Source organism: Ruegeria aquimaris (genome assembly GCF_025751555.1).
Classification (GTDB): Bacteria; Pseudomonadota; Alphaproteobacteria; order Rhodobacterales; family Rhodobacteraceae; genus Ruegeria_B; species Ruegeria_B aquimaris.
Map to the genome: position 1 here is coordinate 224,126 of NZ_JAOWLB010000004.1, position 57,671 is coordinate 281,796.

38 protein-coding genes (2 of these 38 running past the window's edge) are annotated in these 57,671 nt (G+C 66.7%); 19 read left to right on the top strand and 19 right to left on the bottom strand.

Annotated elements, in window-relative coordinates; translation table 11 throughout:
• The 3 genes in view from OE747_RS08325 to OE747_RS08335 are tightly spaced (at most 4 nt apart) and all read left to right on the top strand, a layout consistent with a single transcriptional unit that may run on beyond the window.
• A protein-coding gene (locus tag OE747_RS08325) for an autotransporter assembly complex protein TamA (RefSeq protein WP_263828138.1) crosses the window boundary here: on the top strand, positions 1-680 show its 3' end. The gene continues 1,126 nt to the left of window position 1, outside the view; 680 of the gene's 1,806 nt are visible here — the last part of the coding sequence; its start codon lies off the left edge, out of view; the stop codon is at positions 678-680.
• On the top strand, positions 680-4,771 hold the full coding sequence (locus tag OE747_RS08330) for a translocation/assembly module TamB domain-containing protein (RefSeq protein ID WP_263828139.1): 4,092 nt from the start codon (positions 680-682) through the stop codon (positions 4,769-4,771). Before OE747_RS08325 ends, OE747_RS08330 begins: the two co-directional genes overlap by 1 nt.
• Positions 4,772-4,775: 4 nt before the next feature.
• Positions 4,776-6,566 (top strand): gamma-glutamyltransferase family protein, encoded by a 1,791-nt coding sequence (locus tag OE747_RS08335; RefSeq protein ID WP_263828140.1) that lies wholly within the window; start codon positions 4,776-4,778, stop codon positions 6,564-6,566.
• Positions 6,567-6,632: 66 nt separating this feature from the next.
• Here OE747_RS08335 and OE747_RS08340 read toward each other — a convergent pair whose 3' ends face one another.
• The 5 genes from OE747_RS08340 to xylF form a co-directional block, all read right to left on the bottom strand.
• Positions 6,633-7,616, bottom strand: a complete 984-nt coding sequence (locus tag OE747_RS08340; protein WP_263828141.1) for a Gfo/Idh/MocA family protein — start codon at positions 7,614-7,616, stop codon at positions 6,633-6,635.
• Positions 7,613-8,536 carry a glucokinase gene (locus OE747_RS08345; protein ID WP_263828142.1) on the bottom strand — a complete coding sequence of 308 codons (924 nt, stop codon included), beginning with the start codon at positions 8,534-8,536 and terminating at the stop codon, positions 7,613-7,615. The genes OE747_RS08340 and OE747_RS08345 overlap by 4 nt, the downstream gene beginning before the upstream one ends.
• Before the next feature lie 2 nt (positions 8,537-8,538).
• On the bottom strand, positions 8,539-9,318 hold the full coding sequence (locus OE747_RS08350) for an ATP-binding cassette domain-containing protein (protein WP_263828143.1): 780 nt from the start codon (positions 9,316-9,318) through the stop codon (positions 8,539-8,541).
• Between the two features lie 34 nt (positions 9,319-9,352).
• Positions 9,353-10,651 (bottom strand): sugar ABC transporter permease, encoded by a 1,299-nt coding sequence (locus OE747_RS08355; RefSeq protein ID WP_263828144.1) that lies wholly within the window; start codon positions 10,649-10,651, stop codon positions 9,353-9,355.
• 66 nt (positions 10,652-10,717) lie between these two features.
• The gene (gene xylF / locus OE747_RS08360; RefSeq protein ID WP_263828145.1) at positions 10,718-11,746 is read right to left on the bottom strand and encodes a D-xylose ABC transporter substrate-binding protein; all 1,029 of its coding nucleotides are present in this window, start codon (positions 11,744-11,746) and stop codon (positions 10,718-10,720) included.
• A gap of 209 nt (positions 11,747-11,955) precedes the next feature.
• Between xylF and OE747_RS08365 the strand changes: the two genes are divergently transcribed.
• Positions 11,956-13,161, top strand: coding sequence for an ROK family transcriptional regulator (locus OE747_RS08365; RefSeq protein ID WP_263828146.1), 1,206 nt, complete (start codon positions 11,956-11,958; stop codon positions 13,159-13,161).
• Entirely contained in the window at positions 13,151-14,683 is a 1,533-nt protein-coding gene (locus tag OE747_RS08370; protein WP_263828147.1) for a CRTAC1 family protein, read from the top strand. The genes OE747_RS08365 and OE747_RS08370 overlap by 11 nt, the downstream gene beginning before the upstream one ends.
• A gap of 57 nt (positions 14,684-14,740) precedes the next feature.
• On the opposite strand, the gene OE747_RS08375 is transcribed toward OE747_RS08370, so the two are convergent.
• The 4 genes from OE747_RS08375 to xylB are packed head-to-tail and all read right to left on the bottom strand — an operon-like array spanning position 14,741 to position 19,743.
• Positions 14,741-16,039: a cytochrome c peroxidase gene (locus OE747_RS08375; RefSeq protein WP_263828148.1), complete on the bottom strand. Its 1,299-nt coding sequence runs from the start codon at positions 16,037-16,039 to the stop codon at positions 14,741-14,743.
• Positions 16,036-17,001, bottom strand: a complete 966-nt coding sequence (locus OE747_RS08380) for an aldose epimerase family protein (protein WP_263828149.1) — start codon at positions 16,999-17,001, stop codon at positions 16,036-16,038. Before OE747_RS08380 ends, OE747_RS08375 begins: the two co-directional genes overlap by 4 nt.
• Positions 16,994-18,298: a xylose isomerase gene (gene xylA, locus OE747_RS08385; protein ID WP_263828150.1), complete on the bottom strand. Its 1,305-nt coding sequence runs from the start codon at positions 18,296-18,298 to the stop codon at positions 16,994-16,996. Before xylA ends, OE747_RS08380 begins: the two co-directional genes overlap by 8 nt.
• On the bottom strand, positions 18,295-19,743 hold the full coding sequence (gene xylB / locus OE747_RS08390) for a xylulokinase (protein ID WP_263828151.1): 1,449 nt from the start codon (positions 19,741-19,743) through the stop codon (positions 18,295-18,297). Before xylB ends, xylA begins: the two co-directional genes overlap by 4 nt.
• Positions 19,744-19,958: 215 nt before the next feature.
• Here xylB and OE747_RS08395 point away from each other — a divergent pair, with 215 nt between their 5' ends.
• The 3 genes from OE747_RS08395 to OE747_RS08405 are packed head-to-tail and all read left to right on the top strand — an operon-like array spanning position 19,959 to position 24,110.
• A complete protein-coding gene (locus OE747_RS08395; protein ID WP_263828152.1) occupies positions 19,959-21,035 on the top strand; it encodes a glycosyltransferase family 4 protein in 1,077 nt (358 codons plus the stop codon).
• Complete coding sequence (locus tag OE747_RS08400; RefSeq protein ID WP_263828153.1) at positions 21,032-22,003, top strand: glycosyltransferase; 972 nt, start codon at positions 21,032-21,034, stop codon at positions 22,001-22,003. Before OE747_RS08395 ends, OE747_RS08400 begins: the two co-directional genes overlap by 4 nt.
• 7 nt (positions 22,004-22,010) lie before the next feature.
• Positions 22,011-24,110 carry an NAD-dependent epimerase/dehydratase family protein gene (locus tag OE747_RS08405; RefSeq protein ID WP_263828154.1) on the top strand — a complete coding sequence of 700 codons (2,100 nt, stop codon included), beginning with the start codon at positions 22,011-22,013 and terminating at the stop codon, positions 24,108-24,110.
• On the opposite strand, the gene OE747_RS08410 is transcribed toward OE747_RS08405, so the two are convergent.
• Positions 24,111-24,869, bottom strand: a complete 759-nt coding sequence (locus tag OE747_RS08410) for a WecB/TagA/CpsF family glycosyltransferase (protein WP_263828155.1) — start codon at positions 24,867-24,869, stop codon at positions 24,111-24,113. It abuts the gene before it with no gap.
• A 184-nt stretch (positions 24,870-25,053) separates the two neighbouring features.
• Here OE747_RS08410 and OE747_RS08415 point away from each other — a divergent pair, with 184 nt between their 5' ends.
• The 8 genes from OE747_RS08415 to OE747_RS08450 all read left to right on the top strand — a co-directional run bounded on the left by OE747_RS08415 (position 25,054) and on the right by OE747_RS08450 (position 43,823).
• On the top strand, positions 25,054-26,517 hold the full coding sequence (locus OE747_RS08415) for a hypothetical protein (protein WP_263828156.1): 1,464 nt from the start codon (positions 25,054-25,056) through the stop codon (positions 26,515-26,517).
• A 268-nt stretch (positions 26,518-26,785) separates the two neighbouring features.
• Complete coding sequence (locus OE747_RS08420; protein ID WP_404818304.1) at positions 26,786-33,208, top strand: type I polyketide synthase; 6,423 nt, start codon at positions 26,786-26,788, stop codon at positions 33,206-33,208.
• Positions 33,209-33,212: 4 nt separating this feature from the next.
• A complete protein-coding gene (locus tag OE747_RS08425; protein ID WP_263828158.1) occupies positions 33,213-34,220 on the top strand; it encodes a glycosyltransferase family 2 protein in 1,008 nt (335 codons plus the stop codon).
• Complete coding sequence (locus tag OE747_RS08430) at positions 34,217-38,815, top strand: MupA/Atu3671 family FMN-dependent luciferase-like monooxygenase (RefSeq protein ID WP_263828159.1); 4,599 nt, start codon at positions 34,217-34,219, stop codon at positions 38,813-38,815. Before OE747_RS08425 ends, OE747_RS08430 begins: the two co-directional genes overlap by 4 nt.
• Positions 38,812-39,483 (top strand): 4'-phosphopantetheinyl transferase family protein, encoded by a 672-nt coding sequence (locus OE747_RS08435; protein ID WP_263828160.1) that lies wholly within the window; start codon positions 38,812-38,814, stop codon positions 39,481-39,483. Before OE747_RS08430 ends, OE747_RS08435 begins: the two co-directional genes overlap by 4 nt.
• 31 nt (positions 39,484-39,514) lie before the next feature.
• Positions 39,515-40,462, top strand: a complete 948-nt coding sequence (locus OE747_RS08440; protein WP_263828161.1) for a hypothetical protein — start codon at positions 39,515-39,517, stop codon at positions 40,460-40,462.
• Positions 40,459-42,981 (top strand): hypothetical protein, encoded by a 2,523-nt coding sequence (locus OE747_RS08445; RefSeq protein WP_263828162.1) that lies wholly within the window; start codon positions 40,459-40,461, stop codon positions 42,979-42,981. Before OE747_RS08440 ends, OE747_RS08445 begins: the two co-directional genes overlap by 4 nt.
• A complete protein-coding gene (locus tag OE747_RS08450) occupies positions 42,978-43,823 on the top strand; it encodes a glycosyltransferase (RefSeq protein ID WP_263828163.1) in 846 nt (281 codons plus the stop codon). Before OE747_RS08445 ends, OE747_RS08450 begins: the two co-directional genes overlap by 4 nt.
• A gap of 18 nt (positions 43,824-43,841) precedes the next feature.
• Here the strand turns inward: OE747_RS08450 and OE747_RS08455 are convergent, their stop codons facing one another.
• A complete protein-coding gene (locus OE747_RS08455) occupies positions 43,842-45,041 on the bottom strand; it encodes a glycosyltransferase family 4 protein (protein ID WP_263828164.1) in 1,200 nt (399 codons plus the stop codon).
• Positions 45,042-45,242: 201 nt separating this feature from the next.
• Between OE747_RS08455 and OE747_RS08460 the strand changes: the two genes are divergently transcribed.
• Positions 45,243-46,601, top strand: coding sequence for an oligosaccharide flippase family protein (locus tag OE747_RS08460; RefSeq protein WP_263828165.1), 1,359 nt, complete (start codon positions 45,243-45,245; stop codon positions 46,599-46,601).
• A 19-nt stretch (positions 46,602-46,620) separates the two neighbouring features.
• Here OE747_RS08460 and OE747_RS08465 read toward each other — a convergent pair whose 3' ends face one another.
• From OE747_RS08465 to OE747_RS08480, 4 genes are all read right to left on the bottom strand, one after another.
• Positions 46,621-47,895: a GumC family protein gene (locus tag OE747_RS08465; protein WP_263828166.1), complete on the bottom strand. Its 1,275-nt coding sequence runs from the start codon at positions 47,893-47,895 to the stop codon at positions 46,621-46,623.
• A gap of 96 nt (positions 47,896-47,991) precedes the next feature.
• Complete coding sequence (locus OE747_RS08470; protein ID WP_263828167.1) at positions 47,992-48,936, bottom strand: CpsD/CapB family tyrosine-protein kinase; 945 nt, start codon at positions 48,934-48,936, stop codon at positions 47,992-47,994.
• 42 nt (positions 48,937-48,978) lie between these two features.
• A complete protein-coding gene (locus tag OE747_RS08475; protein WP_263828168.1) occupies positions 48,979-49,743 on the bottom strand; it encodes a sugar transferase in 765 nt (254 codons plus the stop codon).
• Between the two features lie 443 nt (positions 49,744-50,186).
• Positions 50,187-51,197: an AraC family transcriptional regulator gene (locus tag OE747_RS08480; RefSeq protein ID WP_263828169.1), complete on the bottom strand. Its 1,011-nt coding sequence runs from the start codon at positions 51,195-51,197 to the stop codon at positions 50,187-50,189.
• Between the two features lie 267 nt (positions 51,198-51,464).
• Here OE747_RS08480 and OE747_RS08485 point away from each other — a divergent pair, with 267 nt between their 5' ends.
• A complete protein-coding gene (locus tag OE747_RS08485; RefSeq protein WP_263828170.1) occupies positions 51,465-52,361 on the top strand; it encodes a LysR family transcriptional regulator in 897 nt (298 codons plus the stop codon).
• 22 nt (positions 52,362-52,383) lie between these two features.
• Here the strand turns inward: OE747_RS08485 and OE747_RS08490 are convergent, their stop codons facing one another.
• On the bottom strand, positions 52,384-53,607 hold the full coding sequence (locus OE747_RS08490; RefSeq protein WP_263828171.1) for a GNAT family N-acetyltransferase: 1,224 nt from the start codon (positions 53,605-53,607) through the stop codon (positions 52,384-52,386).
• Positions 53,608-53,609: 2 nt separating this feature from the next.
• A complete protein-coding gene (locus tag OE747_RS08495; protein WP_263828172.1) occupies positions 53,610-54,644 on the bottom strand; it encodes a hypothetical protein in 1,035 nt (344 codons plus the stop codon).
• Between the two features lie 349 nt (positions 54,645-54,993).
• Between OE747_RS08495 and OE747_RS08500 the strand changes: the two genes are divergently transcribed.
• On the top strand, positions 54,994-56,607 hold the full coding sequence (locus tag OE747_RS08500) for a hypothetical protein (protein ID WP_263828173.1): 1,614 nt from the start codon (positions 54,994-54,996) through the stop codon (positions 56,605-56,607).
• Positions 56,608-56,661: 54 nt separating this feature from the next.
• Here OE747_RS08500 and OE747_RS08505 read toward each other — a convergent pair whose 3' ends face one another.
• Positions 56,662-57,180, bottom strand: a complete 519-nt coding sequence (locus tag OE747_RS08505; protein WP_263828174.1) for a thioesterase family protein — start codon at positions 57,178-57,180, stop codon at positions 56,662-56,664.
• Between the two features lie 7 nt (positions 57,181-57,187).
• Positions 57,188-57,671 carry the 3' portion of a cyclase family protein gene (locus tag OE747_RS08510; RefSeq protein WP_263828175.1) on the bottom strand. 293 nt of this gene lie beyond the right edge of the window, so 484 of the gene's 777 nt are visible here — the last part of the coding sequence; its start codon lies off the right edge, out of view; the stop codon is at positions 57,188-57,190.

Here is a 57,671-nt window from a genome sequence, read left to right on the forward strand (position 1 = left end):
TCTCGGACGAGCTCTATGCCGAGGCCGCCGTCGGCTTCAACTACGGCGATGCGTCCGATGCCTTTGGTTCGGGCCGCAAGTTCCGCTATTTCGGGCTGCGCACCAATTTCGAATGGGACAAGCGCGACAACAAGGTCAACGCGACCCGAGGCTTCTACCTCAACGCGCAACTTGCGCCCTTTGTCGGGCTGTCCGACACCAAGTCCGGGGCGCAGTTCCTCGCCGATGGACGCATCTATTGGGACATCGGCACCGAAGGCCGACTGGTTCTGGCCGGGCGGATGCAGCTCGGCTCGGTTGTTGGCCCGTCGCTGTCCGAGGTCTCGCCGGAACTGCTGTTCTTTTCCGGTGGCGCGGGCACGGTGCGCGGTCAACCCTATGAAAGCCTGGGCATTCCCGTTGGCGCAAACACGGCAGGCGGGCGGTCTTTCCTGGGCCTGTCGACCGAGGTACGGGGCAAGATCACCCAGAACATCTCGCTGGTCGGGTTCTATGACTTCGGAACGGTCGGAGACTCGGCCTTTATCGGTTCCGGCTCTGACAGCCACGCCGGTGCCGGTCTGGGGGTGCGATATGATCTGGGCGGGTTCGGGCCGCTGCGGTTCGACCTTGCTTATCCGACCAGCGGCTCGACCGGAGACGGTCTGCAATTCTACATCGGTATCGGGCAGGCATTCTGATGAAACAGCTCACCTATCCCCTTGCCGTGACCCTGATGTTGACCACCTCGGGCACCGCCATCGCGCAGAGCCTGGAGGAAAGCGGGGGCCTTTTGGTCGATTTCCTCGAGGACACGCTGTCGGGTGACGGGCGCAACATCAAGGTGCGCGGCCTCAGCGGCGCGCTGAGCGCCAAGGCCACTATCGAAGAGATCACTGTTGCCGATGACGACGGCGTCTGGCTGACGATCCGCGATGCGGCATTGGATTGGAACCGGCTGGCGCTGATCCGGGGACGGTTCTCGGTCAACGAACTGACGGCGGCGGAAATCCTCATCGACCGCGCCCCCCTGCCCGGCCCCGAACAGGAAGAGCTGCCCGATGCCGCCGCGACACCGTTCCAGCTGCCGGAACTGCCGGTGGCGATCGAACTGGGCGAGATCCGGGTGGACAAGCTGGCGCTTGGCGCGCCGCTGGCGGGCAAGGCGGCCGAGCTTTCGGTTCTGGGGCGACTCACGCTGGCCGACGGCACGCTGGACAGCGCGCTGGATATCACGCGGCTGGACCGACCCGGGGACAAGGTGGGCCTGATCGCGGGTTTCGCCAACGAGACCAGCCAGATCACGCTCGACCTGCAGGTGACCGAGGATGCGGGCGGGCTGATCTCCACGACCCTTGGCATACCTGATGCCCCCGCACTGCAACTGACCGCAGCGGGCGAAGGGCCGGTGACCGATTTTACCGCCGATATCGCGCTGGCCAGCGAGGGCGCAGAGCGCGTCTCGGGTCAGGTTCGGTTGCAATCGGCCCTGGCCACGACCGGGACAGCACAACCCGGCATCGCCTTTACCGCCGATCTGGGCGGCGATCTGACGCCGTTCCTGGAGGCCGAATACGACCCGTTCTTTGGCACCGAGACAAGACTTCTGGTGACTGGCGTCAGCCATTCCGATGGCGGGCTGGATCTGGATGACTTCACCCTCTCTTCTCAGGCGCTGCGGCTGGAAGGCGAAATGTCCATGGCGGCGGGGGGCCAGTTGCTGCATGCCGCCCTGGAGGGACAGGTGACGCCGCCCGATGGCGACCGGGTGGTGCTGCCGGTGGCGGAGCCGCGCATCACGCTGCAAGCGGCCCAGATATCGGGCCTCTATGACAAGTCAAACGGCGACGGCTGGGTGCTGAACCTGACCGCAGAGGAGGTGGACACGCCCGACCTGCGGCTGGGCCGCGCGCGCATCGCCGCCGAGGGCACCTTGACCACCGGCCCCACAGGCGCCCATGTCACCGGCGCTCTGCAATCGGCGCTGACCGGTCTGGCCTTTGCCGACCCGGCGCTGAATCGCGCCATCGGTGCGAACATAACGCTGGACGGCCAGTTCGATCTGCCGCCGGACCAATCGCTGACGCTGAGTGCAGTCGAGCTGAACGGCGCGGATTTCACCGCCACCGCGGACGCGATGATCGACGGGCTAACATCGGGCTTTGCCATGGATGGCAAGGTCACCCTGTCGGCCAGCGACCTGAGCCGGTTCTCCGACCTCGCCGGGCAGTCGCTGGGCGGCTCGGTCGATGCCGAGCTCACAGGCAAGGGCGCGCCGCTGTCGGGCTCTTTCGATTTCGTGCTGGATGCGGTTGGCCGGGATCTGGTCAGCGGCATGGCCGAGATTGACCCGCTGCTGGCGGGACAGAGCACCATTCACCTGGACGCGGTGCGCAACATGACTGGCCTGACCCTGCGTGATCTCAGGCTGAACGCGCCTGCCGTCCGCGCCGAGGCGGCAGCGATGGTGACCCAGCCCGGCGGCGTGCTGACCTTGGATGGCCGGGCCCGGGTCGAGGCCCCGGACCTGGCGCCTTTCTCGGCCCTTGCGGGTTACGACCTGACGGGAACCGTGGTGGCCGAGGTGACCGGCAAGGCGACGCAGACGGGTGAAGATTTCGACCTCGTGCTGGATGTCGACGGGCGCGGCTTGTCGACCGGTCTGGCCGATATCGACCCGCTGATCACCGGCCCGGTCACCCTGCATCTGGATGCCAGCCGCGAGGGCGACGCCCTCGACCTGCGCAAGGTGACGCTGGACAGCCGTGCCGCCACCGCCGATGTCACGGCGCTGATAACCGGCCTGACCGGCGATATGGCCGTGGATGGCCAGGCCAGGCTCTCCGCCCCGCGCCTGTCGGTCTTCTCTGGCCTTGCGGGCCGCGAGCTGGGCGGATCGGTGACGGCCGAGCTGGATGGCCAGGCACAGGTGGCCGACCAGACCTTTGACATGCGGCTCGATCTGGACGCCACGGACCTGCGGGCGGGAATTGACCAGCTTGACGCACTGATCGCCGGGCGCACCCGGCTGCATTTCGACGGGCTGCGCGATGCTGCGGGCCTGGATATCCGCGACTTCACGCTGGATGGCAGCGCGCTCAGCGCCGAGGCCAAAGGCTCCTTCCGGTCGGCAGACAGCGAATTGCGGTTCAAGGCGGCGCTCGACGATCTGGCGCGCGTGACCGCCGCGGTCTCAGGGCCGCTGAAACTGGCGGGCACGGTGTCGCCCACGCCGACGGGTATACGTACCGATGTTTCGCTGAACGGGCCTGACAGTTCCTTTGCCAGGCTGGACGGCACGATTGACCGCGACGGGGCGGCGGACCTGAATTTCAATGCGGAACTGGCCCAGCTGGAGCGGTTCGTGGCGGATATGCCCGGGAGCCTGACGGCGCAGGGCACGGCCGACCGCTCGGCAGGGGTCTGGACGATCAACGGCAACGCGCGGGGTCCCGCCGGGCTGTCCGCCGATGTCGGCGGAACCTTCGACGAGGCAAGCGGTCAGGTCGACATGACCACCAAGGGCCAACTGAGCCTGGGTATCGCCAACAAGTCCCTGTCCCCCAACAAGATCGACGGTACCGCGCAGTTCGACATGGCGATGAAAGGCACCCCGGGCCTGGGCGCGCTGAGCGGGACGATCACCACCTCGGGGACGACCCTGGCGATACCCGGTGCAGGCCAGACCATCACCGGCATCGGCGGAACCGTGCGCATCGCCGATCAGGCCGCGCAGATCGCCATCAACGGCGGTGTTCGCGCGGGCGGCGGGTTCACCGTGTCGGGTCCGGTGTCGCTGCTGCCGCCCTTTGACGGGCGGATCACGGTGGCGCTCAATGATCTGGTGATGACCGACAACCTGTCTTACGACAGCCGGCTTGGCGGCCAGATCACCCTGGCCGGCCCCTTGACCGGAAACAGCTCGCTGTCGGGGCAGATCAACGTCGGAGAGACCAATATCAACCTCAACACCGCCGGGGGCGCCGCAGGGGCGGCGCCGATCCCCGATATCGCGCATAGTGCCGAACCCGGCGCGGTCCTTGCCACCCGCCAACGCGCCAAGCTGGTCGATACGGGCAATGGCAATGGTGGCAGTTCGACAATGTCGCTGGACATCGCCATCGACGCGCCCGGTCGTATCTATGCGCGCGGACGCGGGTTGAACGCTGAAATGGGCGGTCGCATTCACATCGGCGGCACCTCCGCCGCCGTGGTGCCATCTGGCCAGATCGGTCTGATCCGGGGCGATTTCAATATCCTGAGCAGGCGGCTGAAACTGACCAAGGGAATCATCACCCTGCAAGGCGATCTTACCCCGTTTGTCGAGTTCGCCTCGACCACCACCACCTCGGAGGGGCAGGCCTCGCTCCAGATCATCGGCCCGCTGGACGCGCCCGAGATCAAGGTAACCGCAGACCCCGACCGGCCGTCCGAGGAAGCGCTGGCCATGCTGCTGTTCGGCAACCAGTTCTCGGAGCTTTCCCCCATCGTCATCGCACAGATGGCGGCCTCTCTGGCTGCATTGTCAGGGGCCGGGGGGGATGCCACCAAGGGCGCGCGCAACGCGACAGGGGCGGATACGATAGAAATCGGCACCGACACCGACGGCAAGGCGCAGCTCGGCGCAGGCGCCTATCTGGGCGAAAACCTCTACACGGATTTCACCGTCAACACCGCCGGCGATACCGAGGTCAGCCTCAACCTTGACGTCACCGACAACCTGTCTCTCAAAGGCACGGTGGATAATGCAGGCGATACATCGGTCGGGATCTTCTTCGAACGGGATTACTGAACCGATGCACTTCACCACCCGACCCGAGATCGCCGGTACATTCGGCGTGGCCACCTCGACCCACTGGATTGCCTCTGCGGTTGGGATGAGCCTGCTGGAGAAGGGCGGCAACGCCTTCGACGCGGCGGCGGCGATGGGATTTGTGCTGCATGTGGTCGAACCGCACCTGAACGGCCCCCTGGGCGACATGCCGATGCTGATCAAGCCGTCCTGCGACACGGTGCCGACCCTGGTCTGCGGTCAGGGCACCGCACCGGCCCGCGCCACGATCAGTCATTACCGGGACGAGGGCCTGACCCGCATCCCGGGGTCGGGACTGCTGGCCACCGTGATCCCCGGCGCCTTTGACGCCTGGATGATCACGCTGCGCGATCATGGTAGCCTGCCCTTGCGCGATATCCTGGAACCGGCGATCCACTACGCCCGGTCGGGCCACCCCGCGCTGGCGCGGGTGTCGGCCACGATCTCGGGGCTGGCCGAGTTCTTTCGCGACGAATGGCCAACCTCTTATGACACATGGCTGCCGGGCGGATCCGCGCCGCAGCCCGGCGCGCTGATGAAAAACCCTGCGCTGGCCGACACCTGGACCCGTCTGCTGACCGAGGCCGAAGCGAAAAAGGGTCGCGAGGCGCAGATCGAGGCGGCGCGCGAGGCCTTCTATCGCGGCTTCGTGGCCGAGGCGATCGACCGCTATCTGCGCGACGCTTGCGTGATGGATGCCGCCGGTGGACGTCGCAAGGGCGTGCTGAGCGGCGAGGATATGGCCGGTTGGCAGGCCAGCTACGAGGCCCCGATCTCGACCCGCTACAAAGGCTGGACCGTGTGGAAAGGTGGGCCCTGGACCCAGGGTCCCGCCCTGCTGCAATCGCTGCAAATCCTCGACGGGTTCGATCTGGATGCGCTCGACCTGAACGGCGCCCGGTTCGTGCATCTGGTGTCCGAGGTCATGAAGCTGGCCTTTGCCGACCGCGAGGCCTATTACGGCGACCCCGACCACACCGACATCCCGATGAACGCGCTTTTGTCGGAGAAATATGCCGAAACGCGGCGCGCGCTGATCAGCGAGATTGCCTCGGTCGAACAGCGACCAGGCCAGCTGCCGGGCCATGAGAGCTGGACTGCCGCCGCGCTGCGCCATGCGAGCGAAGACTATGTTTCGGGCGGCGGCACCGGCGCAGGCGAGCCGACGATGGCGCATCTGTCGCAACGCCGGGGCGATACGGTGCATATCGACGTGATCGACCGCTGGGGCAACATGGTCTCGGCCACCCCCTCGGGCGGCTGGCTGCAAAGCTCGCCGGTGATACCGGGGCTGGGCATGCCGCTGAACACGCGCGCCCAGATGTTCTGGCTGGAAGAGGGGCTGCCCACCTCGCTGGCGCCGGGACGCAGGCCGCGCACCACCCTGTCACCGTCGATGGCGCGCGGACCGGACGGCACCGAGCTGGCCTTTGGTACGCCGGGCGGCGACCAGCAGGACCAATGGCAACTCATCTACCTGCTGCGGCTGATCCATGGCGGCCTGAACCTGCAACAGGCGGTGGATGCGCCGCTGTTCCATACCGGTCATTTCCAAGAGTCTTTCTATCCCCGCCCGGCGCGGCCCGGTCACCTGATGATCGAACCCGCCTTTGGCGAGGCCGTCATCGCGGAGTTGCGACAGCGCGGTCACGCGGTCGAGGTCTCCGAACCCTGGTCCATCGGGCGGCTCACCGCCGCCAGCCGTAATTCAGACGGGCTGTTGCGCGCCGCAGCCACGCCGCGTCTGATGCAGGCCTATGCCATCGGGCGCTGATGCGCTTCTTTCTGGTCTGAAGTACTCCGGGGGTGGGGCCCGCCAGGGCCGAGGGGGCAGAGCCCCCTACCCTTGCCGTCCGCCCGCGTCATAGATCGCGTCGATCACCTCTTGCACGCGGCACGACATTTCCAGCGGGAACACCTCGCCCCCGCCCCGGGTGGCGCGCACAAAGGTATCCACCTGCGCCTCGTACTGGTTCACGCCGGGAAACCGGAACACCTGCCGCGACAGCGCCTTCTGATCATGCAGCACCACCTCGTCAAACCCGTAGAGCCCGGCGTTGAACGGGGTCAGCACGTCGATCCAGCCGGTTTCGCCGAAAAAGCGCATCGACTGATGCGCGCCCATCTGGGTGGCCACGTGGAAATTCAGGTCGAAGCCGTCAAAGCCCACGGTGGCACGGGCAAAGACATCGGTGCCGAATTCCTCTGAATACGCGATCCGCGCCTCGGCCCGGCGCATCTCGGCCCCGGTTGCCAAGAGAGTCGTCACCACTGGATAGACCCCGATATCGGGCAGCGCGCCGCCGCCCAGTTCGGGCCGGTTGCGCATGTTGTCCGGGTCGGTGTTGTGATAGGAAAACCCGCCGGTGACCTGCCGCAGCGCCCCGATGGCGCCGCTGGCGATCAGGTCGCGCACCTTGTGCCATTGCGGGTGATACCAGACCATGAACGCCTCGGACACGACACGGCCCGTGGCATCGCGCGCCGCGATGACGCGGTCGATCTGGTCAGCCTTCAGCGCGATGGGCTTCTCGCAGAGTACATGTTTGCCTGCCTCGACCGCGCGGATCGCCCATTCGACGTGCTGGGCGGTGGGCAGCGGGATATAGACCCCGTCCACATCCGGATCGGACAGCAGCGCATCGTATCCGTCATACCAGCGCGCAGCCGAAAACCGCGCCGCCTGCGCCTGTGCCCGGCCCGCGTCCCGGCTGGCGATGGCGTGGATCACGCCGGTTTCCGACCGCGCGATGGCGGGCATCACGTGCTCGCGCGCGATCTTGGCCGTCGAGAGGATGCCCCATCGGAACAAGGGTTCGGTCATGCACTGTCCTCCATCAGCCGGGCCGCGCCGCTGAGCGCTGCGGCATCGTCGGCGATCAGCCGCACCGGCACGCGGTCCAGATGGTCGGCGAACCGTCCCCCGGCCTCGAATGTTGACAGGAACTCTGCCCGGGCCGCCGAACCGAGGATGCCGCGCGCGGCACCACCCGCGAAATGGATGCCGCGGAACGGCAGATACTGGAACACCAATTCCCGGGCAAAAAGTCCCAGCAGGCGAGCGGTCAAAGTCACCGTAGCCGCCGCCTGTGGATCAGCGCCGGTGGCGAAATCCGCCAATATGTCCTGCCCACGTTTATTCTTATTTGTCAGTATGTTGTGAAGCCGGGAAAGACCCCGGCCCGAGAACAGGCATTCATTTGTACGAAACCCAGAAGCCGCGTCGCCCAGTTGCGCACGCAGTTCTTCGGCGATGGCCAGCGGCAGGCTGGCATGGCCCAGTTCCGCCTCGACCACCGCCCCGCCCTTGAGCAGGCAGGCGTTGAAGCCGGTGCCCAGCCCCGCCACCAGCGCCTGATCGTTCGAAGGCTGCGCCGCACCAGCGCGGATCACGTCGAGTTGCGACGGCACAAGCCCCGGCAGGGCATGGCCCAGCGCCACCAGATCGTTGATCAGCCGGGCGGGAATTTCCGCCTGTTCCGGCAGCGGCGTTGCCAACCCGGATTCGTCGAAGTGCCAGTTTCTATTGGTCAATTCGGCGCGACCCGCCGTGACCGGGCCCGCCACAGCCACGCAGATGCCGCGCAAGGCCGGCAGGTTGTGGCCCCGCGCATAGGTCGACAGCACCTCGGCAAACGACGCATAGGCGTCGTTGCCGAAGCGGGCAAGCTGGGACAGACGCCCGGCGCTGGCCAGCGCCACGCGGGTGTTGGTCCCGCCGACATCCGCGACCAGAACCGGCATCGTCACGCCTCCGCCTGCGCGCCCGGGTGCTTGCCCAGGATGATCATGCCCAAGAGATCGTCGTCGGTGACCTTGTCCACGTCCACCGTTCCGACCAGTTGGCCGTTCTTCATCACGCTGGCCCGATCGCACAGTTTCATCACGTCGTGAATGTCGTGGCTGATCAGAAAAATCCCTATTCCCTGGGCCTTTAGCTGCTCGATCAGCTCGGCGACCATCTGTGTTTCATGGGGTCCGAGGGCGGCGGTGGGTTCGTCCATGATCAGGATGCGGGCGTCGAAGTAGACCGCGCGGGCGATGGCGACCGACTGGCGCTGGCCGCCGGACAGGGCCGAGACCGGCACGTTGAACTTCTTGAAGTTGGGGTTGAGCCGCGCCATGATCTTGCGCGTCTCGGCCTCCATCGCGTCGTCATCGACCAGCCCAAAGGCTGTGACCAGCTCGCGTCCCAGGAACAGGTTCGAGCTTGCATCGAGGTTATCCGCCAGCGCAAGTGTCTGATATATCGTCTCAATGTTGTAGCGCCGTGCATCACGGGGATTGTGGATATCGGCCTTTTCGCCGTTGATGCGGATCTCGCCCGAGTCCATCTGGTAGGCGCCCGAGAGGATCTTGATCAGGGTCGATTTGCCGGCGCCGTTATGGCCCAGGAGACCCACGACCTCGCCCGGATAAAGGTCGACGCTGACGTGATCGACCGCATGCACGCCGCCGAAGGAGATGCAGATGTCGCGCATCTCGACCAGAGGTGTACCGCGTTTTGACTGTTTTGTACCTGTCATGACGCACCTATTGACCGTTTTGTACACTGTTCCATCACGTCACCCCCGTCCGTTTGCGATAGAGAATGTCGATCAACACCGCCAGCACCAGAACCGTGCCCACGACGATGTTCTGCAACGGCGCATCGACGCCGACCATGGCCATGCCCGATTGCAGCGACTGCATGATCAGCGCGCCCAGGATCGCCCCGTGGATGGTGCCGAAGCCGCCCGCCAGCGCGGTGCCGCCGATGACGGCTGCCGCGATCACGCGCAGTTCGTCCAGCGTGCCGATATCGTTGGAGTGGTTGGTCAGCCGGGCCGAGGCCACCACCGCCGAGATGGCGCAGAGCGCGCCCATCAGGGCAAAGATCTTGACCGTCAGCAGACGGGTGTTGATGCCGCTGAGTTCCGCCGCGTCGGGGTTGCCGCCGGTGGCGAAGATGTAACGGCCAAGCCGGGTGCGACGTGCGAGCATGGTCATGCCCACCGCGATGAAGATCAGGAGCAGCACCGAAATCGGGATGCCATAGGCCTCGGTATAGCCCTCGGGCAAGGTCAGGCCCTGCGCCTCGAAGTCACGCTTCAACCGCGCGGTTGGCACCTCATAGGCGTTCAGGATCGCCACAAAACCAAGGATCGCACCCGAGATCAAAGCTGCCAGTGCACCTTCGGCCCAGAGCGGTTTGACCGGGAAGCCGTGGCGGATCTTGTTGCGGCGGCTCATCCAAAGGCCATAGAGGGCAGCAGCGAGCGCCAGCAGACCCACGATCCAGGACCAGCCCGCGCCCAGCGTGCCGTTGATGCCGCCGAACTTTTCAAAGGTCGGGTCCAGCGGGCCGATGGTCTTGCCGCTGGTCATATACCAGCCGACATTGCGCCAGACCAGCAGACCGCCCAGCGTCACGATAAAGGCGGGAATGGTCAGATAGCCCACCAGCCAGCCGTGAAAGGCGCCGATCAGCGTACCGATCAGAAGGCCGACGAGGATGGTCACCCAAGGGATCAGCGGATGGCCCAGCCCCAGGCCCAGCATGTTGGGCAGGATCTCGGTCTGGGTCATCGCCATCACCGCCGAGCAGGTGGCCAGCAGCGCGCCAACGCTGAGGTCGATATGGCGGGTGACGATGACGAACACCATGCCGGTGGCCATGATCGCGACCGAAACGGTCTGGATCGTCAGGTTGAAGATGTTGCGCGGTGTCAGGAACCGGCCGCCGGTCACAAGGTCGAAGCCGATGCACAGGATCGCGAAGGCACCGATCATGCCGAGAAGGCGCAGATCAAGTTCCAGCGTCTGAACAAAGGATTTCTTGGGATGTGCCGGGGACAGCTCCGCCTCGGAATGAGTCATGGGATGTCCTGCGATTTTGGGGGTCTCACCCCGATGAAGGGTGAGACCGGTCGTGTTGGGAAAGGATCAGTTGCAGGGTGCGGGACCGTTGGTCACGCCCTGGCACAGGGTTTCCTGGGTGATCCAGCCAGCGTCGACAACAACCGACAGGTTGTCCTTGGTGATCGGCATCGGTTCCAGGAACATGGCGTTCATCTTGGTGCCGCCCGGCGAGGTCCAGTCATCGGCGCCGCCGATGGCGTTCATTTGGGTGCCTTCGGCCAGCGACACGGCAATGCGCGCAGCCGCACGGCCCAGATCGCGGGCGTCCTTCCAGACCGACACGGTCTGGGTGCCCTTGGCCACACGGTTCAGCGCGGCATGATCACCGTCCTGACCCGAGACCGGGATGCCTTCCATGCCCTGCGCGGTCAGCGCCGCCACGGCGCCGCCTGCGGTGCCGTCGTTCGAGGCGACAACCGCGTCGACACCGTTGTCGGTGGCGGTCAGGATCTGTTCCATGTTGCGCTGCGCGTTGGCGGGCAGCCAGCCGTCGGTATAGGCCTCGCCCACGATGGTGATGTCACCCTTGTCGATGGCGGCTTGCAGCACTTCCTGCTGGCCACCACGCAGGAAATCCGCGTTCGGGTCGGTGGGCGAGCCCTTGATCATGACATAGCGTCCGGTGGGGGCGGCTTCGAGAACGGCGCGGGCCTGCATCCGGCCTACTTCGACGTTGTCGAAGGTCAGGTAGAAGGCGCGGCTGTCCTCGATCAGGCGGTCATAGCCCACGACCGGGATGCCTTCGTCGGCTGCGGCCTGCACGGCGGGGCCGATGGCCTGCGCGTCCTGCGCCAGAATGATCAGCGCGGTGGCTCCCTGCGCGATCAGGCTTTCCACGTCCGACAGCTGCTTGGCCGACGAGCTTTGCGCATCCGCCGAGATATACTTGGCGCCCTTGGCCTCGAGCTCGGCCTTGATCGCGGCCTCGTCGGTTTTCCAGCGCTCTTCCTGGAAGTTCGACCAGCTGACGCCCACGACGACATCGGCCGCCCAGGCCGCGGTTCCCAGCATGGCGCTGATCATCACCGCGGATGCGGTTGCATAGAGTTTCATTCTGTCCTCCCAAAAACATTTGCAGCCGCACGCCATTCCTTGCCTCGGGCGGGGCCGGTGCAGGGATCGTGTGTCATTTTAATTTGAAAGTCAAATTAAATAAGATAGGCTGGTCTTGCCCGCTTTCTCCGGTTCCGGCTTGGCCTTGTTTGCCGGGATGGGTACGATCCGGAGATTGGGCAGGACAGGATCAGGGAGGCGTCGCGCAAATGGCTGTTATGCAACGGGAATACGGGCGTCGCACCCTGCTGCGCGAGATCCGCAGGGCGGGCCGTGTTCCCCGGATCGAACTGGCGGACCTGACCGGGATCAGCCGCGCCACCGTCACCACGATCACCGCCGAGTTCCTGATGGACGGGCTGGTCGAGGAGGTCGCGCGCGACGAGGGAGAACCGGATTCCCGGCGTGGTCGGCCGCGGGTGGACCTCAAGATTCGCGGGGCGGCGCATCTGGTGGCGGGGGTGAAGATCTCGCATCACAAACTGTCGCTGGTTCTGCTGGATTTCGAGGGCGAACAGCTTGCTGCCGAGGAATGTGACCTGCCCGCCCCCGTCAACGCCCCCGAGGTGCTGGCCAAGGCAATCCGGGATGCGGTCACCCATCTGGCAACCGTCGCCGGGCGCCGTGCGGACGAGGTTTCAGGCGTCGGCATCGGCATTGCGGGGATCGTCGAGGCCAATGACGGGTTCGTGCACTGGTCGCCATCGCTGTCGGCGCGCAATGTCGAGTTCGGTGCGCTCTTGACCCGCACATTGGGCGTGCCCTGTTTCATCGACAATGACGCCAACCTGGTGGCGGTGGCCGAACACGCCTTTGGCCTGGGCCGGGAGCACAGCGATTTTCTGGTCGTGACCATCGAAAGCGGCGTGGGTCTGGGCATGGTGATCGGCGGCGCGCTTTATCGCGGTACGCGCGGCTGTGGCGCCGAGTTCGGCCATACCAAGGTGCAGTTGAACGGCGCGCTCTGCCGTTGCGGTCAGCGCGGCTGTCTGGAGGCCTATGTCGCCGATTACGCGCTGTTGCGCGAGGCGACGCTGGTCAGCGGGCAGGATGCCACTGCCGATCCGGCCAAACGCGTCGAAACCCTGCTGGATGCGGCGCGGGCGGGCGATGCCACCGCGCGCAGCATCGTCGAGCGGGCGGGCCAGATATTCGCCATGGGGCTGGCCAATCTGGTCAATATCTTCGACCCCGAGCTGATCATCCTCGCGGGCGAGCAGATGCAGTTCGACCATCTCTATTCCGACGCGGTGATCGAGGCGATGCGCAAGTCGATCGTGCAGGTGGACAAGGCCCCGCCCGAGGTGGTGGTGCATAAATGGGGCGATCTGATGTGGGCGCGCGGGGCGGCGGCCTATGCGCTCGACAAGGTGTCGGAACTGGCGCTGGAAAGGCTGGGCGAGAATGCGGCCTGAGCTGTTTGTGCTGGCTCTGTCGGCCGCGCCCGCCATGGCCGGGCCGACATTCGCACCGGTGCAGGTGCCCGAGCATGTCTATGCCGGCGGGTGGGAGCATTTTGTCGGCGGCGGGCTGGCGGTGTTCGACTGCGACGGCGATGGCTTGCCCGAGCTGCTGGCGGCGGGCGGCGAAAACGCCGCCACGCTGTTGCGCAACCGCTCGGATGCGGGCGCGCTGCGGTTCGAGGCGGACACGCCCGAGGCCCTGACCGAACCGGGCATGATCGGCGCCTATCCTCTGGATATCGACAATGACGGTTACATCGATCTGGCGATCCTGCGGGTCGGGCCGAACCGGCTGTTGCGCGGGGGCGCCGATTGCAGCTTTGCCCCGTTCGAGGGGCTGGGTTTCACCAGCGGCGACCGCTGGACCACCGCCTTTTCCGCCACATGGGAGGCGGGGCAGAGCCTGCCGACGCTGGCCTTTGGCAATTATGTCGACCGCAGCAACCCGAACGGCCCCTTCGGCACCTGCGACACCAACCTGCTCTACCGCCCCGAGGGCGACCGCTATGGCGCGCCCATCGAACTCACGCCAGGGTATTGCCCGCTCTCGATGCTGTTCAGCGACTGGGCGCGGCAGGGCCGGACCGACCTGCGGATCAGCAACGACCGGCACTACTATGTCTCGGACGGCGAGGAGCAGATGTGGGCGATGGGATCCACGCCCCGCCTGCTCGGCCCAAAGGACGGCTGGGTCAGCCACAAACTCTGGGGCATGGGCATCGCCCAGCGCGATCTGGACCGAGACGGGAACCAAGAGGTCTTCCTCTCCTCGATGGGCGACCAAAGGTTACAGCGGATGACCGGGAACGGGGCGGAATTTGCCGATGTGCCATATGCAATCGGCACCACCGCCCACCGGCCCTATACCGGCGGCGACGGGCGGCCCTCGACCGGCTGGCATATCGGCATCGGCGATGTGCAGAATGACGGGCTGGACGATGTCTTCATCACCAAGGGCAATGTCGAACAGATGCCCGATGCGGCGATGGAGGATCCCAACAACCTGCTGATCCAGCAACCCGACGGTACCTTTGCCGAAGCCGGTGACAGCGCCGGTATCGCCAGCCTGCATCGCGGGCGCGGCGGCGCGCTGGTCGATCTGAACGGCGACGGGCGGCTCGACATCGCGGTGGTCAACCGGCGCGCGCCGCTGGAAGTCTGGCAGAATGTCACCGCTGACACCGGCCATTGGCTGGCACTGGCGCCGGAACAGCCCGGCCCCAACCGCGACGCCATCGGCGCCTGGATCGAGGTCACGGCCGGTTCGGCCCCGCCGCAGTTGCGCGAGATCACCGTAGGCGGCGGTCATGCAGGTGGTGCGGCAGGGTTCCAGCATTTCGGGTTGGGCGATGCGCAAGACATCTCCATTCGGGTGATCTGGCCCGATGGCGCGCAATCCACCCCGCTTGAGGTCGCCCCTGACCAATCGCTGACGGTGATCCGCGACGGCGCCGCGCTCAGGGCACGGCCCTAGCCCCTTCATTTCGCCAAAAATACTCCCGCCGGAGGCATAGATTTTTCGTCGAAAAATCTATCGCGGCACCTTGAGCCCGCTGGGGACATTGTCCGGAATGCCAAGACGCCCCGTCAACGCAAGCGGATCGGTGAGCGTATCGAGAAAGGCCAGCAACGCATCGACCTCCCCGTCACTCAGCTCGATCGGCTGCAACCGGTTCGCAGCGGCGATTGCCGCTCCCTCCGCCGCGTCCTCCAGCACCGCCCGGTCGCTGGCAAAACCGCCCCCCGGCAAGAGCGCCAAGGCGATATCGTAGGCCTTGAGACTGGTCACCGGATCCAGATGGTGTTCGACCACCGCCCGCAGGCTGGCATAGGCGCCGCTATGCCCATAGGGCGCGGTCGCGGTCACGTTGCGCAGCGAGGGCGTGCGGAAGGCATAGGCGTCGGCCGGATCGCCCGTTACCCGCATCCGCCCGATATCGCGATTGTGGCGCTCGAACCGGGCCGCCTTGCCCGGACCGATCTGCGGCATGGCGATGGCGTGAAACCCGTGATCGGTCTGGAACTGGCCCGAGTGGCAGGACGCGCATTGCGCCTTGCCATAGAAGAGGTCCATGCCCGTTTGGGCCGCCTCGGACAGGTCCCCCTGCCCGCGCAGATAGCGGTCAAAGGGGCTGTCATCGGCGCGCCATTCGACCACCATGAAATCGGCGATCACATTGGCGATATCGGCAAATGTCACCGGGCGCGGCCCGATCACCGCGTCAAAGGCACTCCGATACTCCGGGATTGTCTCGACCCGCGCCGCCAGGATCGCCCAGGCCCCGCCCGGGCCGGTGAGCCTGCCTTGCCGCACCGCCTGGGCCACGTCGTTTTCCGAGTAATGCCCGGCCATCTCGTCGCCCGAGAGCACCGGGAACATCGCCTGCGCGGCCAGCGCCGAGGCAAAGCCCTGCTCCATATCCGCGCCCAGCGGCGTGCGGATGCCCGAGGGGCGGGTGGGGTCGCTTTCCAGCCGGCCGTCGTGAAAGAAATGGGTGAACTCTTCGGCGCCGAGGTTGAACAGCGCCGGCGCGTTGCGCGGGATGCGCTGTTCCGGCGGGTTCTCCGGGTCGAGGCGCATCTCCGGCCCGATCCCCAGCGCGCCGTCGCCCAGGCCCAGCGACACGCCGTCGGAGGTGCCGAAACGCGGATGGTGGCAACTGGCGCAGGCGACAGTCCGGTTGCCGCTGAGGATCGGATCGTAGAACAGAAGCTGGCCCAGCCGGACCGCGTCCATATCGGGTTCGGCAAATACAGCATCGGCGCGCGGCAGAGGATCGGCCAGCAGCGGGCTGGCTGCGATGGTCAGCAGCGCAACCAGCCGTCTCATACCGGGTCCTCCTCGAAAATGCACACTGTCGTGCGCTGGTGATAGGGTTGGTCCGGCGTCACCAGAGGACAGGGAAAACCCGGCGTGTTCACCGCGTTGGGATAGCCCTGTGGCTCCAGGCACAAGCCTGCAAAAGGTGCGTGGCGCTGGCCCGGCAGCGGGGTGTGCTCTGCGGTCAGGTACTGGCCGGTATAGAGTTGCAGGCAGGGCTGGTCTGTCTCGATCTCCAGCACCAGCCCGTTGCCGGTCACCCGCGCCTGCCCCCGGTCGAGCACGAGGTTCATGTCCAGCCCCTGCTCGTCCGGGTCCGCCTCGGAGATGCGCCGCCCGTTGCGGAAGTCAAAGGGGCACCCCGTGACCGGGGCCACCTCGCCGGTGGGGATCTTGGCCGCGTCATTCGGCGTGTAGCGGCTGGCGGGCAGGGTCACATGGAAATCGCGGCAGGTCTCGGCCCCCAGCGAATAGTAGGAATGCTGCGCCAGGTTCAGCAGGGTCGGCCGGTCGCTGACAGCGCGCATGTCATAGGTGAGCGCGTCGCCCTCCAGACGGATGGTCACTGTCAGGTCAAGCAGCCCGGGGTATCCGCCCTCGCCATGTGGGGACACCAGTGTCAGGCGCACCGCGCGGGTGCCATCCGCCTCCATCTCCCACAGGCGCGCATGCAGCCCCTCCGGCCCGCCGTGGATATGGTTCGGCGCCTCGTTGGCGGGCAGGTCATAGCGCTGCCCGTCCAGCGTGAAGCCCGCGCCCGAGATGCGGTTGGCCACCCGGCCCGCGATTATCCCCAGGCTGCGGGGGTTCCGCGCATAGTCCGCAGGGTCGGCATAGCCCAGCACCACCGGCACCCGGGCGCCGCGCAGCGGCACCTGCCAGTCCTGGGTGATGCAGCCCCGGTTCAGGATCGCGACGCTTACCTCGCCCCCCTCCAGCACGTGCCGACGGATGCCGCCCCTGTCAGACAAAGCGGTTCACGTGGTTTTCCAGCATTTCCTGCCGGCCCGAGCGGGGTTGCGGGTCGATCTCGCCGGCCAGCACGCGGGCAAAGAGGCTGTCCAGGTCGCTCTCCAGGATGCCCTGCCCATGGTCGCTGTCCCACCCGGCATAGCGGTCGCGCAGCGCGGTTTCCAGCCCGCCGTCCTCGATCATCGCAGCGGCAGCTTTCAGCCCGCGCGCGCAGATGTCCATGCCGCCTACATGGGCCGCGATCAGGTCGGTTGCATCGAGCGACTGGCGTCGGAGCTTGGCGTCGAAATTGGTGCCGCCAGTGGTGAACCCGCCCGCCCGCAGGATGTGGTAATAGCACAGCGCCACCTCGGGCACGTTGTTGGGGAACTGATCGGTATCCCAGCCCGACTGGTAATCGTTGCGGTTCATGTCGATGGAGCCCAGCATCCCCTCGGCCGCCGCCACCGCGATTTCGTGTTCAAACGAATGCCCCGCCAGGATCGCATGGCCCTGCTCCAGGTTCAGCTTCACCTCGCCTTCGAGGCCGTATTTGCGCAGGAAGCCGATGCAGGTGGCGGCATCGAAATCGTATTGATGTTTCGAGGGCTCCTGCGGTTTCGGCTCGACCAGGATCGCGCCCTTGAAGCCGATCTTGTGCTTGTAGTCCACGACCATGTTGAGGAACCGGCCCATATGATCCAGCTCGCGCCCCATGTCGGTGTTGAGCAGCGTCTCATACCCTTCGCGCCCGCCCCAGAGGACATAGTTCTGCCCGCCCATCCGGTGGGTGGCGTCCATGCAGGTTTTGACCGTCGCGGCGGCATAGGCGAAGACGTCCGGATCCGGGTTGGTCGAAGCCCCCGCCATCCAGCGGCGGTGGCTGAACATGTTGGCGGTGCCCCAGAGCAGGCGGGTCTTGCGGCTTTCCATTTTTGCAAGGAAATAGTCGATGATCTCCTCGAAATTCCGCAAGCTCTCGGCAAATGTCGCGGCTTCGGGGCGGATATCGGCGTCGTGCCAGCAGAAGTAAGGCACGCCCAGGATATCGAACATCTCAAAGGCGGCGTCGGCCTTGACCTTGGCCCGCGCCATGTCGTCCTGCGGCTGCCAGGGCCGGATCAAGGTCTGGCCCCCGAACGGGTCGTTCCCCTCCCAGGCGAAGGAATGCCAATAGGCGACGGCAAAGCGCAGGTGATCCTCCATCCGCTTGCCCATGACGATTTCGTCGGGGTTGTAATGACGAAAGGCCAGCGGATTGGCGCTGTCCGGTCCTTCATAACGGACGGGGGCGATATCGGCGAAGAACTCGGTCATGGCAGGACTTTCAGCTTGGGGTAAGAGGCGGCGAAACCCGCGTGGGCCTGGGCGTAAGCCTCGATCAGGTCGGTGCGCGGGTCGATGGTTTCGGCAATGGGTGGGCGGGTCATCACCTGATCTGGCGCGGCCCCGGTGACGCCGCAGATGGCCAGGCGCGCGGCGCCAAGGGCCGCGCCGAAATCGCCCTGTTCGGGCAGGTCGAGCGGCAGGCCCAGCACGGTGGCCAAGAGTTCCACCCAGTAGCGCGAGCGGGTGCCTCCGCCGATCGCCAGAAGACGCGGCAGATCGGCGCCGGTGGCGCGCAGGGCATCGAGACTGTCGCGCAGGGCGAAACTCACGCCTTCGACCACGGCGCGGGTCAGGTCGGTGCGGTCCTGCGCAATGTCGAGATGCAGAAAGGCGCCGCGTATGGCGGCATCGTTATGCGGCGTCCGCTCGCCGGAGAGATACGGCAGAAACCGCACCGGACCGGGCGCGGAGAGGTCGCTCAGCTCGCCCGTCAGGGTCGCAGCCTGAGCGCCGGTGATCCGGGCCAGCCAGTTCAGGCTGTCGGTCGCGGCCAGGATCACGCCCATCTGGTACCAGCGCCCCGGCACCGCGTGACAAAACGTATGGACCGCGCTGGCCGGGTCCGGGTAAAACCCGTTTCGCGCTGCCAAGAGCACGCCCGAAGTGCCCAGCGAGACAAATCCGTCACCTTCGGCCAATGCCCCTACGCCACAGGCGGCGGCGGCGTTATCGGCACCACCCGCGACCACCTGTACCCCATCTGGCAGGCCCAGGTCTGCGGCGAGGTCGGGGCGTATAGGCCCGACAATCCCGGTCCCCTCGCGCAGGTCCGGCATCTGGTCGCGGCGCATGCCGCCAGCCTTGAGCAGCCGGTCGGACCAGTCGCGCGCGCCCACATCCAGCCAGGCGGTGCCAGCGGCATCGGACATCTCGGTCCCGACCTCGCCGGTCAGCCACCAGACCAGGTAATCCTTGGGCAGCATGACCTTGGCCACGCGGGCGAAGACCTGCGGCTCGTGCCGGGCAAGCCAGAGCAGTTTCGGCGCGGTGAAACCCGGGAACACGATATTGCCCGAGAGGTCCCGCACATCCACCATCGCGTCCAGTTCCGCCGCCTCGGCAAAGCTGCGGCTGTCGTTCCACAGGATCGCGGGTCGCAGCACCGCGCCCGTCTCATCCAGCAGCACCGCCCCGTGCATCTGCCCTGACAGGCCGAGCCCGACGACCCGCTCCATCGCAAGCGGGTGGCGCTGTGCCAGCGAGACCAGGGCAGCGCGGGCCGCCGTCAGCCAGTCGGCGGGATCCTGCTCGCTCCACCCCGGATGCAGGTGACGGGCCGACAGCGCCGCCTCGGCGCTGTCCAGAACGCTGCCGTCCGGGCGCACCAGCACGGCGCGCACCCCGGATGTGCCCAGATCCAAACCGATGAACATGTGTCCTCCCAACTCTGAGCCGACTGTCTCATATTTAATTTGCGTGTCAAATTAAAAAATCGCCTCCTGCCCCGGTTGCGCCTTGATACCGTCTCAATACTGTCCATCGGGACGGCTAGTCCCCGACCCGCGCCGGAATCCGCGTGCAGTTCTGCTGTCACGTGATAGGACAAAGGCGCCGGAGGGCGCCCGGCAGACCAGAAGGAGAAGACCGCTTGCGCATCACGTTCCTCAGTCCCCGCTCCAATCTTTCGGGCGGATTGCGCGTGATCGCGGTCTATGCCGGGATGTTGCAGGCGCGTGGACACGAGGTGACCATCGTGACCCCGTCGCGGCCCAGGCACGGCCTGCGCCGGAAACTGAGCGCGCTGGCGCGCGGCAAGGCGCCCAATCCGCCCGAACCTGCCGGGCATTTCGAGGATCTGGGCGTGCCGGTTATCGAGGGACGCCGCTCCGACTTCCTGTTCGATGCACAGGACATTCCCGATGGTGACGCGGTGGTGGCGACCTGGTGGGAGACCGCCTTTGCCGCAGCCGCCCTGCCGCCCGAAAAGGGACGCGGGTTCTATTTCGTACAGGGGCACGAGGTGTTCGACTTTCTGCCCTGGCAGATCTCGCGGGCAACCTATTACCTGCCGCTGCGGCAGATCGCGGTGTCGCAATGGCTGTCCCGGACGCTGGCGGATACATATGGGCTGCCCGCCCCGCCGGTGGTGCCCAATGCCATCGACCATGCCACCTTTGCCACGCCGGCGCGCGCCCGCAATGCCAGCCCGGTCGCTGGGTTTGTCTATAGCCAGGGCGCGCTGAAAGGCGCGGGCGAGGCGATCGCGGCGCTGCATCACCTGCGCGCGCGCTATCCTGATCTGGGGATCGTTGTCTTTGGCGCCGAACCGCTGGCCGATGATCATGCCCTGCCCGAGGGGGCCACGTTTTACCTGCGCCCCGCCCAGGCGGAGATTCCGGCGCTTTACGCCCGCTGCGACCTGTGGCTGTGTCCCAGCCATTCCGAAGGTTTCGGCCTGCCGATGCTGGAGGCGATGGCCTCGCGCTGCCCGGTGGTGGGCACCCGTGTCGGCGCCGCCTTTGACCTGATCGAGCCGGGGCAGACCGGGCAGTTGTGCGATGCAGGCGACGTGGATGGTCTGGTGCAAGGGGCAGAGGCGATCCTGGACCTTTCGCCAGAGGATTGGCGCGCCATGTCCGATGCCTGCCATGCCCGCGCGTCGGGCTTTACCTGGGAAACCTCCTGCGACCAGTTCGAGGCCCTGCTGGCCGGAGGCGCGAGATGAGCGCGGCCGTTGACCTGATCCTGATCGGCCGCAATGAAGGCGCGCGGCTGGAACGCGCCCTGCGGTCTGCACAAGGACAGGCGCGGCGGCTGGTCTATGTCGATTCGGGCTCGACCGACGGCAGCGTCGCCGCTGCCCGCGCCGCCGGGGCCACGGTGGTGGAACTGGACATGGCGGTGCCGTTCAGCGCCGCCCGCGCGCGCAACGCCGGGTTCGAGGCGGCGCAGGCCGACGACCCGGCACCCTTTGTCCAGTTCATCGACGGCGATTGCGCATTGGTGCCCGGCTGGCTGGCCGCTGCCGAGGCGCGGCTCAGCCAGGACGAGACGCTTGGCCTTGTCACCGGCTGGCGGGCAGAGATTGCGCCCGAGGCGAGCATCTACAACCGCATCTGTGACCATGAGTGGCGCCGCCCCGCCGGGCCGATCACGGCCTGCGGCGGTGACATGATGGTGCGGGCCGAAGCTTTCCGGCAGGCGGGCGGGTTCAACCCCGCCGTGATCGCCGCCGAAGATGACGATTTCTGCCTGCGGCTGGCCGGGGCCGGATGGGCTCTGGAACGGCTGCCGCTGGAGATGACCCGCCATGACGCCGCGATCACCCGGTTTGGCCAATGGTGGCGGCGGGCGGTGCGGGCCGGGCATGGCTTTGCCCAGGTGGGCGCGCTGCATCCCGGCCATTTCCGGGCCGAGCGGCGCCGGGTGCTGGCCTATGGCCTGATCCTGCCGCTGATCGCCCTGATCGGCGCGGCGCATGGCCCGGTGGTGCCTGTGCTGGTGGCCGCTCTTTATGCCCTGTCCTGGCAGCGCAGCGCCCGTGGCTTGCAGGCCGAGGGCATGGCCCCAGGCGAGGCGCGTGCGCAGGCCGTCTTTCTCACCCTGTCCAAGTTTCCCAACCTGCTGGGCATGGGCAAGTATTGGCTGACCCGGCTGGCCCGGCGCAGCCCCGAAATCATCGAGTATCAGTGAGCCGCTTATGACCCGCACCCCCATTCGCATCGGCCTGATCGGCGCCGGATATATCGCCAGCTGGCACGCGGACGCCCTGCGCGCCGCGCCCGAGGCAACGGTGAGCGCGGTCTGCGACCCCAATCTGGATCTGGCCGAGGGGCTGGCCAATGGCCATGGCGCGCGTGCCTTTGCCAGCGTCGAGGAGATGATCAGTGCCGGGGTCTGCGACGGGGTGCATATCCTGACCCCGCCCGACCTGCATCACCCGCTGGCCCTGCAATGCCTAAAGGCGGGCCTGCATGTGCTGGTGGAAAAGCCCGTGGCGCTGAACGCCGCCCAGACGCAGGAGATCGAGGCGGCGGCGCAGGCCGCGAACCGGCGGTTTCACGCCGGGCACAACTTCCTCGGATTGCCGAGTTACGAGCGGCTGAAGCGCGACATGCGGCGCGGGCGTCTGGGGCGTGTCTCGGGCGCCGAGATCCGCTGGTGTTATCCGTTTGCGCCCTTGCGCTCGGGGCCTTATGGCATCTGGCCGCTGCGCGAGACCCGCAATCTGCTGCTGGAGCTGGGGCCGCATCTGCTGAGCCTAGCGCATGACCTGTTCGGTACGGTCGAGATCCAGCATCTGGAGCTGAGCAAGCCGGTTGCCCTGCCCGGCGCGGGCACCCGCCCGCAGGGCTGGCGCATATTGGCGCGGGCCGGGTCCGTTGACCTGACCTTGACCCTGTCGCTGGTCGAAACGGTCGATGACCGCTCGGTCACGGTGCGCGGGTCTTCGGCCCGCGCCCGGCTGGACCTGGCCGCCGATACGCTGGTGATCGACGCCGAGAACACCGCCGATCTGGTGGCAAACCCGCTCTGGCGGCAAGTGTCGCTGTCGGGCCAGCATCTGGCGCAGGGCGTGGTGAATGCCGCGCGGCAACTCACCTCGCTCAATCGCAAGTCGCCCTATGCGCTGAGTTTCAGCGGGCTGGCGCGCGGCGTCTGGGGGCCGCTGGCGCGCGGCGAGGCGGCCGATCCGCGCTGGTCGGGCGCCTCGGCGGTGGCGGTGATGGCCACGCTCGACGATGTGCTGGCCCGCTGCGACTGGCCGTTGGCGACGGTTCCCGCCGCAACCCGGAAACCGGCACCAAAAGCGATGGTGATCGGCGGCACCGGGTTCATCGGCCGGGCGCTGACCCGCGAACTGGTGGCGCGCGGCACCGATGTCCGCGTCGTCTCGCGCGGGCGACGGGGGCCGTTCGCCGACCTGCCCGACGCGGTGGAAACGGTGTCGCTGTCGCTCAACGACACCGAGGGGCTGACCCGCGCGATGGAGGGGATCGACACGGTCTATAACCTCGCGCGGTCCACCGACAGCAGTTGGGAAGAGTGCCTGAAGAACGACGTCGCCGTGGCCGAGGGGATCGGCCGGGCGGCGCAGGCGGCGGGGGTGCGGCGGCTGGTCTATACCGGCACCATCGCCAGTTTCGACATGTCCGACCCCAAGGGACGGATCACCGACGACACGCCCCTGCCCGACGAGATGGAAGAGCGCAACCTCTATGCCCGGTCCAAGGCGGAATGCGAACACCGGCTGCTGGCGCTGCATCGCCAGCACAGGTTGCCGCTGGTCATTGCCCGGCCCGGTATCGTGGTGGGCGCGGGCGGGCCGCTGCAACATTGGGGCATCGGGCGCTGGCATGGCGCGGGCGCGGTGCGGCTCTGGGGCAACGGGCGCAATCCGCTGCCTTTTGTACTGATCGGCGATTGTGTCGACGGGCTGATCCGCTGTGCCGAGGCCGAGGGGATCGAGGGGCGCAGCTTCAATCTGGTGGGTCCGGCCCTGATGAGCGGGCGGGACTATTTCGATGCCATCCACGATGCCGTGGGCGCGCGGCTGAAGGTCAGTTCCGGCAATCTGCACCTGATGTATGCCGCCGACGCCGTGAAACATCAGTTGAAGTCGCGGGTGCTGCGGCGGAGCGGGCTGACCCGGCCCTCGCGCGCGGACTGGCTGTCCCGGGCGCATCTGACGCCTTTCGACAACAGCCGGGCCATCGCCGAGCTGGGCTGGCATCCCTGCGCCGACCGGGGTGAATTCATCCGGGTGGCAATCACCGAGGCGGGGCTGTTCGGGTTCTGATCAGCGACCGGCGCGGCGCAGGCGGCGCGCGGCGGCGACCTGCCCGGGCAGGATCGCGGCGCAGCGCGCATAGCGGGGCATCAGGCGTCGCGGGCTGCTGAGCATCCGCCAGAGCCATTCCAGCCCCAGCCGCCGCATCCAGCGCGGCGCGCGCACCTGGTGACCGCCGAGAAAGTCGAGCCCCGCCCCGACCGAGGCAAACCCCACGCCGGGCGCCAGATCGCGGCCGCGCAGCGCCAGCATCTCTTGTTTGGGCGCCCCCAGCGCCAGAAAGCACAGGCCGACGCGACGCGCGGCCAGTTCCGACAGGATCGCCGCCGCCGCCTCGCCGCCGGGGTCGAACCCGTATTCCGGCGCATGGGTCCAGACCACGCGGAGGCCCGGCACGCGGGCCTCGAGCACCCGGCGGGCATCGGCCAGCGCCAAATCGGAGCTGCCCACCAGCGCCACCGGAACGGTTTCCTCTGCCGCCAGTTCCGCCAGCGGAAACACCAGATCGGAGCCGGGCAGCAGCTCGACCGGGCGACCGGCCATCCGCGACAGGGCGACGATGGGTCGACCGTCGGCCACCACCAGATCCTGCGCCGCATAGGTGCGGGCAAAGGCGGGGTCATCGGCCAGCTTGACCAGGTGATCGAGGTTGATCGTGGCCAGCGCGAACCCCTCGCCCGCGCGGAACCGCCGCTGCACCTCGTCCATCAGCGCGGCGCGGGTCGGCATGTTGACCGTGATGCGATACGGTCCGAAGTCGAATTCCACCTGACGCCTCTCCTGCTGTTGCGACCTGCTTAGCGGATGCGCGGGCGCGATGCCAAGTCTTGCTGCGAAAGCGTGCCGTTCCTGCCACCGGATCGCCCCATTCCAGCGCTATTCCGGGACATATCCCCGCCAGTCTGTTAGATTTGACCGGCGTTTGCGACCTGACCTGGCCAGACGGAGCCCGATGCCCAACCCAGTCGCCTATATGATGCTGATGCTGTGGCCGCTTGTCTGTGTGGCCTTGTTCGCACGTCTGCCGGTTCGGCAGGCGATCATCTGGGGCATCCTGGGCGGTTATCTGATCCTGCCGCCGGTCGCCGAGTTCGACCTGCCGCTGATCCCGTCGATGAACAAGGATTCCATCGCTTCTGCCGCCACCTTTCTGGGCTGCGTGCTGATCGCGCGGCAAAAGGTGTCGATCTGGTCGCGGGTCTGGCCGGTGCGCCTGTTGCTGCTGGCCTTCGTGCTCTGCGCCATTCCCACGGTGCTGACCAACCGCGAACCGCTGATCTTCGAGGTCATGGCGGGCAGCGAGCCGATCCGGTTCATCACCAATTACGTGCCGGGGTTGGGCCTGCGCGACATACTGTCGATCATGATCGGGCAGGTGATCGTGCTGTTGCCCTTCCTTTTGGGCCGCGCGCATCTGTCCGACGAGGCCGGGCTGCGCGCGATCGTCTTTGCCCTGGCCGCCGCCGGGCTGGTCTATTCCCTGCCATCGCTGTTCGAGATCACCTTTGCCCCGGTGATCAACATCTTTGTCTACGGGTTCTTCCAGCACGATTTCAACCAGATGATCCGCGAGGGCGGGTTCCGGCCCATCGTGTTCCTGCCGCACGGGCTGTGGCTGGCGTTTTTCATGGCCACGGCGCTGATCTCGGCGGCGGCGCTGACGCGGGCATCGCGGGATGAGAGCCGCGTCAGATGGGGGTTGGCAACCGTCTATCTGGCGCTGGTCCTGAACGCCTGCAAGAGCCTTGCCGCGCTGATGTACGGTGTGATGCTGGTGCCTGTGGTGCTGTTCCTGCGGCGCAATACGGCCGTCCGGCTGGCGCTGATCATCGCGCTGCTGGCCATCTCGTACCCCGCGCTGCGCAATCTTGGCCTGATCCCGCTGGATGCGATCCTGGAGAAGGCGGCAAGCGTCAGCGCCGAGCGCGCCCAGTCGCTGGAGTTCCGCTTCACCAACGAGGAACTGCTGCTGGAGCGGGCCCATGCCAAACCCTGGTTCGGCTGGGGCGGCTGGGGCCGGAACCTGGTGTTGGACCCGGAAACCGGCATGATCGTGACCATCCCGGACGGGGCATGGATCATCGTGTTCGGCACCTTTGGCTGGCTGGGATATATTGCGCAGATGGGCCTGTTATCCGCGCCTATCATCATGGCGTCACTGTATTTACGCAAAGCAAAGCCAGAGGAAATCTCAGGCTTTGTGCCGCCCATCGTGCTGATCCTGGCTGCCACGATGACGGATATGCTGCTCAATGCCACGCTGACGCCCTTCACCTGGCTCTGCGCCGGGGCCGTGCTGGGCTATTTCGAGCGTCAGCTCTATCCCGATTGGGACCGGCACCGGCGCAGCCTGTTCGGCGCTGGCCCGGCGATTGGCGGCAAGACCCGCTCCAAGCTTCGGAAAACCGCCATCTGAGATGGCGACCCCGCCCCAAACCGGCCGCAAAAGACCCACAATTGTCCCTAATCCAGTCACAATCTTCTGGAAAAACAGAGTTCGTCACCAAGCGGGAACAGGACACATTCCCGTCGCTTGACGTTTTGTGGCAATATTACGGGGGTTTAGCGAAAATCAGGGAAAACTGATAAAATTGGAACCTTTTCAGGACCGCTCGCCCCTGCCTACGGTGTGCGTGGGTTGGCGGGCTGAACAACGAAACGGATCGTTTGGTCAGACCATGGCAATGAGTACTTCAAAGAGTGATCACGGCGACATTGCTGTCGTCGGAATGTCGGTACATGTTCCCGGCGCCGCTTCGGCGGCCGAATTCTGGGACAATCTCAGCGCCGGAATCGAATCGATCCGGCCGCTGGACGACGCGGCGCTGCTCGCCGCGGGCGAGCGCCCCGACCTGATGGCGGACCCCAATTATGTCCGCGCGGCGGCGCCGCTGGACGGGTTCGACCGGTTCGACGCCGATTTCTTTGGCTTCTCCCCCAAGGAAGCCGCGATTCTGGACCCGCAACACCGTCAGTTCCTGGAGGTCGCCTGGGAGGCGATGGAAAACGCCGGTCATCCTCCGGAATCGGTGTCCGGTCCCATTGGCGTCTATGCCGGTTGCGGCATGGGCAGCTATTTCTATTTCAACATCTGCTCGAACCCCGGCCTGGTCGACGATGTGGGCATGTTCCTGCTGCGCCACACCGGCAACGACAAGGATTTCCTGTCTACCCGCGTCAGCCATGTGTTCGACCTGCACGGGCCGAGCGTGAATATCCAGACCGCCTGTTCCACCTCGCTGGTCGCGATCCACTATGCCTGCAAGGCGCTGCGCGAGGGCGACTGCGACATGGCGCTGGCGGGCGGCTCGACCATCGAATTGCCGCAGGGGCGCGGGTATCTCTACAAGGAAAACGAGATCCTCAGCCCCGATGGCCATTGCCACGCCTTCGACCATCGGGCGCAGGGCACCGTGTTCGGCTCGGGCGCGGGCGTGGTGGCGCTGCGGCGACTCGAGGACGCGCTGGCCGATGGCGACCATATCTGGGCGGTGATCAAGGGCAGCGCCATCAACAACGATGGCGCCGACAAGGCCGGGTATCTGGCGCCTTCGGTGGGCGGTCAGGCGCAGGCGATCAGCGCCGCGCTGACGGCGGCGGATGTGCCAGCCGAGACCATCGGCTATGTCGAGTGCCACGGCACCGGCACCTATCTGGGCGACCCGATCGAGGTGTCGGCCCTGACCCAGGCCTACCGCGAACAGACCGCCGAAAGCGGCTTTTGCCGCATCGGCTCGGTCAAGACGAATATCGGCCATCTCGACACAGCCGCCGGGGTTGCGGGCTTTGCCAAGACCGCACTGGCGCTGCATCACAAACAGATCCCGCCCTCGCTGGGATATGAGGCGCCGAACCCGGCCATCGATTTCGAAACCAGCCCGTTCCGGGTGAACGACAGGCTGACCGACTGGACCTCGCACAAGGGGCCGCGCAGGGGCGCGGTGAACAGCCTTGGCGTGGGCGGCACCAACGCGCATGTCATCCTGGAGGAGGCGCCCGAGCGCGCCGCCTCGGAAGAGAGCGATTTCCCGTTCCAGATCCTGTGCCTGTCGGCCCGGTCGCGCGCCGCGCTCGATGGCAATGCCAAGGCGCTGGCCGGTTGGCTGCGCGCCAATCCGGACGTCAACCTGGCCGATGTGGCCTATACGCTGAAAGAGGGCCGCCGCGGGTTCGAGAAACGCCGCGTGCTGGTGGCCGAAACCGCGCTTGAAGCCGCCGACCTGCTGGACCAGGGCGATCCGCGGCGGGTGTTCAGCCATGACGCGCTGGGAGCCGGGGCCGATGTCGTGTTCATGTTCCCCGGTGGCGGGGCGCAATATGCGGGCATGGCGCGCGACCTTTACGAGGTGGAACCGGTCTTTGCCGAGTGGATGGACCGGGGGCTGGAGCATCTGCAAAAGAGCCTCGATTACGATATCCGCGCCATCTGGCTGCCCGAAGGCGATACCGCCGAGGCCAATGCCCGGCTGCAACAGCCCTCGGTGCAATTGCCGCTGATCATGATCGTGGAATATGCGCTGGCACAGCTCTGGCTGAGCTGGGGCGTGCGGCCTGCCGCGCTGGTCGGCCATTCCATGGGCGAGAACACCGCCGCCTGTCTGGCCGGTGTGATCGGGTTCGAGGATTGCATCGACCTGGTGCTGCTGCGCGGGCGGCTGTTTGACACCGTGGCGCCGGGCGGCATGTTGTCGATCTCGCTGCCGCTCGATGAGGTGCAGGCGCTGATCGGCGAGGATCTGGACATCGCCAGCGTCAACGCCCCGCGCCTGACCGCCGTCAGTGGCCCGCAAGCGGCGCTGGACCGGCTGGCGGAGGTCTTGAAGGCCCGCGAGGTCGAGTATCAGCGCATTCAGATCGACATTGCCGCGCATTCGCGGATGCTGGAGCCGATCCTGAAGGAATACGGCGATTTCCTGCGCGGTCTCACCCTGAGCGCGCCGCAAATCCCGATCCAGTCGAACCGCACCGGCGCGGTGCTGACCGAGGCGGAGGCCACCGACCCCGACTACTGGGTCTCGCAGTTGCGCAACACGGTGCATTTCGCCGATTGCATCGACGCGCTGTCCGAGGGTCGCGACCGGGTGTTCCTCGAAGTCGGTCCCGGCAAGGCGCTGAGCTCGCTGGCGCAGATGTCGCCCACGGTGTCGCCTGGTCAGGTGCTGAGCAGCCTGCGCCACCCCGATCAGGACATCGCCGATGATGCCTATTTCATGGGGGTGATCGGGCGGCTCTGGGCCTGCGGGGTCGAGGCCGACTGGCCGCAGATCTGGGGCGAGGCAAAGCGTCACCGGCTGCCGCTGCCGACCTATGCCTTCCAGCGCAGCCGCTATTTCATCGAACCGGGCACCCAGCGGGCGGAAGAACCGCGCGCGGTTCTGACCCGCAGCGAGGACATGGCCGAATGGGGCTGGCGCCCGGTCTGGCGGCCGCGTCTGGCCGAATGCGATATCGACGTCGAGACCGAACTGGACCGCACCGAACCGCTGAACTGGCTGATCTTCCTTGATGCCGGAGGGCTGGCCGCCAAGGCGGCCGACCGGCTGGAGGAGGGCGGGCACTGGGTGGCGCGGGTCAGTTCCAGCGACAGCTATGTCAAACATTCCGACACAAGGTTCGAGCTGGCCCCGGAACAGGGGCGCATGGGCTATGACCTGATGCTGCGCGATCTCGCGGCGCAGGGGCGCCTGCCCGACCGGATCGGCCATTTCTGGCTGGTGACCGAGGGCGAAAGCTTTCGCCCCGGATCCAGCTTTCATGACCGCAACATGGAGCACGGGTTCTTCAGCCTCACCTGGCTGGCGCAGGCGCTGGGGCAGGTCGAACTGCCCGGCCCGGTGCATATCACCGCCTTCACCACCGGCGCGGCACAGGTGCGCGCCGAGGCGCTGCCCTATCCGGCCAAGGCGACCATCGCCGGGCCGCTGGGCGTGCTGCCGCACGAGATGCCGGGGATCACCTGTGCCTCGGTCGATATCGAGCTGCCCGCCCGCCTGCGCCCGCCGCTGCTGGCGCGGCTGCGCGGTGCCGCGCCCGAGCAGGACGAGGACCTGACCCCGCGCCTGCTGGAGGAACTGCTGGCCGAACCGGGCAATACAATCGCCGCATGGCGCGACGACAAGCGGTTCGGCCGCAGCTATCGCCCGGCGCCGTTGACGGATGAGGCGCCCGCCTTCGGCGAAGGCGGCACTTATCTGATCACCGGCGGTTTTGGCGGGATCGGCCTGACCGTGGCCCGTCACCTGATGCAGACCCATGGGGCCAACGTGATCTTGTTGGGGCGCGAGGAGCTGCCCGCCGACCGCGCCCGATGGCTGGCCACACACAGCCCTGCCGACAAGACCAGCCGCCGTATCCGCGCGCTGGAAGAGCTGGAGGCGCTGGACAACGGCCAGATCACGGCGATTGCCGCCGATGTCTGCAATATCGGCCAGATGCGCGCCGCGCTCGATGCCGCGCAGGACCGGTTCGGCGCGCTGACCGGGGTCATTCACGCCGCCGGTCATATCGAGGACGGGCCGGTGCTGGCCAAGACCGAGGCCGAAATGGACCGAGTACTGGCGCCCAAGATGACGGGTCTCCGGGTGCTGGACGAGCTGTTCCCCGACGGCGTGCTGGAACTGATGGTGCTCTTTGCCTCCTCTTCGACGGCAAGCCGTCCGGCGGGCCAGATCGACTATGTCGCGGCCAACGAGTATCTCAACGCCTTTGCCAGCAGCCGCAGCGGGTCCAAGACCCGCGTCGTGGCGGTGAACTGGGGCGTCTGGGCCGATGTCGGCATGGCCGCCGACGCGCGGGCCGCGCGGCTCGGCGGCGATCCTGCCGAGGCCCGCACCCCAACCGACCAGCCGCTGTTGCAGGAGGCCGGATTCGACGAGGCCGGCAACCGCCTGTTCGTGTCGCGGCTGAGCGCCGAGCACTGGGTTTTCGACGAACACCGCACCGCCGCAGGTGATGCGCTGCTGCCCGGAACCGGCTATGTCGAACTGGCGGCCGAAGCCCTGCGGGCGCAGGGCGTCAGCCATCCGTTCGACATCCGAGACCTCTATTTCTTCCGCCCGTTGCGGGTCAACGGCGCCCCGCGCGAAGTCATCGTGCGGCTGGACCCCACCGCCGAAGGCTATGCCTTCAGCGTGCACAGCGCGCTGCCCGGCGGCGGGTATGCGCAGAACGCCCAGGCGATGCTGGTGCTCGACCCCGAGGCGCGGGCCGGAACGCTCGATCTGGCCGCGATTGCCGCGCGCTGCCCGCAGGCGGCGACCGCGCCCATGGGCGCGGTGCTGCATACCCCGCAGGAGGCGCATCTGAAATTCGGCCCGCGCTGGCAGGTGCTGCGCGCCACCGCGCGGGGCGAGGACGAGGGGCTGGCCCGCCTGTCCCTGCCCGAGGAATACCGCCGCGATCTGGACCAGGGGTACCAGATGCACCCCGGCCTTCTGGATCTGGCCACCGGCTGGGCCATCGAGCTGGCACGCGGCTATCAGGGCCGCGCGCTCTGGGTGCCGGTGTCTTATCGCTCGCTGCGGGTCTTTGCGCCGCTGCCCGCCGATATCCGCAGCTGGATGCGCCCGACGCCGGGCGCCACGCCGATCGACGGTTTTGCCTCGTTCGACATCACCCTGACCGATCCATCGGGGCGGGTGCTGGTCGATATCGCCGGATTCCAGATGCAGCGTACCAGCGGCACCATCGACCTGAGCGAACCGGCAAAACCCGATGCCGACGCGGCAGCGTTGGGGCTGGAACCCGCCCGCAAGGCGGCCGCCCTTTCGCCCGAGGAGCAGCGCCTGCACCGCAACATCGCGCAAGGTATCCGCGCCAGCGAAGGTGCCGGGGCGCTGAGCCGGGCGCTGAACAGCGGCCTGTCTCAGGTGGTGGTTACCTCGCTCGACCTGCCGCGCCTGATCGCCGAGGCCGATCAGGTCTCGGCCCCCGCCGAGGCGGGGCAGAGCTTTGAACGGCCGCAGCTCGATACCGAGTATGTGGCGCCGCAGACCGAGACCGAAAAGACGCTGGCGGGTTTCTTTGAGACCCTGCTGGGCGTGTCGCAGGTGGGCACCCAAGACAGTTTCTTCGATCTGGGCGGCCATTCGCTGATCGCCGTGCGGCTGTTTGCACAGATCAACCGCGCGTTCAACGTGGAGTTCCCGATCTCGGTCCTGTTCGAGGCCCCCAGCGTCACCAGCATCGCCGAGAAGATCGACGCCCGCGTCGGCCGGTCGGCCGCCCTGTCCGGCGACGGGTCCGAACCCGTGGCCGAGGAGAGCGGCTTTGTCCATGTCGTGCCCCTGCATGACGTGGGTCCGGGCGGAGACACGCCCTTCTTCGTGGTGGCGGGCATGTTCGGCAACGTGCTGAACCTGCGCCATCTGGCACTGATGCTGGGGCGCGACCGGTCGGTCTATGGCCTCCAGGCGCGCGGGTTGGTCGGCGACGAGGCCCCGCATGATACGATCGAGGCGGCGGCCGCCGACTACATCGCCGAGATGCGGCAGGTACAGCCGCACGGGCCCTACCTGCTGGGCGGCTTTTCCGGTGGCGGCATCACCGCCTACGAAATCGCCCGCCAGCTCGAAGCCGCCGGCGACGAGGTCGCGCTGCTGGCAATGCTGGATACGCCGCTGCCGGTGCGCCCGCCGCTGGGACGCCGTGACCGCGCCATCATCAAGCTGCGCCAGCTCGGCGAACGTGGCCCGCGCTACCTTCTGGACTGGGCCCGTACCCGGCTTGCCTGGGAGGTGAGCCGTCGGCGTGCGCCGGTGAAGGATGCGGGCGGGTCGGCGTTCAACAATGCCCGGATCGAAGCCGCCTTCCGCGGTTCGATCGCGCGCTATCGGCCGCGCCCTTGGGACGGGCGGCTCTTGATGTTCCGCCCGCCGCTGGACCGGCGTTGGAAAGTCACCGGCGGCAACTGGGTCAGCAGCGCGCGCGAATACGTGTTCGACGACAACGACTGGGGCAGGTTTGCCCGCAACATCGAGGTCATCGAGGTGCCCGGCGATCATGACAGCATGGTTCTGGTGCCGAATGTCTCGGTTCTGACGGAACACTTGCGCAAGCGACTGCATGAGACCGACGAGGTCCAGCCGTTGGGCAAGGCCGCGGAGTAGGCGCATGACCGAACCGACCGTCCTCACGGTTATCCTCAACTACCGCACCCCGGACCTGACGGTCCGGGCCTGCGAGGCGGCCCTGCGCGAGATGCAGGACCTGCCCGGAGAGGTGATCGTCGTGGACAATGCCTCTGACGACGGGTCGGTGGAACGGTTGCAACAGGAGGCCGCAGCGCGCGGTTGGGACCGGGATGGCAGGCTCCGCATTGTGGAAAGCGGCCGCAACGGCGGCTTCGGCGCGGGCATGAATTTTGGCATGCGGGCCGGGCTTTCGGATGGGTCGGCGCCCGATTTCTACTATCTTCTGAATTCCGACGCCTGGCCCGATCCGGGCTGCATCCTGAAGCTGCGCGATTTCCTGGTCGCGACTCCCAAGGCGGGGTTTGCCGCCAGCGCGGTGCGCGGCGAAGACCACGACCCGCATCAAACCGCGTTCCGGTTTCCGACGGCGGCGGGGGAGTTCGAGGCCGCCGCCCGCACCGGCCCCATATCTCGCCTGCTGCGCAACCGGATCGTGCCCATGCCGCTGCCCCGGAGCCGCATCCGGGTGGACTGGGCCTCGGGCGCGAGCCTGATGATCCGGCGCGAGGTGATCGAGGCCACCGGCGGGTTCGACGAAACCTTCTTTCTCTATTTCGAGGAAACCGACCTCTGCCGCCGCGCCGCTTTGGTCGGCTGGGAGACCTGGTACCTGCCGGATGCGGGCGTGATCCATATCGGATCGGCCAGCACCGGGATGCGGCGCTGGAACCGCATGCCGCAATACTGGTTCGATTCCCGACTGCACTATTTTCTCAAGAACCACGGCCGGGCCTATACGGTCTGGACCACCCTGGCCTTGATCGCGGGCACCCTTCTCTGGCGGTTGCGCCAATTGATCCGCCCCAAACCAAGTTCCGATCCGGACGGTTTCCTGACCGACCTGATCGCCCATGCCGCGCGTCGCGCGCTGGGCCGCACATTTGCGGCCCCGGCGCCCGCCGCCGCTCTTCCGGAGGACAGCAGATGAGTTTGACCCATGTCGTGATCGGTAACGAGTCCCTGCTGATCGGATGCAGCGAAATGCTGCTCGACCGCGGGCACCGGATTGCCGCCGTGATCTCCGCCGATGACGAGATCCGAAACTGGGCCCGGAGCAAGGGCCTGCCGCAGGGCGCGCGGGTCGCCGATCTGGCCGAAATCGCTCCGGGGGGCTTCGACTGGCTCTTGTCCATCGCCAATCTCTCGGTCATTCCGGATGCGGTGCTGGCCCTGCCCGCCAAAGGCGCGGTGAATTTCCACGACGGGCCGCTGCCGCGCTATGCCGGGCTCAATGCCCCGGCCTGGGCGCTGATGGCGGGCGAGACCAGTTATGGCGTGACCTGGCACCTGATCGAGGGCGGCATCGACGAGGGCGACATCCTGGCCCAGCAGATGTTCGACATCGACCCGGACGAGACCGCGTTCTCGCTGAACTCGAAATGCTACGGCGCGGCGCTCGACAGTTTCGCGCGGGTGGCCGACCAGCTGGAACAGGGGCTGGAAAGGCAGGCGCAGGACCTGAGCCAGCGCAGCTATTTCGGACGCGATGACCGGCCAGCCGCCGCCGGGCGGCTGGATTTCACCAAACCCGCCGCGGCGCTGGCCGCGCTGGTGCGCGCGCTTGATTTCGGCGATTATGCCAACCCGCTGACCTGCGCCAAGATCGCGGTCGCGGAACAGGTTCTGGCGGTATCCTCGGCCCGCGCCGAGGGTCGCTCGGGCGCGCTGCCGGGCACGGTACAAGCGGTGTCCACCGATACCCTGACCGTGGCGACGGGCGAGGGCGATCTGGTGCTTGGCGGGCTGCGCGGGCTGGACGGAGCGCCGGTTGACCTGACACAGATGGCCAAGCCGGGCGACCGGCTCGCTTCACCTTCCGCCGCCGAGGCGCAGGCGCTCGCCGCCGCGCTGACGGCGGCGCTGCCCGCCGAACGGCACTGGCGCAAGCGGCTTGCCGGGCTGCGCCCGCTGCCGGTGCCGCTGGCGGGGGCCGGCCCTGCCGGACCGGTTGCCGCCCACCGCATCTCGGTGCCGCATGGGCTGGGCGAGGACCGGCTGGCTGCCGCGGCGCTGATCTGGGCGCTGCGCAGCAGCGGCGAAGAGTTCGGCGATATCGCCCTGACCACCGGCGCCATAACCAAGGCTGCTGCCGGTGGCTATCTGGCGGGCTGGGTACCGCTGCGCCTGACCGAGGGCGCATCGGTTGCAGAGACGCTGAAGCTTACCGCCGAAGGATTGGCGGGCGCGCGCAGCAAAGGTGCGCAGCCCGCCGACCTGCCGCTGCGCGACCCGCGCATCGGCCGCTACCCGGTGCCGCCGGTGGCGCTGGCGGTGGACGGCGGGGCACCGGTTCCCGGTGCGATTCTTACCCTGTTGATCGAGCAGGGCACCGCGACGCTGCATGCCGACACCACCCGGCTCGACCCCAAGGCGGTCGAGATCCTGGCCCGGCGCCTGGAAACCGTGATGTATGCGCTGACCCGCGCCGGCGACCTGGACAAGGTGGCGGATCTGACCGTCCTGCCCGCCTCCGAACGCTCGACCATGCTGAGCGACTGGAACCGCACCGCACGCGACTATGACCGCACCCTGACCGTGCATCAGGCGTTCGAGGCGCAAGCCCTGCGCACGCCCGAGGCAACAGCGCTGGTGTTCGAGGGCCAGAGCCTGACCTATGCCGCGCTCGACGCCCGTGCCAACGCTGTCGCCGCCCGGCTGCGCGACCTGGGTGTCGCGCCCGGCAGCCATGTGGGGGTCTATCTGGACCGCTCGCCCGAGTTGCTGATCGCCGCACTTGGCGTGCTCAAGGCGGGCGGCGCCTATGTGCCGCTGGACCCGGCCTATCCGGCCGACCGCATCGCGCACTACGTCAGCGACAGCCGCGCGGCGGTGATCGTGACAAGTGGCGCGCGCAAATCCAGCCTGCCCGCGACCGATGCCCATGTTCTCGACCTCGGCAAGCTGGCGGAGGCGCGCGCGGAACCCGTCGATGGCGGCGCCACCGCCGATGACCTGGCCTATGTGATCTATACTTCGGGTTCGACCGGCACGCCCAAGGGGGTGATGGTCGAACACCGCAACGTGGTGAACTTCTTCACCGGGATGGACGACCGCATCGACCATGCCAATGGCGGTGTCTGGCTGGCGGTCACCTCGCTCAGCTTCGACATCTCGGTGCTGGAGCTGTTCTGGACGCTGGCGCGCGGCTTCAAGGTGGTGCTGAGTTCGGACGAGAACCGCGCCGAAGTGTCGAAAGGCCCGATCGCGGTCAGCGACCGGCCGATCGACTTCAACCTGATGTATTGGGGCAATGACGACGGGCCGGGGCCGAAGAAATACGAACTGCTGCTCGAAGGCGCGAAATTCGCCGATGCACACGGGTTCAACGCGGTCTGGACGCCGGAACGCCATTTCCACGCCTTTGGCGGCCCCTATCCGAACCCCTCCGTTACTGGCGCGGCGGTGGCCGCGGTGACGAAAAATCTCAGCGTGCGCGCAGGCTCCTGCGTCGCTCCGCTGCACCATCCCGCCCGCATCGCCGAGGAATGGGCGGTGATCGACAACCTGACCGGCGGGCGCGCGGCGCTTGGCATCGCCTCGGGCTGGCAGCCTGACGATTTCATCCTGCGCCCGGAAAACACCCCGCCCCGCAACAAGCCCGCCATGTTCGAGACCATCGAAACCCTGCGCAGGCTCTGGCGCGGCGAGGCGGTGGAGTTTCCCAAGGCCGATGGCAGCATGCATTCGGTCGTCACCCAGCCGCGCCCGGTATCGAAGGAACTGCCGCTCTGGGTCACCACGGCGGGCAACCCGGAAACCTGGCGCGAGGCCGGGTCCATCGGCGCCAACGTCCTGACCCACCTTCTGGGCCAGAGCATCGACGAGGTGGCCGACAAGATCCGCATCTATCACGCCGCCCTGCGCGAGGCGGGCCATGACCCGGCCGATTTCAAGGTGACGCTGATGCTGCACACCTATCTGGCCGATACCCGTGATGAGGCCGCACGTGTCGCGCGCGAACCGATGAAGGACTACCTGCGGTCGGCCGCCGGGCTGATCAAGCAATATGCCTGGGCCTTCCCCGCCTTCAAGAAACCCAAGGGCGTGACCAACGCCTTTGAAATGGACCTGGGCGTGCTCAGCGGCGACGAGCTGGAGGCGATCCTCGATTTCGCCTTTGAGCGGTATTTCGAGGATTCAGGGTTGTTCGGAACCATCAGCGACGCCGTGGCCCGCGTCGAACAGCTCAAGCGCATCGGCGTGGATGAGGTCGCCTGCCTCATCGATTATGGCATTGATCCCGCCGTGGTGCTGGAGGGACTGAAACCGCTGGCCGAGGTTCTGAGGCGGGTGCGCGCGCCCAGCGCGCTGGCCGAGGATGATTTCTCGCTTGCCGCGCAGATCGTGCGCCACGGCGTGACGCATATGCAATGCACGCCGTCGATGGCGCGGATGATCGCCATGAATGACGAGGCGCGCATGGCACTTGGCCGGGTGAAGCACCTGCTGCTTGGGGGCGAGGCGCTGCCCGGCGATCTGGTCGAGGATCTGCGCGAGGCGACCGGCGCCCGCATCCTCAACATGTACGGGCCGACCGAGACCACGATCTGGTCCACCTGCGAGGCGGTCGCGCCTGCCGCCTCGGGCACGGTGAATGTCGGCACACCCATCGCCAATACCGCCGTCTATGTGCTGGACGCGGGCGGTCAGCCCTGCCCGATCGGTGTGCCGGGCGAGCTGTGCATCGGCGGCGAGGGCGTGACGCGCGGCTATTGGCAGCGCTGCGACCTGACCGAGGAGCGGTTCCCGCGCGACCCGTTCGCGGCCGAGGCCGGGCTGACCGTGACCGCCGCGCCGCAGATGTACCGCACCGGCGATCTGGTGCGCTGGCGCGCCGACGGGCGGCTCGACTTCCTTGGCCGCACCGACCATCAGGTCAAGATCCGCGGCCAGCGGATCGAGCTGGGCGAGATCGAGGCGGCGATGGCGGCCTATCCCGGCGTCACCGGCGCGGTGGTGATCGCCCGCGAGATGGGCGGCGATACAAGGCTGGTGGGCTATGTCACCACCGGCGGGCCGGTGTCGGATGCCGCGCTGCGTACGCATCTGGCCGCGCGCCTGACCGAAGTGATGGTACCCGCCCATATCGTGACGCTCGACGCCTTTCCACTGACGCCGAACAAGAAGATCGACCGCAAGGCGCTGCCGGAACCGGTGCCGCCGCGCAAGGAGCAGGCGGCGCCCGCGGAGCCACCGAGCGGAGCCGAGGCGCAGATCGCCGCGATCTGGTCGCGGATCCTGGGCGTGGGCGACATCCGGCCGTCGGACAACTTCTTTACCCTTGGCGGGCATTCCCTGCTGGCGGTACAGGCGCATCGCGAGATCCGAGCGGCGCTGAACGTGCCGACCCTGCCGATCACCGACATCTTCCGCTTTCCGACGCTTAAGGGGTTGGCCGCGCATCTGTCGCAGGGCGCCGCTCCTGCGGAACCGGCGCAGCCGGTGGTGGACACCGCCGAGCGGGCCGACACCATGTCGCGGCGGCGCGCGATGCGCGCCAACCGGCAGGAACGGGTCAGGTGAGCGGACCGGGCCCAACCGAGGCGTTGCTGCTCGCCTCGCCTCTGCTGGGCCGGGGGGCCGGCATTGCGGCGGCCGATCCTGCACGCGACTACGAGGTCTATGCCGAGGAACTGGCCGCGATCCCCGGCGCGGTGGACAAGCGCCGCCGGGAATTCGCGGCCGGGCGGATGGCCACCCGGCTCGCCCTGCGCGAGTTGGGCGCGCCCGCCATGGCGGTGCCGATGGGGGCCGACCGCGCCCCGATCTGGCCGCCGGGCCTGTTGGGGACGATCACCCATACAGGCTCCGCCTGCCTTGCCGCCGTTGCCTGGGAAGGTGATCTGCGGCTGCTCGCTCTGGACCTCGAAGAGGACAGCCCGCTGGACCCCGACCTGATGCCCACGATCTGCACCCCGGCCGAGACCGCCTGGCTGGCCGGGCAGGACAACCCCGGCCATTGGGCCAAGCTGATCTTTTCGGCCAAGGAATGCGCCTACAAGGCGCAGTACCGCATCAGCCGGACGCTGTTCGGCTTTGACACGCTGCACATCACGCTGGATACCGCGAACGGAGGGTTCGCCGCCACATTCCAGTCCGATGTGCCCGGGTTTCGGCAGGGCCACATGCTGCGCGGGCGCTTTGCCACCGGATATGGGCTGATTGTCACAGCAATCGCCGAGACCGCGTGAAATCGCCCCGCGCATGCCCTAGATTTCCACCATGACCCGATTGTTCGTTCTGATCCTTCTCGTTCTGGGATTCGCGGCCGCGGCCTTGTGGTGGTTCTGGCTGCGGCCACGCCTGCCCGATCCCGCCGTCGTGGCCGAGGCCTATGCGCAACCCTTGCCGCCGACAACCGGACCGATGGCCGTGTTCCACCTGGGCCACAGCCTGGTTGGCCATGACATGCCCGCGATGCTGCAACAGCTGGCGCCACAGGGCCACAGCTATGACAGCCAGCTGGGCTGGGGCACGCCGATGAAGGCCCATTGGGAAGGCGACGAGCCGATCAAGGGGTTCGAAGTGATGAATGCCCACCCCCGCTATCGGCCCGCGGCCGAGGCGATCGGTTCGGGCGAGTATGACGCGGTGATCCTGACCGAGATGCTCGAACTTAGGGATGCGATCAAATATCTCGACAGTGACGACTATTTCACCAAATGGGCCGATCTGGCCCGGCAGGGGCGCCCGGACACACGGGTGTTCCTCTACGAGACCTGGCACTGGCTCGACGACCCTGACGGCTGGCTCAACCGGCTTGACCGCGATCTGGTCGAGCTGTGGGAGAACGGCATCCTGCTTCAGGATTTCGCCCGCAACCCGGACCAGCCCGCGCATGTGATCCCGGTCGGACAGGTGCTGTCGCGCTTTGTCCGCGAGATCGAGGCGCGCGGTAGTGTCGGCGGCCTCACCGGCGCCGAGCAGCTCTTTGGCATCGATCCCGAGGGCAAGCTCGACCCGATCCACATGGGCGATCTGGGCAACTATCTGGTGGCGCTGACCCATTACGCCGTGCTCTATCAGCGCTCGCCCGTGGGCCTGCCGCATGAATTGCTCAAGGCCGACGGCAGCCCGGCCCGTGCCCCCTCGCCCGAGGCCGCGCGCCTGATGCAGGAGGTGGTCTGGCAGACCGTCACCTCCTATCCCAAGACCGGAGTTCCGCAATGAACTGGATTGCCTCCCTGATCGGGGTCCTTTTCATTGGCCATTCGCTGTTCGGCCCGACCAATCCCGACATGCTGTCGGCGGTGCTCAAGGATACCGGTGTCCGGGTCGAGGCGCAGATCATCAACGGCGCACCGCTGTCCTACAACTGGGAAAACGGCGACAAGGCCGAGGGCGTGAACGCGCGAGAGGCGCTCTCGGGCGGCGGCTTTGATGCCGTGATCCTGACCGAGGCGATCCCGCTGGCCAACCAGATCCAGTATAACGACAGTGTCGGTTATGCCCGGCGCTACTATGATCTTGCGATCACGGCCAACCCGCAGGCGCGGGTGTTCCTGCAAGAGACCTGGCACGACTTGCGGTCCGGCAGCGGTGCCCGAATCGAGCATGATGCGGGGGCGGAATTCCCCTGGCGGAACCGGATCGAACAGGATCTGGCGCATTGGCAATCCATCGTCGACGGGGTGAATGAAACCCGCCCGACCGGTGCCCCGCCGATGCGGCTCTTGCCCGCCGGACAGGCGATGCTGGCCCTGACCGACGCCATTGCCGAGGGCACCGTACCGGGGCTCGACCGCATTTCGCAGGTGTTTCATGACGACATCCACCCCAACGATCTCGGCTTCTACTTTCTGACCATGGTGCAATACGCGGCGCTGACCGGGGAAACCCCGGTGGGCCTGCCGCACCGGCTGAAAGACCACTGGGGCCGCGCCTTTGATGCGCCCAACCCGGCGCAGGCAGCCCGCCTGCAAACCATCGCCTGGGAGGCGGTGCAGGCCAATACACCGCCCGCCCCGCCCGCTCCGGTCGCGCCGGAACCGGAACCGGAGCCGGTTGCCGCCGCAACCGGGACCGCCACGGCGCTGGAGCAAGGCTATGTTCCGCCGCCCGAACCCGATGGGCCGGTCGCCCTCGCCATCGGGCTGGCCGGGGTCAACGACTGGTCGGTGCAGCAGCCCTTTCTCGACGTCTTCAAGACCGCACGCCCCTGGATCGGCCACCTGCCCCGGCAGTTCGGCGGCGCCAGCTATGACGATTTGCAAGCGGCAGGCTACCTGGACGAAAACGGCTGGCCGCAGGCGATCCCGCCCGAGTTGGGTTCGGTCGGCACGCTGATCCTGACCGACCTGCCGGTCGAGGCGGTCTCGGCCGCCGGGCGCTATGTACTGCGCTTTGACGGCCAGGGCATCGTCGAGGTCTCGGGCCGGGCGGAAAACATCCGCTATGGCAAGAACCGGGTCGAATTCGACTATACCCCCGGCCCCGGACTGGTCGATATCCGCATCCAGCGCACCCATCGCGGCGGCGACTATGTGCGCAACATCACCGTGGTGAAGCAAGAGCACCTTGCGGCCCATGATGCGGGCGCTCTGTTCAATCCCGATTGGCTGGACCGGTTGCAGGGCTTTCGCGCCCTGCGTTTCATGGACTGGATGCAGACCAACAATTCGCAGCAATCGGCCTGGGAGGGTCGTCCGAAACCAGCGGATTTCTCCTGGGCCGTCAAAGGCGTGCCAGTCGAGATCATGGTGGACCTTCTGAACCGCACCGGCGCGGATGGCTGGTTCAACATGCCCCACCTGGCCGATGACGACTATATCCGCCGCTTCGCCGAGACCGTGCGCGACACGCTCTGGATCGAACAGCACGCCTATGTGGAACTGTCCAACGAGGTCTGGAACTGGCAGTTCACCCAGGCGCAATGGGCCGAGGATCAGGCCCGCGCGCGCTGGAACAAGAAGGACCACTGGGTCAGCTATTACGCCGCCCGCGCGGTCGAGATGGCCGATATCTGGGCCGAGGTCTATGGCGATCAGGCCGAGGCGCGGTTGCTGCGGGTGATCTCTACACAGACCGGCTGGATCGGGCTGGAAGAGATGATCCTCGACGCGCCCGCATGGGTGGCCGAGGAACCGGGCCGGGCCGCGCCCGCCCGCCATTTCGACGCCTATGCCGTGACCGGCTATTTCGGCGGCACGCTTGGCTGGGAACAGCGCCTGCCGATGCTGCGTCAGTGGCTGGCCGACAGTCGCGCCGAAGCGGCGGCGCAGGCCGAGGCCAAAGGGCTGACCGGGTCCGAGCGCGACGCTTACGTGGCCGAGCACCGGTTCGACCTTGCCACCTCGCTGGCCTGGGCCGAGCTGCGCGACGGCGCGGCCAGCGGCGACGCGACCGATACGCTGGCGCAGAACCTTGGCACCCAACTGCCCTATCACGCCGCCGTGGCGGCAAAATACGGGCTGGACCTGATCATGTACGAGGGCGGCAGCCACGTGGTGGGGCTGGGCCCGCTGATCGACGACGAGGAGATCACCGCCTTTTTCACCCATTTCAACTATTCGCCGGAAATGGGCGATCTCTATTCCGATCTGATCCGGGGCTGGCATGCGGCGGGCGGGCAGTTGTTCACCGCCTATGCCGATGTCTACCGGCCCAACAAATGGGGCAGTTGGGGGCACCTGCGGCATCTCGACGACACCAACCCGCGCTGGGACGCGCTGGTGGAGTTCCTCAGGTGACCCGGCACCTCAGCGTCATCATCCCGGCCCATGACGAGGCCGAGTGGATCGGCGCCTGCGCCCGCGCGCTTCTGGCCTCGGACCCGCTGCCCGATGGCTGGCGGGGCGAGGCGCTGGTGGTCGCCAACGGGTGCAGCGACGACACCGCAGCGCGCGCCCGCGCGCTTGCGGATCTGGCTGCGGAACGGGGCTGGGGCTGGACGGTGCTGGAGCTAGCCGAGGGCGGCAAGCTCGGTGCGCTCAACGCCGGAGATGCCGCCGCACAGGGGCCGCTGCGCGCCTATCTCGATGCCGATGTGCGGGTCGATCCCGGTCTGATGGCGGCGCTGGTGGCGGCGCTCGACACCGATGCGCCCCGCTACGCCAGCGGTGCGCCGCGCGTCGCCCCGGCCCGCAGCTGGATCACCCGCGCCTACGGCCGGTTCTGGCAGACCCTGCCCTTTGTCACCACCGGCGTGCCGGGGTTCGGCCTGTTTGCGGTGAACTCTGCCGGGCGTGCCCGCTGGAAGAGCTGGCCCGATATCATCTCGGACGACACCTTTGTGCGGCTCAGCTTTGCCCCCACCGAACGGCTGCGGGTCGCACCTGGCTACGACTGGCCGATGGTCGAAGGCTTTGCCAATCTCGTCCGGGTGCGCCGCCGCCAGAACGCAGGCGTGGCCGAGGTGGCGGCGTTGTTTCCGCAACTGGCGGCAAATGACGGCACACCCCGCCTGGGGCTGTCCGGCCTGATCCGTCGGATGCTGCGCGACCCGGTCGGGTTCACGGTCTATGCCACCGTGGCATTGGCGGTGAAAACACCGCTTTTTCGCGCGCGTAATCGCTGGGCGCGCGGTCGCTGAGGCTGGCGCACCTGCAACTCAGCCGTTTTCAAAGTAACCCGCCAGTTTCGCCGCCTCGGTATCGATGTCATGCCGCTCCAGCACCCGCGCGCGACCGGCCTGTCCCATCTGGTCCAGCCGCTCCTGCCCCGTCTCGGCCAGCTCTGCCAATGCATCGGCCAGCGCCGCCACATCGCCCGCAGGCACCAGCCAGCCGGTCTCGCCGGGCCGCACCAGCTCGGGCGTGCCAGCCACATAGGTGGCCACCACCGGACGCGCCGCCGCCATCGCCTCCATCACCACCATCGGCAGGCCTTCAGCAAAACTCGGCATCACCAGCGCATGCGCGGCGTCCAGCGCCGCGCGCACCCCCTCCTGATCCAGCCAGCCGGTGAGCGTGACATTGCCGCCCAGATCCAGCTCTGAAATTGCGCGCTCCAGATCGCCGCGCATTTCGCCATCGCCCACCAGGTCCAGATGCGCCTGTGGATGGGTCCGCACCAACCGTGCCATCGCCTGAAGCAGGATCATCTGCCCCTTCTGCTCGACAAACCGGCCCACCGCGACCAGCCGCAGCGGCCCGCCCGGCACCGGCACCGGGTCGGCAAAGGCCGCGGGCTCGATCCCGCAATGGACCACCCGCAACCGGTCCCAGCCCGCAAACGCGGTCCAGCGACACAGCTGGCTGCGGCCAAACTGGCTGACCCCCACGGCAAAGCGGGCGCGCGCCAGTTTCTCGGGTAGGGACAGCGCCGCCGGGGCGTCGAACTCCTCGGGTCCGTGCACGGTAAAGGAAAATCCCGGCCCGCCCAGCGCCTCGGCCAGCATGGCGACAGTCGCGGAATTGGTACCGAAATGAGCATGCAGATGGGTGACCCCGGCTGCACGGCAGCGCTCTGCCACATGGGCGGCCTCGCCCAGATAGATCAGGTGCCTCAGCCGCCCCGCCGGGGATACCCGGCCACAGCGCAGCGCCAGCCGCAAAGCGGCGAAGCCGCGGCCCGGCGCCGCAAGGAACCGGCGCAACAGTGCCGCCCCCAGCCCCAAGGCACCGCGATCCAGCACGTATTCGGTGCGCTCCGCCTCGGCCTGATCGCGCGCGTCGACCAGCGGCGTCGCGGCGCGGCGCATCGCCAGCCGCTGGACCGGCACGCCCTGCCGCTCCAGCGCCTGCACCTCGCGCCGGATGAAACTGTGCGAGGGTTGCGGATAGGTATTCAGAACATATGCGATTGTCACGGCGGCGGGACCTGCGGCGTTGGCTTGGCCAAGAGGTACCGCGCGCCGGGCGGCCTGCCTACCCGCCCGCCGGAACCCGCTGCCCGCCTGTGGACCCGGCGCCACAAGCGGGCGTCGCGCGCTGCCGCTCCGATTGACCCGAAGCGGCGCGCTTTCTAGCGTGGCGCCACAAGGGCCAAAGGCCAGCAGCAGGGATCCCAGATGTCGCGTCTTCTCTCCGCCTTCAGCGGTTCCGGCCTGATGGCCCGCGTCCTGCGCAGCGCCTCGTGGCTGATGGTGGGCTATGGCGGCAGCCAGGCCTTGCGGCTGGCGGCGAACCTGATCATGACGCGGCTGCTCTTCCCCGAGGCCTTTGGCATCATGACCCTGGTCACCGTCGTCATCGTCGGCCTCAGCCTGTTTTCCGATGTCGGCGTCGGCCCCGCGATCGCACAGAACCCGCGCGGCGACGACCCCGATTTCCTCAACACCGCCTGGACCATACAGGTATTCCGGGGCTGCATGCTGTTTGCGGTGGCCTGCCTGCTGACGATCCCGGTCGCCCGGTTCTACCACGAGCCGGACCTGGTCAAATACCTGCCGGTGGGCGCGCTGGCGCTGCTGGTGTCGGGCTTCTTCCCGACCCGGATCGAAACCGCGCACCGCCACCTGCTGGTCGGGCGCCTGACCGTGCTGGACCTGGCAAGTCAGGTCATCGGCATCGGCTTCATGGTGATCTATGCCGAACTGACCCAATCGGTGATGGCGCTGGCGCTGGGTGGCGTAGTCACGGCTGTGGCCAAGCTGATCCTGACCCATTTCCTGCTGCCCGGCCCGGTGAACCGGTTCCGCTGGGAGCGCGCCGCCGCCGATGACCTGATCCATTTCGGCAAGTGGATCTTTCTCTCCACCGCGCTGACCTTTGTCATCAGCCAGGGCGACCGCGCCATCCTGGGCCGCTACCTCAGCATCGACATGCTGGGGATCTACAATATCGGCTACTTTCTGGGCAGCTTTCCGATGATGGCGGGGCTGTCGATGATCGGCCGCATCATGATCCCGGTCTACCGCGACAAGCCGCCCGCCGAGAACGCCACCAACCGCCGCCACCTGAGCCGCCTGCGCGCCGGGATGAGCCTGTCGATCGGGCTGGCGCTGCTCTTGATGGCCGCGATCGGGCCGCAGCTGGTGGGGCTGCTCTATGACGAGCGCTATCAGCTGGCCGGGCCGATGGTCACGCTGATCGCGCTGTCCTTTTACCCCCGGCTGGTCATCCTGACCTATGACAACGTGGCGCTCGCCATGGGCGACAGCCGGTCGTATTTCATCGTGATGATGGTGCGGGCGGTGCTCCAGATCCTGTGGATCCTGCTGGGGCTTGCGTATTTCGGACTGGTCGGCGGCATCGTGTCTATGGCGCTGGCCACCATCGCCAGCTATCCGGCGGTGGTCTGGCTGGCGCGCAAGTACGGGGCCTGGGACGTGCGCCACGATATCGTGGCAGTGCTGACCGGGGTATTGGCCACAGGCCTGATCCTGTGGATGCACTGGGCCGATATCGCCCTGCTGGCGGGGTATTGAGGTTTTTTGGCCTGCGGTGCTATTCCGCAGGCGCGCGCGGTCTGCGGAACCGGTGGGTCAGGCGCTGCCACAGCGATCGGCGCGGCGCGCTGGCATCAAGATAGGGCACCACCACCACCGGGCGAAAGCCCAGTTCACGCTCCATCTGGTCGGCGCTGCGGATCACCGGGTTGCGCCATTCCAGCACATAGGCCAGCGCCAGCGCCACCCCAATACTGCCCGCCAACCCCAGAAGCGCCAGCTTCTTGCGGCTTTCGGTCACCGGATAGTCGGGTATGGCGGCTTCTTCGATCACCGTCAGGCGCTCCGCCTGACGCTCGGCCTCGATCAGGAACCCCATCTCGGCCTCGTTGCGGCGGCTCACCACCTGTGCCAGCTGGTCGCGCAACTGATCGAGGCTGCGGTCATAGGCGCCCAGCGCGCGCTCCACCTCGGGGCTGCTTTCGATCAGCCGCTCCAGCGCGGTCTTGCGCTCCTCCAGCAGGTCGCGCTGCGCATCCAGCGTGGCCAGTTGCTCGCTCAGATCCTTGCGCAGGCGCTCGGCGGTGGCGGGCCGCTCGCTCTGGCTTGCCAGTTCCATCGCGCGTTCGAGCCGGATGCGCTCGCGCGCAATGTCCAGCAGCCCGTCGTTGATCGTGCTGATCTCGCCACGCCGCGCCTCGACCGCGCCCGGCAGGCTCAGTTGATGGGTGGCCCGATAGGCTTCGATCTCGGCGTCGAGCCTTTCGATATCCTGCTCCAGCGCCGCCTTTTGCGCGTCAAAGAAGGTCAGCGTTGCCCGCGCGTTGTCGATACGGGTCTGTTTGCTCAACTCGATGGTGCGCTGTCCGAACTCATGCGCCACCTGCTGCGCCAGTTCCGGCGTCGGCATCCGGGCGGTGATGCTGAGAACCGAAATCGCGCCATCGTCGGAATAGCCCTCGCGCGCCGCCGCGGTCCCCTCGATCCGCACCGCCGTGCGCAACATGTTCACCTTGGCCTGCGGCTTGAGCCCCGGCAGATCGTCATAGATCCCGTATTTCTCGATAATCTCCAGCATGGTGCCACGCGTGGTCAGGATCTGCTGGATCAGCTGCAAGCGCCGGGCCGAGGACCCCTCGACCGTGCTGCGCGCCAGTTCGTCCGACACCACCGGGCGCGCGATCTGGATGACTTCGTAGGATTCGTATTCGTGCTGGCGACTCATCGCCACAATCAGCGACAGCACCGATCCCAGCAGGATCACGCCAAGAATCAGCCGCGCCCTGCGGCGCAGCATGTCGATCACATCGCTGATCGAATAGATCGGCCCCATACCTGCTGTCTCACTCGTTCCAATTGCCTGCTCCGATCCAGTGAACAGACCACGGCATACCGACTAAAATATGGCAACCGGTTGCAAAAACGAAGGTCAAACCACGTAGTTTTCCTGACCGGCCTCGCGCCCCCGGTTCAGCACAACGCCCAGCAGCGGGACATCCACGCCCAGCACCTGCTCACATCGGCGGACATGCTCGGAGGTGGTCATGGTACCGTCCGCCACCAGCAGCACGCCATCGACGCTGTCGACAAAGGCAGCCAGATCGTCATGCGCCAGAACCGCGGGCATGTCGCACAGGATCACATCCGGGCTTAGCTCTGCCTGCATCTCGTCCAGAACCGCTCCGGCGGTCTGCGAATGCAACAGCTCCGAGGCGTCGCGCACCGGCCCGGCGCCCAGGCCGATGGCCAGCGTGTCGCCACAGCGTATCAGGTGATCCAGATACGAGGTCTCGCCCCGCAGCAGGCCCCGCATGTCGGCCCTTGCCGGCATATCCAGCGCGGCGGCAATACCGGGGTCGCGCATGTTCATGTCCAGCAGCACTGTCCGGCTGCCCGGAACCCGCGCCATGCTCAGCGCCAGGTTCACCGCCGTAAAGGTCGCGCCACAGCCTTCGGTCGGGGCGGCGATGGCGACCCGGGTCCAGCCCTTTGCCTTGAGCGTCTGAAGCAGACGCGTGCGCATCACGTCAAAGGCCTTGGCCGCGGGATCGCCTCGAAACAGGTTGACCAGCGGCATCCGCCCCTTCTGCGGCAGGCGCAGCCCCAGCGAGGTGTGGTGCAGCCGCAGCCAGGGTTCCGGCAGGGTCATCGGCAGGGTCTGCCGTTTTGCCGGTTCCGGTGCCGGCTTGGCCTGGCTCCGGGGCGCGACGGTCTCGGGCTCGACCTTGGCCGGGCGGCGTGCCTCGGCGATCAGCGCGGCCTTGCGCCGGAACGGGCGGTTTTCCGTCCGATCGTCGTCCATGCCGTCGTCCTGATCGCGCATATCAGCAGCCTTGTCCCACTTCGGAGCCAGTCTCTTGTCATGATACGCCATTTGCCAGCTCCTGATCGATGATTTCCAATTCACCTTAACCGTTCAATAACCGGTGCGCCGCACCACCACCGATGTCGTCCGCAGCAGCAGCGCCAGATCGTAACCAAAGCTCAGATCGCGGGCATAATCCGCATCCAGCTTGCCGCGATAGTCAAAGCGCGAGTTGTTCCGGTCCGACACCTGCCAAAGGCCGGTAATGCCCGGGCGCACCGAAAAATAAGCCTTGGCGCAGCCATAAAGCGGCAGCTGCTCGGGCAGCATCGGGCGCGGGCCGACCAGGCTCATCTCGCCTTTCAGCACATTCCACAGTTGCGGCAACTCATCCAGCGAGGTCCGGCGCAGAAACCCGCCCACCCGGGTGATCCGCGGATCCTGCTTCAGCTTCTGGGTCGCGTCCCATTCCGCCCGCATCTGCGGGTTTTCCTTGAGCAACCGGGCCAGGCGCGCGTCTGCGTCCATCACCATCGTGCGCAGCTTGACGATCTTGTATTGCTTGCCGTTCCGGCCCAGCCGCGCCTGCCAGTAGAACGGGTTGCCCCCCTCCAGCCACAGCGCCAGCGCGCAGAATGCCACGATCATCGCGGAGACCGGCAAGGACAGGAAAACGAAGGCCACATCCAAGACGCGCTTGCCAAAGGACGCGTACCAGCCAGGCTTGCGGACAACCTGCCCCCCCAGGTTCTCCATCGGTCTGCGCGGCGCCGCGGCCCCCCGCCCGCTTGCGACGGCATAGGCCGGGATCGCGGCCGCCCCCGATGTGCCGGGCACTCTGGCCGCAAGCGACGCCTCTTGGATGTAGTCCTTCATTTCCCCCCCCTCTTCGACAGGGATCAGGGCTGCCACATACCGCAACGAAAGCCGCGGAAGGGCAAAGCCGAAACACTCTTTACATTCCTCCGGGCCTAGGCAGCTCGCCCGGATCTCGCAGCGGCTTCCCACCCGGATCGTCTTGCGCCCTACGCGCCCAAATCCGTCAGGATCGTGGCCAAGTTCGGCCACATTTCCGCCACGATCAAATTACCTCGGCTCCGCGATAAATTTTAACGAAATCCGCGTAAACAGATTGTTTCCACTTCTAAGCGCCTAAAATGCTGGAATCTTCCAAATTTCGTCTGAACCAATCCCGGGAAAGACCCGTCATTGTCGTTGTTTCATGGCTAATCAATATGGGGAATCGCCGTTTCCCCTTTCAAGGCGCCGTGCCGCACAGGTTGCCACAATTGGAACAAATCCAATCCGATGAGCGATTTTCAGCCGGTGCGATATTGCCCCGGCGACTGGCCAGTCCAGCGTTTGAACGCCTCGCTGAAACTGCTCAGCCCGGAATAGCCCAGCAGAAACGCGATTTCAGCCAGGGACAGGTCGCTGTCCCTGAGATAACTGGACGCCAGCGATGCCCGCAACTGCTCCATGATCTTCTGAAAGGTGGTCTTCTCCTCGGCAAGCCGTCGCGACAGGGTGCGGGTACTCATGCCAAGATCGCGCGCAATCTCTTCCTGCGCCGCGGTGCCCGAGGCCAGCCGGTCGGCAATCGCGCGTTCCACATCCACGATGATGGCAGGCATGTTGCGCGACTTGTCTTTCAGAACCAGTTCGCAATGGTCGATCAGCACCGAATAGAGCGCGTCATCCGCCGTCACCAGCGGCGTATCCAGAACCTCCTGACTGAAGACCACCTGGTTGCCCGACCGCCCGAACCGGACCGCGCAGCCAAAGAACCGGTCAAACTCCGCCAGGTGGGTCTTGCGCGGGTGCGAGAAATCCACCGAGACCAGGGAAAAGCGGCGATTGCTGGCCTGCCGCAGGTCCTGGATCAGCCCCGCTGCGCCAAATTCGACGAATTGCCGCCGCCGCACCTTTGACGGGACGGCAAAATGCCATCGCAGCAGCCCCTCGCTGTCCAGTCGCTGCACGTCGATTTCAACCGCATCCGAGAAGACCCGCCGATAACGGGCGATGTTCATCAGCGCGGTGCGTACGGTGGGCGAGGACATCCCGACATATCGGATCAGGCCCATGCGGCGCATTTCTCTGACGGTGCCCATGCGAAACCCAATGGCATCGTCCCCGGTCAGCGCGGCGGCATGTTCGAAGAACCCGGCGATATCCTCGAACGGGGCGACGGGTTTGCTCTGTTCCAGCAGGCCGGGGCCGAACCCGGTGCCCGCGAACACCTGGCGGGCGGTATATCCCTGTTTCAGCAGGTCCGCCGCAAGGGTCTGCACATAAACCGCTCCATGGGTTGGCTTTGACCGTTTCAAGACTTCGCTTTCCTCCTCGCCCACCGGCGGCCTGCGGCCTTTACCCGGTTTTCCCGACTATGCCCCCTGCCCGCGCCCCGGCGCAAGAAATGGCGGGTTTTCGAAAGAGTCTGGCGCGATTTCGCGGCAAACAGTGTTTTTCCGTCCCCATCTGCACCGTGCGGGGCAGCGGCACGCCGCGACCCGCAGCTTGCCAGAATACCGTTCCAGCCCCCGGTCCCCCCTGCGGGCTGAACACTGTTGAACCACGGGATCAGGAGAATCCGAATGTCACGGCTGACCGAAATGGAAGCCTTTGCCACGGTGGTGGAAGAGGGCGGCTTTACCGATGCCGCCCGCAAGATGGGCGTGTCGAAATCCGCGGTGTCCAAACATATCTCGGCCCTGGAATCGCGTCTCGGGACCCGCCTTCTCAACCGCACCACGCGCCGGGTGAACCCGACCGAGATCGGGCTGGCCTATTACGACCGCGCCAGCCGTATCCTCAACGATGCGGGCGACGCCGACGCGCTGGTCGCGCAGTTGCACGGGTCGCCCTCGGGGCTGCTTCAGGTGAATTGCGACCGCGATTTCGGCGCGCATGTCCTGTCGCCGATGCTGGGCGCGTTTCTGGCGCAATATCCCGACATCCGTGTGAACCTGGACCTGGGCGATGCCCAGTCCGAGATGATCGGCGACGGCTTCGACATGGCCATCCGCCGCGGACCGCTCAGCAACTCGGCCCTGCGGGCGCGCAGGCTCTGCACCTACCGGTTGCTGCTGGTTGCCAGCGGCGACTATCTGCACCGTGCCGGACGACCGCAGTCAGCGGCCGACCTGCTTGACCATCGGCTGCTCGGTACGTCCCAGCGGGCGGGCCAGAACACCTGGCGGCTGCGCGACAGCGACGGCACCCAGAAGCAGGTTCCGGTGCAGGGCGATGTCGCGGTGAACGACAGCCCGGCGCTTTTGCAAGCGGCGATCAATGGCATGGGGGTGGCGCTGCTGCCCGATTTCCTGTGCGCCGACGCGCTGGCCGACCGCAGGATCGAATGCGTGCTGCCCGATCTGCCAGACCAGACACAAGAGGTCTTCGCGCTCTACCCGGCGGGGCGCTACATTCAGCCCAAGGTCCGCGTCTTCATCGACTTCCTCGCCTCGGAACTCTCCCCCGACCGCAGCTGAGCAATCCCGGACAGCGGACGGCTTACAGCAACCCCAGGACCTGGCGGCAGCCCGCCGCCGCTTCCGCGCTCTTGCCCGCCTCGACAAAGGACAGCACCCGGCCCAGCGCCTCTTTGCGCGACATCGGGTCCAGAGGCCCGCCCGGCCCGGTCAGATCCCGGCGCCGGATGGTGAAATAGGCAAGCTTCGTCTCCTCGGAGCCAAAACTGTATTTATAGGGCTCGTTGCCGTGGCAGAAATCGTAGATCTCATGCCCCTGCGCGATCGACCATTCGATCGCCTTGGCGTGCAGCAGCAAGCCGATGAAATGCCCCTCGGCGCTTTCGTCCCGCCCTGCGACGATGAAATGCACCCGCCGCATGCGCGGATCGACGACATGGCCCAGCGCGCCCAGAACCTGCCCGTCGCGCTTCAGCACCGGAAGGTAGAGCAGCCCCATCTGGCTCGCCGCCGTCAGGATGCGCAGGTAATTCGCCGCCACCTGCCGCGCGACCTCCGACCCCTTGACCGGCGCCCATTTGCGCATCCACAGCCGGAGCAGCGCCGCGATGTCGGATTTCAGCTCGGGCCCCGAGGCATGGGTCAGCGTGCATTCACCGCTGTCCAGATAGCGGCGGGTAAAGCGGCGGATCTTCTGGCGCGCGTTCTTGCTGGGGCCGGTGGACAGCCAGTCCTCATACTCCGGGGGCAATTGCACCCGGGGGCAGATCAGGTTGTCGGTCTCGCCCTTGTTGATGAAATACTCCCGGTGGCGCGCTGAATAGTCCTCTGCGGGAAACGCGGCCATGAACTTGGCCGCCCGCGCCCGCGACCCCTCGTACCGGATCGACAGACGCGCCCAGGGGCGCTGCCGCAGCGCCTCGGCAAGCGCGGCCATCGCCTTGTCCTCGTAGGCCGGTTCACACAGGAACCCGGTATATTCGCTCCACAAGAGCCGCCCGCCCGCCTCGATCTCGGACTGGAATTCCTGCCGCGAGGTGCTCCAGTGCACCCGGTATTTCAACGGAAACACACAGACCAGGCGCGGCCCGTGAAACACCGCCAGCACCCGCCAGCGGCCTGGATTGGCAGCAAAGGCCCGCGCCAGCCAGTCCCAGGACAGATAGACGGTGCCTTCGGGGTCGCGTCCCTCCAGCGCCCGCCAGCGGTCGCGCAGCGCGGTGAACTCCTCCATCCGCTCGACCGTGGCCACCCGCAGCCCGCGCGCCTCCAGGGCGAGGCTCAGGATATCGGTGGCGCCATCCATGCTCAGGCGCTCTTCAGCGAGCGCCCGTCCTTCAGGGTCGCCCGGAAATAGTCCTGCGCCGCCTCGAAATTGCGCGCCAGCGCCGCGGTCACCGGCGATTGCGCTGCATAATAGGCGCCGACACCGCAGATCTGCATGGCAAACTCGGGATGCACCCCGGCATCGTCATATTTGCGCACCCGCTCCTTGGACAGCCAGCCGCGCTTTTTCGCCTCTTTCGTGATCAGCTTCAGCCGCTGGATCGCGTGGAAGGTCAGATAGACCGACAGGTAATCCAGATAGTCGCCGATCTCGTGGCCGCAGCCGGGGTCGAAGGCATCGATCATAACGTCGGCCATCTGGTCGGGCCGTATCGGCCAGGCCTCGTCGCCGATCAGCCAGGCAAAATCCTCGGCCCCGTGGCGCAGCCCCGAATATTCGAAATCGAACCAGCGCAGCTTGCCCGTTCGGTCCAGCGCGGCATTGCCCGACCGGCAATCCCATTTCACGAACTGCCGCCCCGGATAGGCCAGCCGTTCCGCCGCCGCCGTGCGGTCGAATTGCGGCGAGATTCCCATCGAATAGGGCTGCAAGGCGTCTACCGCCTCGACCAGGCTGGTCACCCAGCCGTCATTGGCGCCCAGATGCGGCAGCATCCGGCCCAGATCGGTTCGCCGCGCCGCGCTCTGGATGCGAAAGATCGCCGCGACCGCCTCGGCCGCCAGGTCCAGGCGGCTCTTTTCCTTGTGGCGCACGATCTCCTGATTCAGGCGCCGACGGCCCACATCGGACTGAAACATGATCTCGCCCACCACGCCCAGACACTCGGGCACATCATCGGTATGGGCGCGCAACTGTTCCAGAACAAAAGCTTCGAGATGGGTCCGGCGAAAGTTCGGGCGCAGCGTGGCGATCACGTCCATATCGTTGAAATGTAACCGGAAACTCGAGCGTCCCTCGCCACCCGGCGCGGTCACTTTCTGGACCGGCCGCCCGAAATGGCTCTCTGCCGCCTCGACGATCCGTGTCAGCCTGTCGCTCTTTTTGCCATCCGCCATGTCTTGCCTCGCCTTGTCACCATTACCGGTCTTCCACCATGCGGGCGGCCTCGTGCCGAGGCTCGACCCGCAGATACCGGCGATAGCACGATTGCCGATTCGCCCGCAGCACTAGCGCGATTCCCGGTTGTATTGGCGGTCGCCGCACAGCCAATTCCCGGCGCTCCCCGGGATTGTTTCCGGTCGCACCCGGGCCGCCAGCAGGTGAGCCACAATTTTGACACAAATTTGCCCGAGCCCGCCACATTTCCCTACTCTGCTCGTCACGCAAACGAACCGGCCAACTTGCCGGTTGAACCGCAGGGCATTCGTGAGGGTCGAATGCCGTTACCATTTGGGGAATAGTGTTATGGGTTACGGAAGATGGAACTGGCACGGTGGCCAGTGCGGCTGGGGCACCAAGAGCTATCATAACGGCGGCATCGAGGGGCAGGGTTTCTCATCCTGGTACGACTCGCATATCGGCGGCCGTTACTCGTTTTCACGCTGGCAGAGCCAAGATGACGAAGAACAGGACGGCTCCGGCGGCACCAAGGGTTCAGGCGGCACCAAAGGCTCCGGCGGCACCAAGGGCTCCGGCGGCACCAAAGGCTCAGGCGGCACCAAGGGGTCCGGTGGCACCAAAGGCTCCGGTGGCACCAAAGGCTCCGGTGGCACCAAGGGATCCGGTGGCACCAAAGGCTCCGGTGGCACCAAAGGCTCCGGTGGCACCAAGGGATCCGGTGGCACCAAGGGATCCGGTGGCACCAAGGGATCCGGTGGCACCAAGGGTTCCGGTGGCACCAAGGGATCCGGTGGCACCAAGGGATCCGGCGGCACCAAGGGCTCCGGCGGCACCAAAGGCTCCGGTGGCACCAACGGATCCGGGGGCACCAAGGGATGCGGGGGCACCCAGGGCTCCGGAGACGGCGGCACGCCGACCGATGGCAAGATCACCACGTCTTTCCAGGTCGGCGAAGACGGCCAGGTCACTGTCGAGGTCTCGCAACTGGCCAGCGGAGAGCTGTTCTTCCGCCTCTCGCCCACGAGTTTTGACGGAACCGAACCCGATCTCGACGGCTTCTTCTTCAACATGGCCGACGATGCCCGTGTCGCGGGTCTCAACTTCCACCCGTCCGACAACCAGGGTCAGGTGACCGGCCATCAGGGCCTTGCCAACGCTGTCAACGGACTGTCGAACGGGTTCAATGCCGGAATCAACTTCGATGGCGCGTTCCAGTTCGGAACCGGCGCGGATTCCAGCACCGGCGGGGCGGTTCATGATGTGAACTTCACCCTGTGGTCGAATGACGGCCCGCTCAGCTTGCAGGACATCGACCTGAACAGCATCTCGGTCGCGGTGAATACCGACGGGGCAAACCCCGAGCTGCTGACCCGCGCCGATGCGCTGAACGCGGCCGCCAGCGGCACTGACTCCTACCATAACGGCGGGGTCGAAGGGGACTGCTTCGACGACTGGTATCAGCACACCCTGGCGGGCACCCAAACCGACCCGAACGGGTCCGGCGGCACCAAGGGGTCCGGCGGCACCAAGGGCTCCGGCGGCACCAGGGGCTCTGGTGGCACCAAAGGCTCCGGCGGCACCAAAGGGTCCGGCGGCACCAAAGGGTCCGGCGACACCAACGGCTCCGGCGGCACCAAAGGCTCCGGTGGCACCAAAGGCTCCGGCGGCACCAAAGGCTCCGGCGGCACCAAAGGGTCCGGTGGCACCAAAGGGTCCGGCGGCACCAAGGGCTCCGAAACCTGCTGGGATAGCCAATGGGAGTCTCTGCCCGCCTTTACCGGCGAACCGTCCGACTGCGGCGGAGAGGGCGAAACGGTGGTCTATGCCAGCGGGGGTACATCCGGGCATCACCCGACGCTGAACGACATCTTCGGGCTTATGACCCAGCCGATGGAGGATGACGAGATGCCACCGGAAGACCTTCTGGACGATCCGGAAATGGACTTCGAAGCGGTCTGACCGCAGCACGCGACCAGAAAGGACCGGCCCCGCGCCGGTCCTTTTCGTTTCCGCTCAGGCGCGGCGAATGGCCAACGCTGCCCCAACCGCCGGATCGGGCGGTAGCGCGCCATGCGCCGCCGCCATCCGCGCGATCCGCGCCTGGGCCCAGGCCGGAAACGGCGCGCCGCGCCCGGTCTCCTGACTGACATTCATCAACAGCGCCTCTTGCGTGGCGCAAAGGGCATCGTCCCGCTCCGAGACCATCCGGGCGAAATAGACCAGCCGCTTTGCATCGTGATCGAGCAGCCGGAACTCTACCCGGAACCCCTCGCCCTCCAGAAGCTCGCGCCGGAACTGGACATGCGATTGCAGGATGTAAGGGCCGGCGCCCGCGGTCTCGGCATAGGTCTTGCCGGTGCCCAGATGCTCCTCCAGCATCACGTCCAGCGCCTGATCGAAGGCCACGCCGTAATAGCCCACATTCATGTGGCCGTTATAGTCGATCCAGTCCGACCTGACGGTGAAGCCGCGCACATCGACCGGTGCCGGATAGGGGCCGTCATGGCCGCTCTGCGGGGTCTCTTCTGTCATCGCGCTTCTAGTCCTCGAAAATCGCCACCGCACGGGTGAACCCCGCGCTTGCGCCTTTGATCTTGAATGGAAAACAGGAAATGGTGAAGCCCGTGGGGGGCAGCTGGTCCAGGTTTGCCAGCTTCTCCATATGGCAATAGCCGATCTCCATCGAGGCGCGGTGCCCCTCCCAGATGATCGAGGCATCGCCGCTTTCGGCATAGGCCCGCGCGGTCAGCGGAAACGGCGCGTCCCAGGACCAGGCATCGGTGCCGGTCACCCGCACACCGCGTTCGGCGAGGTACAGCGTCGCCGCGCGCCCCATGCCGCAGCCCTTGATCAGGTAATCCGGCTGACCATAGCGCGCCCCGGCCGAGGTATTGACCACCACGATATCGAGCGGTTGAATCACATGCCCGATGCGTTCCAGCTCGGCCTCGACATCTTCGGCGCGGACCACGTAGCCATCGGGGAAGTGACGGAAATCCAGCTTCACGCCCGGATTGAAACAC

Excerpts from the sequence above, each read along its gene's own strand:
- OE747_RS08330 (WP_263828139.1), top strand. The coding sequence starts at position 680 with ATGAAACAGCTCACCTATCCCCTTGCCGTGACCCTGATGTTGACCACC.
- OE747_RS08335 (WP_263828140.1), top strand. The coding sequence starts at position 4,776 with ATGCACTTCACCACCCGACCCGAGATCGCCGGTACATTCGGCGTGGCC.
- OE747_RS08340 (WP_263828141.1), bottom strand. The coding sequence starts at position 7,616 with ATGACCGAACCCTTGTTCCGATGGGGCATCCTCTCGACGGCCAAGATC.
- OE747_RS08345 (WP_263828142.1), bottom strand. The coding sequence starts at position 8,536 with ATGCCGGTTCTGGTCGCGGATGTCGGCGGGACCAACACCCGCGTGGCG.
- OE747_RS08350 (WP_263828143.1), bottom strand. The coding sequence starts at position 9,318 with ATGACAGGTACAAAACAGTCAAAACGCGGTACACCTCTGGTCGAGATG.
- OE747_RS08355 (WP_263828144.1), bottom strand. The coding sequence starts at position 10,651 with ATGACTCATTCCGAGGCGGAGCTGTCCCCGGCACATCCCAAGAAATCC.
- xylF (WP_263828145.1), bottom strand. The coding sequence starts at position 11,746 with ATGAAACTCTATGCAACCGCATCCGCGGTGATGATCAGCGCCATGCTG.
- OE747_RS08365 (WP_263828146.1), top strand. The coding sequence starts at position 11,956 with ATGGCTGTTATGCAACGGGAATACGGGCGTCGCACCCTGCTGCGCGAG.
- OE747_RS08370 (WP_263828147.1), top strand. The coding sequence starts at position 13,151 with ATGCGGCCTGAGCTGTTTGTGCTGGCTCTGTCGGCCGCGCCCGCCATG.
- OE747_RS08375 (WP_263828148.1), bottom strand. The coding sequence starts at position 16,039 with ATGAGACGGCTGGTTGCGCTGCTGACCATCGCAGCCAGCCCGCTGCTG.
- xylA (WP_263828150.1), bottom strand. The coding sequence starts at position 18,298 with ATGACCGAGTTCTTCGCCGATATCGCCCCCGTCCGTTATGAAGGACCG.
- xylB (WP_263828151.1), bottom strand. The coding sequence starts at position 19,743 with ATGTTCATCGGTTTGGATCTGGGCACATCCGGGGTGCGCGCCGTGCTG.
- OE747_RS08400 (WP_263828153.1), top strand. The coding sequence starts at position 21,032 with ATGAGCGCGGCCGTTGACCTGATCCTGATCGGCCGCAATGAAGGCGCG.
- OE747_RS08405 (WP_263828154.1), top strand. The coding sequence starts at position 22,011 with ATGACCCGCACCCCCATTCGCATCGGCCTGATCGGCGCCGGATATATC.
- OE747_RS08415 (WP_263828156.1), top strand. The coding sequence starts at position 25,054 with ATGCCCAACCCAGTCGCCTATATGATGCTGATGCTGTGGCCGCTTGTC.
- OE747_RS08420 (WP_404818304.1), top strand. The coding sequence starts at position 26,786 with ATGAGTACTTCAAAGAGTGATCACGGCGACATTGCTGTCGTCGGAATG.
- OE747_RS08425 (WP_263828158.1), top strand. The coding sequence starts at position 33,213 with ATGACCGAACCGACCGTCCTCACGGTTATCCTCAACTACCGCACCCCG.
- OE747_RS08430 (WP_263828159.1), top strand. The coding sequence starts at position 34,217 with ATGAGTTTGACCCATGTCGTGATCGGTAACGAGTCCCTGCTGATCGGA.
- OE747_RS08440 (WP_263828161.1), top strand. The coding sequence starts at position 39,515 with ATGACCCGATTGTTCGTTCTGATCCTTCTCGTTCTGGGATTCGCGGCC.
- OE747_RS08445 (WP_263828162.1), top strand. The coding sequence starts at position 40,459 with ATGAACTGGATTGCCTCCCTGATCGGGGTCCTTTTCATTGGCCATTCG.
- OE747_RS08460 (WP_263828165.1), top strand. The coding sequence starts at position 45,243 with ATGTCGCGTCTTCTCTCCGCCTTCAGCGGTTCCGGCCTGATGGCCCGC.
- OE747_RS08465 (WP_263828166.1), bottom strand. The coding sequence starts at position 47,895 with ATGGGGCCGATCTATTCGATCAGCGATGTGATCGACATGCTGCGCCGC.
- OE747_RS08470 (WP_263828167.1), bottom strand. The coding sequence starts at position 48,936 with ATGGCGTATCATGACAAGAGACTGGCTCCGAAGTGGGACAAGGCTGCT.
- OE747_RS08475 (WP_263828168.1), bottom strand. The coding sequence starts at position 49,743 with ATGAAGGACTACATCCAAGAGGCGTCGCTTGCGGCCAGAGTGCCCGGC.
- OE747_RS08485 (WP_263828170.1), top strand. The coding sequence starts at position 51,465 with ATGTCACGGCTGACCGAAATGGAAGCCTTTGCCACGGTGGTGGAAGAG.
- OE747_RS08490 (WP_263828171.1), bottom strand. The coding sequence starts at position 53,607 with ATGGATGGCGCCACCGATATCCTGAGCCTCGCCCTGGAGGCGCGCGGG.
- OE747_RS08495 (WP_263828172.1), bottom strand. The coding sequence starts at position 54,644 with ATGGCGGATGGCAAAAAGAGCGACAGGCTGACACGGATCGTCGAGGCG.
- OE747_RS08500 (WP_263828173.1), top strand. The coding sequence starts at position 54,994 with ATGGGTTACGGAAGATGGAACTGGCACGGTGGCCAGTGCGGCTGGGGC.
- OE747_RS08505 (WP_263828174.1), bottom strand. The coding sequence starts at position 57,180 with ATGACAGAAGAGACCCCGCAGAGCGGCCATGACGGCCCCTATCCGGCA.